We start from the raw sequence: 57,671 nt of genomic DNA, 5'->3' as shown, positions 1-57,671 counted from the left end.
TTTTAGCCGGGACCATACCACCATGTTCCCGGCTTTTATTTATGAATATGCCCTTAAATGCAGTACGGTTTCTTTTGCTGCGGTCAATATAGGAATCTCAATATCTATCTGTCTGGCCACGTGCTCCATGCTGTATTGCGAAAGAACGATGACATCCACTTTATCATGGATGTCTTCAATCATAGTAAGAACTCGGGAATCGTGTTCTTCGCGTTTTCCCTTCGAAAGAAGATGAATGGCTCCATCATCTACCTCAGAGAAGATTTTCACTCTTGGATTCTTTCTTTTCAAATAGTTTGTTAGGGCGATCGGAGTTTCCTTAACAGTAGATACAAGACCAATCCTGTAAAAATGAAGTGCTTTATCAAGCATTGCCTGGTCGGAGCGCAAAATCGGAACTTGGAAAATCGGCCTCAGCAAGTCCACTACATCATTAAATGCGGAGCATGTCAATTGGATGACGTCCGCATTCGATTTCAAAGCGAGTCTGCACAAGTCGATAAAGCGATCGACCATTTCGTTCGTCAAGTATCCATCTCTTTCCATGAGGTTTAAAAGTTCTGAATCCAGTAAATGGATATAGTCAATGTCTTGTGCATATTGGTCGAACGCACTCTCAATAGGCTGAATGGAATTTTTGGTTGCAGAAACCAGCGCAACTTTCATCATGGGTCACCTCAGTTAAACTATTATCTTGTTATAGACTAAACATAAATGAATGCTCTGGAAGGATGCAGATTTTCCTCTACCTGTTATTTTATCAAGTAGCCTTTTTTGCCGGTTCAACTGATTCCTGATCGGGTTTTGGACCTTTAACCGCTGATAAACCAACACCAATTAATGTTAAAGCTCCACCTATGAGTGCTAGTAAAGTCGGTATCTCTCCGAGCCATAACCATGAAATCAAAAGGGCTGCTGCAGGTGTAAGGTAAAGTGAGCTCGTCGCTTTGGCAGCTCCGGCCTTCGAAATAACGTAGGCTATTGCAAAGTAAGGCAGTATTGTCGGTATGAGGCCTAAATAGATCACTGTCAGCGTAGAAGCAGTCGATGCACTTGCAAGTTCCGTCCCCAAACCTGGAAGAAAGAACAGCATAAACACAGTCCCCGCTAAAATTGTGTAAATATTAAAATTAATAAATCCATATTTCTTAATATAGTTTGTTTCGAAGACGAAAAAGAAGCTTTCACCTAATGCTGCGATTAAAATCCATATAATACCGAAGGAGACGGCAGTGAAAGAATTACCTGTACCTACGGAAATTAAAGCCACTCCAAAGAAAGCAATAAATGAACCCAACCAGCCAATTTTTGACAGTCTCTCTTTTAGAAAAGCTGTTCCCAATATAGCGGCAAAAATCGGTGTGGTAGATACTAAAAGGCTTGAAACCCCGGCACTGACCGTTTGCTCTCCAAAGCTTAAGCCTGCGTGGTATACAGTAAAACCTAAAAATCCAAGCAGCAAAATGACAGGAATGTCTCTTACATCCGGAAATTTAATCCCTTTAAACGCTGCAAATACTAGGAGTGCCGCAGACGCAATTAAAAGCCTTAACAAAGCAAGGTGCTCCGGACTGAAGGACTGAAGTCCCACTTTTATCCCGGGAAAAGCCGATCCCCATATAAACACAGTCATACTGAAGGCTATAAGTACTTTCCTGTCCACCAAAATCCCTCTATTCTCTTATATTCACTTTTTAAAAATAAAAACGCCAGGAATATTAACTAATAAAGTCCTGGATTCCATTCAAACGAAGACAATGAGATAATAAAAAGATATGTAATTATTGATACTCTCACAATTATAATCCATTATCATGAATTCAATCTAGTGTAAATCCTGATGAATTGAAAGCTGGGTTATTTCTCCGAATAGGTTCATAAGTAAGCAGCTTTTCGTCAATATTTATATAATAGATATGCTGGACAGTAATTCATCTTGGAATAATTAGGAAATGACTAAGGAGATTCAAAATGGTAAATGAAAGTCATCATACAAAAACCTTAATAATTGCTTTAATTTCTTTTTTGTTGTTCTACATGATGGTAATTTTGGTTAAGGGCAAAAAAGTAGAAACGTTTGACCAATCCATCATCCATCTTATTCAGGGTTTGGAGTCGCCGCTCTTGACGAACATCATGAAATTCTTCACATTCATTGGATCATTTCCGATCGTCATGCTAATTTTTGTCCTGGTTTCATTTGTCTTGTTATATATTTTTAAACATCGATTCAAACTGTTGTTGTTCGGTATTGTTTTATTGGGAACACCTATTATAAATGAGCTTTTAAAATTATCCTTTCATCGGGTTCGCCCAAATTTACATCGGTTGATTGAAATTGGCGGCTATAGCTTTCCAAGCGGGCATGCCATGAATGCTTTTGCGGTCTATGGAATTCTTATCTATCTTCTTTGGAACAATGTTCCCGGACGCATTGGGCGTATTGTGTTAATTATAACTGGCTCTTTTTTCATTGTAATGATCGGGACCAGCAGAATTTATTTAGGTGTGCATTATCCGAGCGACGTCATAGCGGGCTACTTTGCAAGCTGCTGCTGGCTTTCTATTGTTATTGGCTTGTTTCAATACTTTGGAAAAAGACACTAAAAAAAAGTTTGTGCATACATACATGTACAAGCTTTTTTATTTTTCGAAAAAATAAAGTTGTAAATTATTTTAACATTTCGTATAATCAAAACTGAGAGGTGATTCATATGTCAGAAATAACAAAGCAACAATTAACAAAGAAAGGAATGAAGACCAGACAAAAATTATTGGACGCGGCAGAAGAGATTTTTGGGGAAAAGGGTTACTTTGAAGCATCGATTGTTGAAATCACATTAAAATCGGGTGTGGCCCAGGGGACTTTTTATAATTATTTCCCCACCAAAAAGGCGATCTATGACGAGCTAATTTATCAGTTAAGCTCCAGGCTAAGATTCCATATCAAAAAGGCAGTGGATGAAAAAACAACTTTTAAAGAAAAGCAAAAAGCCGGTTATTCAGCGTTTTTTGAATGGGTTATTACACATCGGAACTTGTACAGTATTGTCCATCAGGCTGTGCTCGTTGATATGAATTTATATCGTTGGTATTACGAAAAATTAGCTGACGGCTTTATCAAGGCTGTGGAAGAGGCAGTCGCACAAATGGAGTGTAAACCATTAAATCCGGAAACAGTAGCCTATTGCATGATGGGAATCGGACATTATATAGGATTGCGCTGGATTTACTGGGAAGACGCAGAAGTCCCCAAGGATGTTTTGGAGGAGACGATAGAAATTATCTTTAACGGGCTGGACGTTGAAAGGAGGGGTTAAAGTGGGTTGTATTGCTTATTGGATCCATAAGCACGCTTCAATCAATCCAAATCGGATAGCAGTGATTGGTGAAAAAGCAAAGTTCACCTACCACGAATTTTCTCGAAAAATCGACATGATGGCCGCCATACTGTCTAACAGACTTTCCCTTCAAAAGGGAGACCGGGTTGCAATTTTATCGCAAAATCGGGAGGAATACATCATCTCTTATTTTGCGATTGCTCAGCTTGGGCTTATCGCAGTACCGTTAAACATACGACTATCCGCTCAAGAGTTGGCTTTTCAAATAAAAGACAGCGGATCAAAGGTCATCCTTTATGAAAAAGAATTGGAGGAACAGTTCTTCGAGCTTTCCGCCCTGATCAGGTTTGAAAACGCTTACGATTTTGGTAGTGACATCGATACTTCTTTGAGCAATGTCGGAGATCCTTCTACGAAATTTATGGAACATAAGAAGTACGATCCGTTTATCATTTGCTATACGTCAGGAACAACAGGACGTCCGAAAGGCGCAGTACTGACTCAGGAAAATATGTTCTGGAACGCACTGAATAACCATCTTGCTCTAGATATAACCTCATATGATAAAACCCTGGTACTTTTGCCTTTATTCCATATTGGAGGCATCGGTCTGTTTGCTTTCCCAACACTGTTGGCTGGAGGCACAATCATTATCCCAAGAAAGTTTGTGGCAGAAAATACGATCAGCTGTATTGAGGATCATCAAGCGACCATTGTCATGGGAGTACCTGCCATACACGATTCAATCAGAAAGTGTTCTTTGTTCGAAACGGCCAATTTCGAATCGGTGCGTTGGTTTTACAGCGGTGGTGCACCGTGTCCCACAGAACTGATTGATGCGTTTTTAGAACGCGGCCTGCCTTTTGGCCAAGGCTTCGGTATGACAGAAGCATCCCCCACAGTCTTTATGTTATCAAAAGAAGATTATAAAAGAAAAGCTGGGACTATTGGTAAGCCAGTGATGTTTTGTGATGTTGCCATTGTCGATGAGAATGGCATACCCGTCAAAAAAGGTGAAATTGGTGAATTGATTATAAAAGGACCGAATGTCATGAAGGAATATTGGGGACTTCCAAAAGAAACAAACGAGACTATTAGAGATGGCTGGCTTTTTTCCGGTGATTTGGCGATTGAAGATGAAGATGGTTTCTTCATGATTGCAGGCAGAAAAAAGGAAATGATCATTTCAGGCGGTGAAAACATTTATCCGTTAGAAGTTGAACAAGTGATCAATGAACTTGAGTGTATAAATGAAGTTGCTGTAATTGGAAGAGAAGATAAGAAATGGGGAGAGGTTCCTATTGCCTTTGTATCTACAAATCAGTCAATCAGCGAAGCAGAAATCATTAATTATTCCAGAATGAAGCTGGCGAATTATAAAGCCCCGAAACAAGTCATTTTTATGGATGCGTTACCAAAAAATGCAACAGGAAAAATTGATAAAAACCAGCTGCTTAAAGAAGTTCAAGGGGTGAAGTGAATGGACTTTGGAGTCGGACAAAAAGCTCAATTTTCAAGAACAATTACCGAATCTGATCTTGTTCAATTTGCGGGGCTAAGCGGCGATTTTAATCCGATCCATGTGGATCGGCAGTATGCTGAAGGTACATTTTTTGGAGAGCGAATCAGTCACGGCCTGTTAACTGCAAGTTTTTTATCACGACTGTTGGGTATGCAATTACCTGGCCCCGGATCGGTTTATGTTTCGCAAACGTTGAAATTTACGAAACCAGTCTTTATAGGCGATACGATTACAGCGAAAGCTGAAATTATAGAAGTGAATAATAACAGAAGATTGGTCACTTTAAGAACAACATGTTTGAATCAGGACGGAAGTATTGTCCTTGACGGAGAAGGTGTCATGAAACTTCCTAAAGAGAAGGAGATAAGAGCATGATTGGAATTGAAGAAACAAGCATCTATCAACCCGAACAAATTGTTGATGCTAATGAACTGGCACAGCAAACCGGTATTCCCGAGCAGATTATCATAGAAAAATTCGGCATTAATGAAAAAAGGGTCGCTTCGAGTGATATGCATGCATCAGACCTTGCGGTTGCAGCAGCAAAGAAGATTTTGGAAAAGGTCAATCCGGAAGAAATTGACGCCATCATATATTTCGGAAGTCCTTTCAAAGACTATCAGGTATGGACTGCTTCTTCTAAAATCCAATTTGAATTGAACACAACGAACGCCTATTCGTTTGAAATGATGAATGTCAGTTCCTGTTTCCCGATTGCTGTAAAAGTTGCGAGAGACATGCTTTATTCAGATGAAAGCTTGACGAATATTTTACTTGTTGCCGGGTGTAAGGAATCAATGATAGTAGATTATGAGAATCCGAGATCCCGCTTCATGTTCAACTTTGCCGATGGCGGTGCGGCTGCGCTGGTGACCAAAAAAGCTACTAGAAGCGAAATTCTTTCATCTTCCATTATAACGGACGGATCATTTTACAAGGATGTATTGATTCCGGGAGGCGGATCAGTCAATCCATTCAGTATGGAAGTCGTCAGTAAGAAGCTGGAATTTATTGATGTACCTGATCCTAAAAACATGAAAGAGCGGCTTGATCCAATTTCAATTCCAAACTTCATTAAAGTGATCGACTTGGCATTGAAAAAGAGCGGGAAAGAGCTAAGCGACCTGAATATTCTTTTGCCGCTTCACACGAAACGGTCCATGTTTGAAGAGTTGCTTGATAAAGTTGGATTAACAGACGAACAAGCAGTCTATTTAAATGAACATGGCCATATGTCGGCACTGGATCCATGCTATGGTTTACATCTGGCCCAAGAAAAAGGCTTGTTAAAAAAAGATGATATAGCAGTCATTGTTTCAGCAGGTACCGGCTATACTTGGGCGGCAACAGCCATTCGATGGGTTGGGTAAGCGTGGCCGGACGGTTAAGGATTAAAAATAGGGAGGATTTAATATGGACATGAAAAAAAGATTCTTCTCATTATTAATCGTGATATCCATTTTTTCTATTATTTCAGCATGCGGAAAGAAAGAATCAACAGGAGGCGGGGATGTACAGGAATCGGTCAAAATAGGTGTTTTGGCTTCTTTAACTGGTGCACTGGAATCTTACGGAGACCAAACTAAAAAAGGTTTTGAACTAGGGATGGAATATGCTACGGATGGAACGATGGAAGTAGCAGGGAAAAAGCTTGAAGTGTTTTTTGAAGATACGGAAACAGATCCAAAAGTAGCTCGGCAAAAGGCTTTGAGTTTACTGGAAGACAAGAAAGTGGACTTTCTAGTAGGCTCATCAAGTTCAGGGGACACGCTTGCAGTGACGCCACTGGCTGAAGAATATGAAAGAATCATGGTTGTTGAGCCGGCAGTGGCTGACAGTATTACAGGGTCTGAATACAATGACTACATTTTCAGGACTGGACGTAATTCATCGCAGGATGCGGTAGCTGGTGCCGCTGCAATTGCAAAACCCGGGGTGAAAATTGCTACGTTGGCACCGGATTATTCATTTGGAAGAGAAGGGATTGCGGCGTTTAAAAAGGCCGCAGAAGAGTTAGGGGCAGAGATTGTACATGAAGAGTATGCTGACCAGACAGCAACTGATTTTACAGCCAATATCCAAAAGGTCATCGATAAAAAGCCTGATTATCTGTATGTGGTATGGGCAGGAGCCAATACACCATGGAATCAAATCAATGATATGAAAGTTCAAGAAAAAGGGATTAAAATCTCAACAGGAGTTGCAGATATCGCAACACTTCCAACCATGATTCCTTTAGTAGGGATGGAGGGATTTACAGTTTATTATCACACACTTCCAGATAATGGAGTGAATGATTGGCTTGTTGATAAGCATAAAGAAAAGTTCGATGGAGCTGTTCCGGATTTATTTACTCCAGGTGGAATGAGTGCCGCCATTGCAATTGTGGAAGCTCTAAAGCTGACAGAAGGAGATGCTCATGCGGAAAAACTCATAGAGGTCATGGAAGGTATGTCATTTGAAACTCCTAAAGGGACAATGACATTTCGGCCGGATGACCATCAGGCACTACAGACATTATATGCGGTCACTTTGGAGGAAAGCGATGATCACGATTATCCCGTTCCGAAATTAGTGCGTGAGCTATCCCCTGACGAGACAGCACCGCCAATTATGAATAAATAATTCATTTGTGATGATACAAAATATCCTTGCCCTTTTATATAAAGGGCAAGGATTGCAATAAAAGGGGGAGGACAATGCCAGCAATTTTGGAAACTAAGGACTTGTCAATAGCCTTTGGGGGGCATAGGGCCGTTAATCGGGTTTCCGTTCAAATTCAAGAAAAAAAGTTCACCTCGATCATTGGACCAAATGGTGCAGGCAAAACGACATTCTTCAACTTAATCAGCGGACAATTGACCCCAACCAACGGTTCTATCTATTTAAAAGGTGCCGACATTAAAAAATTTTCCACAGCTGATAGAACGCGGTTGGGAATTGGCAGGTCTTTTCAAATAACCAATGTTTTTCCGAATCTGACAGTTTTGGAGAACGTCAGGCTAGCTGTTCAGGCACAGTCCAAAGTAAGGTACCAAATGTTTTTGCATTATTTGTATTACAGAAAGTTTGAAGAAAAAGCATATGAGCTTTTAAAGAAAGTGTTCCTGGAAGATAAGGCTGATTCAAAAACTGTCAATCTTGCACACGGTGAAAAAAGAAAGCTTGAAATCGCCATGCTGCTGGCACTCGAAACTGAGGTTTTATTATTGGATGAACCGACAGCTGGCATGTCGTTGGAGGAAGTTCCCGGGATTATTGACGTGATCAGGCAGATAAAAGAAGAAGAGAACAGGACAATAGTTTTGATTGAACACAAAATGGATATGATCATGGACTTATCTGATGAAGTGTTCGTACTGTTTCATGGTAAATTGCTGGCGACAGGGACACCGAAGGAAATTGTGGCAAATGAAACTGTCCAATCTGCCTATTTGGGGGGCATGTACAATGAACAGCTTACTTAAGCTTGAAAACGTAGAGTCTTTTATTCAGCAATATCATATTTTACACGATATAACCTTCGATGTTCCAAAAGGTGAAGTAACAGTACTGCTCGGTAGGAATGGTGCTGGAAAAACTACCACTTTGCGGACAATCATGGGGCTAAATCCGTTATCCAAAGGAAGCATTAAATTCAATCATGAGGAAGTCGGGAATTTACGTCCCTATGTCATTGCAAATAAAGGAATCGGCTATGTACCAGAAGACCAGGGGATTTTTGGTGATTTGACGGTTGGTGAAAATATGCGTGTGGCAATAAAAAAAGAGGATGAGGAAACACAAAAGCGGCTGAATTGGATATTGGACCTGTTTCCTGATTTAAAGAAATTTTGGAATAAACTCGGCGGAACATTAAGCGGCGGACAAAAACAAATGCTTGCAATTGCGAGGGCGTATGTGAACGAAAATGAGCTATTGCTCATAGATGAGCCTAGTAAAGGATTGGCACCAATTATTGTGGAAAAAGTGATGGAATCCATCCAACAGATGAAAGAAACGACGACGATTGTACTGGTCGAACAAAACTTTTTGATGGCAAGCGGGATTGGGGATCATTTTTATATCATTGACGATGGCCGAACTATTCATCACGGAGATATGGAAGAGTTAAAAAGTGATAAAGCATTGATGCAAAAATACCTGGGAATTGCATAGGAGGTGGAGGTCATGGACTTAATCATCAGCTTGGCAATTAATGGCCTGGCAACCGGCATGTTAATATTCCTCCTTGCTGCGGGTCTGACTCTCATATTCGGATTAATGAATGTACTCAATTTTGCGCACGGCGGATTGTTTATTTGGGGAGCATTCAGCGGCGTATGGGTTTATCATGCTTCCAACAGCTTTATTTTAGCAATCCTCGCATCCATAGGCACGGGGCTTCTGCTTGGTCTGTTCACCGAAAAATTGATCATCAGGCCTGTATACGGCAATCTTATTCAGCAGATTTTAATTACGTTGGGGTTTATGCTCGTTCTGCAGGAATTGATCAAAGTGGTCTTTGGTCCAAATCAAAAAGCTGTTGCGGCCCCAAAGGTTTTGGAAGGAAGTTTTGTCATCGGTGATATCGTCCTGATCAAATACCGATTATTTATTATCATCCTCGGTCTGCTTGTCTTCTTTGCTTTTTCCTACATTTTAAAAAACACAAGAATCGGTTTAATTGTACGCGCGGGAGTCATGGACAGGGAGATGGTAGAGGCGCTTGGAATCAACATTAAGGTTGTCTTCATGCTTGTCTTCATGGTTGGTGCCGCAATCGCGGCACTCAGCGGTATTTTACATGCACCTTATTCCGGAGTCATCTATGCGGAAATGGGGCTCGAATTTGCTATTTTGGCATTTATCGTCGTAGTTATTGGAGGAATGGGCAGTTTCAAGGGGTCACTTCTAGCAGCCATATTAGTTGGCTTGACTCAGGCATTTATGGCATATTACGTCCCGGCCCTGTCTTTGGCTACAAATATGCTGTTGATGGTTGCCGTACTTATCTTCAAACCACAGGGCCTGTTCACTGTGAAGGGGTGAATCAATAAATGAAATTAAGCAACGTTGAAAGATCGACATGGCTCTACGTGGCCATTTCACTTGCATTGTTTATGGTTCCTTTGTTTGTAACTGGAAGAAGCATGCAGTTTCTTATCATTCAAATTTTCATATTTGCCATTTTTGCCATGAGTTACGATCTCTTGCTGGGGTTTACCGGGATCATTTCATTTGGGCATGTGATGTTTTTTGGAATTGGTGCTTATTCGACTGCGATCATGTTAAGCCGCTTTGAAACGGGATTGGGAGCTTTGTTTATGGCTATTATTATTGCTATAGCATTGTCTGCATTTGTGAGTTTAATAGTGGGAATATTGACATTAAGACTACGTAGCCATTTTTATGCGATGCTTACACTCGCGCTTGCCGGATTATTTTTGGTAGCCGCGGAAAAATGGACATCGCTAACAGGAGGAAACGACGGTTTTACCTTTCGAATCCCGGAAATTCTTCGGGATTCGCAAATATTATATTTTGTAAGTTTAACCTTGTTTATCCTGCTGTTTTTCGGACTGAGACGATTGACGAAATCCCCTTTTGGCAGAGTGGTAATGGCAATCCGCGAAAATGAAGAGCGCGTACAGTCACTGGGCTTACATGTGGTGCATTACAAGGTGATTGTCAGCATTGTATCCGGTGTTGTTGCCAGCTTTTCCGGAGTGTTATATATGTTATCCATTCGATTCGTCGATACGAGTGTGTTTGCAACAGAATTTACGATTGATGTCTTATTAATGACAATCATAGGCGGAGTAGGCACATTAATTGGCCCGATCATTGGAGCCGGTCTAGTTGAGTTTGCCCACCACTGGTTATCAGGATTGTCCGATGTTCATTGGCTTTTTGAACGCTGGATCATCTTATATGGGACGGTGTATATATTGGTTGTTATCTTCTTCCCGAAGGGAATCGTGGGAACAATCCAGTCGAAGCTGATAAACCGCAAACAAAGAGCCCACCTTCCCAGGGTGAACAAATCCGGTAGGCAAGGAAAAAAGAGTGCATGACGTTTTAAGGGTTATTGATAAAAGGGGGGAGTTACCATAGCAAATGTTTTTATAAAGGAAGCACTGTTGCCAAATGGTGAAAAATTGGCTTATCGGGAACGTGAAGGAGGCCAGAATACTATCATATTGGTCCATGGGAATATGACGTCATCAATCCATTGGGAGCCGGTTATCCGCGACCTGTCACCAGAATACAAAGTATATGCCGTTGATTTACGAGGCTTCGGCCAATCAACCTACCATAAAAAAGTTACCTCAATTAAAGATTTCTCGGATGATTTAAAGATGTTTGTAGACGGACTTTCCATTAAAAATTTCGCACTTGTCGGATGGTCGCTTGGTGGGGCAGTTTGCCAACAGTTCTGCTCGGATTATCAGGGCTTTTGCAATATGCTTTTCCTTTTGACTTCCGCCTCATCAAGGGGTTATCCGCATCATGCCACAAGAAAAAATGGTAAGCCCGACCTTTCTAAACGGATCAGTTCCTATACAGACATATTGGATGACATTAAAACAAGGATGATTCAAGCAGCCTATGACAAATCGGACTTTGCTTTTTTAAAGCAGCTGTGGGATACACTCATTTATAACCAACAGCAGCCTGATGCAAAAACGTATCTCAAACACTTGGAGGATATGACTGCGCAAAGGAATTTGGCCGAGTGTTACCACGCGCTGAATACATTCAATATAAGCTCATTTCATAATGGGCTTGTTGCTGGGGAAGACAAGTTAAAGCATATCAATATTCCTGTATTGATTGCCTGGGGAGAAAACGATCTTGTTGTAACGAAAGAAATGACCAATGAGTTAATTGAAGATTTTGGCGATCAAGCGGAAAGTATTAAATTAACGGGGTGCGGACATGCCCCGATGGTGGACTCCCCCCATCAGCTCATAGCTATTATGGAGAGCTTCCTTTCGAATAAACAGGTGTCTTCTTTAATGACCAATGTTAATGATTAAAAAAGGAGATTTTAATATGCATAGATTGCTTGAAAAGGTTGCGATCATTACAGGGGCCGCAAATGGTATCGGTTTTGAAGCTGCCAAAAAGTTTGCTTCAGAGGGAGCAAAGGTGATTATTTGTGACTATGATGAAGCAAGAGGAAAAGAATGTGAACAAGAACTTTTGAATCAAGGATTGGAATGCAAATTTTTCCAAGTCAATGTAGCGGACCGTGCAACTGTTGATGCCATGGCAGCTCAAGTGATTGCCGAATTCGGAAAGATTGATATTTTGGTGAATAATGCAGGGATTACGAGGGATGCAATGCTGCGGAAAATGACAAAGGATCAGTTCCAGCAAGTAATTGATGTAAATCTCACCGGTGTATTCCACTGCACCCAGGCAGTAATACCGGCAATGCTCCAACAACAAAAAGGAAAGATAATAAATACATCCTCAGTCTCCGGCGTTTATGGAAATGTTGGACAGACAAATTATGCTGCTGCAAAAGCTGGGATCATAGGAATGACAAAAAGCTGGGCAAAAGAGCTGGGGCGCAAGGGTATCAATGTGAATACGGTTGTACCCGGATTTACAGAAACAAGTATGGTCGAAACAGTTCCAGAAAAAGTGATTGATCAGTTGAAGCAGCAAATCCCATTGCAGCGTCTTGCAAACCCAGAGGATATAGCAAATGCATATTTATTTCTTGCATCCGATGAGTCTGATTATATTAATGGGCATGCACTTCATGTGGACGGCGGCATTGTCATGTAAAAACTCGCGGGCATATTGTTTGAAAATAATTAACAATGATTGAATCGGTAAGAACAATAATCTAATATTAATTTAAAGGGGGAGCATATCAATCACTACTTGCTCCCCTTTTTTATGATAAATATCAATATATATGATAAGGAGCAGTACCATGAGTTCAAACGAGTTGGAAAAGAAAATAATCGACAGTTACCGCAAAGATGAGAAGATGATGATACTTATATTTGCCCAATGGTGTATCAATCATGACTTGAATCCTGAGACTTTATATAGAAAGGCCTATCCGAACCAAAATAAAAATCAATCATTGACTGAAGCGATGGAACTGACTGTTCCAAAGGAAGAGGCCGGGGATATACCAACCGACACATTATTAGGGGTTCTTTCTTTGTTTGGCAATGAAGATCTGGCCTTCATTGTAACAGAAGAAATGCAGAAGATATCCGGAAATAAATAAGGGGGAAGCCCAAAAGCATGTCAAATAACGAAGAGAAAAAGAACAAGCTTAAAGTCATTCAATTTGATAAGGATAAACGGACGCTTGTTGAATCAATGCAGCCACAGGAAACTTTTGATGACGTTGGCGGGTTGGAAGAAGTAAAAAAGAAAATAAGGATGAACTTTATTTTGCCGTTGCAAAATCCTGAATTCTTTAAAGCATACGGAAAAGAAGCTGGGGGCAGCCTGCTCTTATACGGACCTCCGGGTTGCGGTAAAACTTTTCTGGCAAAGGCGATTGCAGGGGAGATTAATGCAAACTTTTTACACATGGAGCTGCAAGCGATTTTATCGATGTATGTAGGACAAAGCGAACATAATCTTCATGATTTTTTTGAAGAGGCTCGTGAACAGAAACCGTGTGTCCTATTCATTGATGAGCTTGATGCACTAGGCGGCAGCAGGCAAAATATGAGGCATCACCATGAAAGGATGCTTGTCAATCAATTGCTGCTGGAAATGGACGGCCTAAGCTCCCACAACCATGGAGTGTATGTCATTGGTGCCACAAACACACCATGGTATTTGGATCCTGCGTTAAGAAGACCCGGGCGGTTTAACCAGTTAATTTTTATTCCACCTCCAAGCGAGCAGGAAAGAGAACTGATTTTACAAATAAAGACGAAGGATAAGCCTCAAACAACATTGAACTTTAGAAAGGTTGCAAATAGATCACCGCACTTCTCAGGTGCTGACTTGGAACAGCTTGTAAACGACGCAATCGAATCCGCGCTCCAGCGTTCACTGGAAACAGGGGAATTGCAGCCACTGACAGACAATGATATTAACAAGGCCCTAAAAGGCCGCCAGCCGACTACATTGGAGTGGTTTTCCACAGCTAAAAACTATGCGACCTTCAGCGATGTAAATAGAGATTACCAGCAAGTATTGGATTATATTAAAGAAAATAAGATTCGATAGGAAGTGAATTCCATTGAATGAAAGTGTTCAATACTCCCAGTTTGAAAGAGTTGTCCAGCTTTTGGACTGGAATCGGTATCAAGATTCCATCAATGAAGCGGAAGCCTACATACAAATGTACCCGGAAGATCCGGATGGGTTTGCATTATTAGGAAAAATATATTTGGAAATGGACGAATATAAGAAAGCCCTGCATTGGTCCCAAGAAGCACTGAAAATGGATCCGGAGAATCCGTTGGCTTGGGAAGTCAGGGCAGGCACCCTTTATACCCAACAGGATTGGAAGGCTGCCAGAAAAGCAATCGAAGAAGCAATCAGTCTCTTTCCAGACAACAGTTATTATTATTTTTTGGATGGGAATATATATAATCAACAAGGAAAGTTCAGGCAGGCGGAGAAGTGTTTCGAAGATGCTTTACGATTGGATTCCTATAATGCACTTTATATTGCCAATTACAGTTATGTTCAAAGCCTGCTCGGAAATAAGGAACTTTCAGTTGAGACGGAAAAACAATCACTTGAATTAGAGCCGGATAATCCATTAATCTTTTTATACTTGGCCTGGGCAGCTGATCATAGGGACGACCATGAAAAAGCGCTCACTTTTTTGGAGAATGCAGTTCGTCTGGATCCTGATAATCCGCAAACCCGCAATGAGTATCTTGAAATTTTACAGAAGCAATATAAATTTTACCGACTTGTACTGTTGCCTTCCAAAATGTTTTCAAAATTCAGGCCATGGGTTGCCTTGTTACTGTGGATATTTTTATGGATCGTTTTCAAGCCCCTTGTCCTTTTGTTTATCATCATTTACGCGGCAGCGCATTGGAGCACCAAATTGATTGTAAATTATAAAGTGTTCGGGAAGGTATTTGTAAGAAATATAAAGAATAAATAGAGGGAGATGATCTGTATGATTGATTTACGCCTAATACGAGAAGCCCGGGAAAGAATTGGTGACATTGTTAAAATGACTCCAATGATGAGTTCAGAAACAATTGCAAAAGACATTGGCAATGATTTGTTTTTCAAGTGTGAGCATTTACAAAAGACGGGTGCGTTTAAAATCCGCGGCGCTTCCAACAAAGTTATCTATGAGGCTCAGAAAAATACCCAACATGTGATTGCTGCATCATCGGGTAACCACGGGCAGGCCGTGGCGTACATAGCCAATCAACTTGGAATTACTTCTACAATTGTCGTTCCTGAAAACGCAGCAGCATGCAAAAAAAATGCAATCCAAGCGTATAATGGTAATCTCGAATTTTGTGGGACCACTTCAGAAGAACGAATCGAAAGAGCTAAAAAAATTAGTGAAGAGAATAATGCTGTATTTATCCCCCCTTACGATGATCCTTTCATCATGGCTGGCCAAGGCACAGCAGGCTTGGAAATCCTGGACCAACTTGATGGAATTGATGAGGTATATATTCCAATTGGGGGAGGCGGATTAATTTCTGGCATTGCCACTGCCATTAAAGAATCAAACCCGCGGATTCGAGTTATCGGAGTGGAACCCGCCATTGCTAATGATACATATTTGTCTTTTAAGGAAGGGAAAAGAATCAATATCGGCGCCAACGATACAATTGCAGACGGATTAAGGACCTCCATACCGGGTGAGTTGACTTTTCCTGTTGTCCAGCGATATGTGGACGATATTGTCTTGGTTGAGGAGCAAGAAATTATGAATTCTTTTACATATATATTGACGCGGATGAAACAGCTGATTGAACCTTCAGGTGCGGTTTCAGCGGCAGGAGCCATGAAGAGAAAGCCCGAAGGAAAACGAATTGTTGCGTTAATTTCAGGAGGGAATGTAGATACGGAGATCATTCCCCAACTATTAAAATAAAAAGAGAGTGGGGATTTCATGGCGAAAATTACTGTGTTGTACGGCAGCAGTAGAACAACAAGCAATACCGAACTTTTGACAAAAAGGGCGATTGACGGTTTGGACGCAACGGAAATTTATCTGCGTGACTTTATCATTAAGCCAATTGTGGATGGGCGCCATGAGGAAAGTGGATTTGATGATGTAGATGACGATTACAACGCCATTATTAAACAGGTTGATGAAAGTGAAATTATTATTTTTTCAACACCTATTTACTGGTACAGTATGTCTGGTTTAATGAAGAATTTTATCGACCGTTGGTCACAAACATTAAGAGATTCAAGCTTTCCAGATTTCAAGGAAAATATGAGCAGGAAAAAATCGTATGTAATTGCAGTTGGCGGTGATGATCCCCACATGAAAGGTTTGGCCATGATTGATCAATTTCGCTGGATTTTTCAATTCGTCAGCATGTCCTTTGGAGGGTATATTATCGGAGCAGGTAATAAGCCGGAAGATGTGTTACAGGATGAGATAGCAATGCTATCTGCAAAAAAATTAAATGAGCTACTTAAAGAAACTGTTTAGGCGTAGATCTAATAAAAAAGAAATCCACTTGAACTGACAGTCACAGGTCAAGTGGATTTTTTATATTAGGAAATTACCGAGCGGAGTAACCTCCGTCAATGACCAATTCTGCACCCGTTATGTAGGATGCTTCATCAGAGGCCAGGAATAAGATGGCATTGGCGACTTCCTCAGGCTGTCCCAAACGCTGCATGGGCGTGGCGCGAACGAGCGCGTCCATTGCTTCTTTATACTCCGTCAGCTTTGCTACCATTGGTGTTTCAACCACCCCTGGAAACACCGTATTCACCCGAACGTTGAATTGTCCCAAATCTGCCGCTGCTGCTCGTGCTATAGCCCTTAATGAACCTTTCGATGCAGAGTAATGATTAAAACCGGAACCAATGATAGCAGTATAAGAGGACGTATTGACTATCGAGCCTTTCCTTGCTTCCTTCATATACTTCGATACATGTTTTATCCCAAGGAATGGGCCAAAAGAATTAATCTTATGTAAAAGACACCAATCATCTTCAGTAATCTGATCTGGTGATTTTTCAGATGAGATACCTGCATTATTTATCAAAATATCTATGCGTCCATATTTATCATATACAGCTTTCGTTACTTCCGCCCAATTAACATCGGATGAGACGTCCAGGTTCATCCCTTCTACATTGCCGATTTCCGCGATTTTTGCCAGATTATCCTTGTTGATATCAGCGGCAATTACGGTGGCTCCTTCACTTGCAAACAATTTGGCCATGGCGGCGCCCATCCCTGATGCCCCGCCGGTAATTATTGTGATCTTATCCTTCAAACGAGCCATGATATTTCCTCCATTTTAAATGAGTCTTTTTTACAATATTACCCAAGTGCCTTTTACCTAAACCAATCATCAAATCCGTTAAAAAGGATTATCTATACGTTTATCCAACCCGGCAAAATATAAATATCCTTGTAATTTCTTCAAAGGGATTATATAATAAATTCAGAATTTGTTGTATTATAGTGGTTTCCCTTATCGACAATACCGGTTAAGGTCATTGTTTTTTATTTTTTAAAATTAATAAAAGCGTTTTCAAAAGATTTGAATAAATTACATAATGCATAATTCGAATTAGTAAAGATTAATAGATATCAATAATGTCGATTTGGGAGTAATGAAGACATGGAATTCACAATATTAAATCAGGAGGAAAGTACACTATGGATCAAAAAATAATAGCCTTAGAAACTGAAAGATTTGCCAACTTTCCGCAGCAGCCTCATGGCGGAAAGCTGGTAGATAGGGTATTAAAAGGGAAGGAAAGGGAAGAAGAATTTTTTAGGGCGAAACAGCTCCCAACCATTATGGTCGATTTGGAAGCTGTCATTACGCTGGAAATGATTGCCACTGGTGTCTTGTCACCAAATGAAGGTTTTATGAATGAAGAGGACTATAAGTCTGTTCTTTATCAAGGCAGGTTAAAAAATGGAGTGGTATGGCCGGTACCGCTTAGCTTTGCACCGATCGGAAACCGAAATAAAGAGGTGGTAGAATCACTTTCCATTGGTGATGAAGTTGCATTAGCCGACGAAACTAAAGAGCCGGTAGCTATTTTAAAAATAGAGGATCTTTTCGCCTATAATAAAGAGGAGCGTGCAGCTCAGCTGTTCGGTACGACGGACCGCAACCATCCTGGTGTAGACTCGATTTTCCGAAGGATGGGCGATGTTGCACTAGGCGGACCGATTACACTTCTGCGCCGGGTCGACTGGGGTCCGTTTGAAAAAATTCGCCTGGAGCCGAAAGATACTTGGAGAATCTTTTATGAAGAAAAAAAATACCGTTCCGTAGGCGGATTCATAACAGGTGCGAATCCACTACATCGCGGACATGAATATATTCATAAAAATGCACTTGAAACAGTCGATGGATTATTGGTTCAGCCCCTTGTCGAGATGGCCAAGCGAGAGTATACCCGCAACGAATTCCGGATGCTTTCTTATCGGAGTGTCTTGGATACTTATTATCCAAAAGAACGTGTATCACTAGCTCCATTACGGGTCACCTACATATTTGCCGGCCCGCGGGAAACTGTATTGCATGCGTTGATCATGAAAAATTTCGGCTGTACTCACGCGTTAATTGGCCGTGATCATGCCGGTGTAGGTGATTATTATGATAAATATGCAAGCCACTCAATATTCGACGACTTTTCTCCTGATGAATTAGGCATTGAAGTCCAGTTGTACCATGAAGTCTTTTATTGCACACGTTGCTCGAATCATGCTACAGAAAAGACTTGTTCACACGATGAACGCTTCAGGCTGAAAATTTCCGGAACAGGCATTAGGGAAATGCTCAGACACGGAATCATGCCGCCGAAAGAAATTGTGCGGCCTGAATCCAGCCGGATTGCCATGCAGGGAATCCAGCCGAAAGGTTTGGATGATAATCAACATTCCATCTCGCCGGTGGGTAAAACGATTAAAAGCATGTTTCCGTTTTATTTGGAAGCAACGCGTCTCGGTGGTACTTACCGGAAGGAAAAGCTGACACCAGAAGAGCTGACCATCCGCGATCTGGAAGCTGCAACAACGGACGTTCGTTTGAATGCAGACCGCATTTATAATGACATCTACGAAGAATACACATATATTGGTGATGCGGATCGTGACATGCAAAGGCAGTGGGTTACTGAAGCTCGTGAAGCTTTGCGACAACAGCAGGAAATGGTTGTAGAAGACTTGAAAGAGAAAGTGAAGCAGGCACCAGAAACAGCATCGGACGAATTTTTATATCAGGACAAAGAGGAATCGCGGAAAGAATTGGAAGTTGCCGAAAAGATTCTCGCCGACATTCCGCCAGCATTGCGTGCTGAAGAACTGAAGTATCGTATCTGGAATCCGTTACCTTACCATCGCTACCGCGGCAGTGATGAACCTGAGAATAAATAATATAGAATGCCCCCGCAGCATAAGCGGGGGTTTTACATGTGTCTAAATTAATGCAATTTCCCAGATTTCCCCGACTTTGGTCGTATTTCCTAAAATCCAGTCGAAAAATTTAAGTTAGAGATGTATAATTGGTAATTGGAACAATTTAAAAATGGAGAGGAGATCCTATTTTGATGGAATGGACATTGGGAGGGTTGTTTGCAGCCTCCGCTTTATTGCTCATTATTTCAGGAGTCAAAGGCCGAAAAGCCTCCAAAGAAGAGCAAAAAGAGATTGATATGATTCATATTTCAACCATGAATGAAATAAAAGATATAAGAGAGTCAATCCGGAACCTTGAGCTTGATATGGATATTGTCATAAAGGAATCTGGTCTTCAGCTTTCATCCCAAGAGAGAACTTTCATGCGTGAAGTACTGGATTTGTATAATCGAAAATATTCAATTGAGAATATAGCGGCACAGAAACATGTTTCGGAAGATGAAATTAGACAAATCATTGCACCATACATAGCGGGTAAGAATGAAAGGAGAAAAGTTGCACATGAGATTTAACTCCTTGGCCAGCTTTGCAGCTGGAATTCTCCTGGCTACTTCTGTTAGCAGTGCTGCTTACTTCTCTGTTAAGGGTGAAGCTTCAAACCTTCCTGTGAAAAAAGAAGTCAAAGAGACTATCGTTGAAACTCAATTATCTGAGGAAGAAATGAAAGCCGAACTTGAATCATCTGGCTTTATTGTGCAAACAACCGGTGAATATGACAAAAATATTGAAGAAGCAATTGAAGAAGCGAAGAAAGCTGTAGAAAAAGAAAAACCAGAAGATGAGAAGAAAGTTGTGTATCGCGTAGTCATCAATGTCACCGACGGAATGACAAGCATTGACGTAGGGAGAATGCTTGTTAAAGCTAAAATAATTGATGATGCTTTTAAATTCTCAAAAGCTGTTGAGAAGAAAAAGGTTGAAAACCGTTTGCGTCCGGGTTCATATGAAGTGGATAGTGAAATGTCCCGTGATGAAGTGATCGCTGCGATTTTCAAATAACGAACCGAAAAACGCCCGATGTTCCAGTGAAGTACTGGGAATTCAGGCGTTTTTCCTATTTTCCAATAAAGTTTTCCGTATAAAATGGTCTTGATTCGGAATCAAATGCCACTCCTACACCAAGCGAATTAAAATCCCGACTCAAAATATTTTTTCTATGACCCATGGAGTTCATTAGTCCTTCATGGGCGAAAATGCTGCTAACTTGTCCGCTTGCAATATTTTCTCCTGCAGCTCTATACATAATCTCATCCTGCTTCAAACGATCAAAAGGAGACAGGCCTTCTAAATTGTCATGGCTGAAATACCCTTTTTGTGCCATATCCGAGCTATGTCCGCGTGCTGTTATTTTCACATGGTCATTCCAGGACAAAACAGGGAGGCCGTTCTTCACCCTTGCTGCATTGGTAAGGTCGAACAATTGATACTCGAAGCCTTCCTCAAGTAACTTGCTTCCAGATGCAAAGAAATCTTTTTTATGGTGCTCAAGTTCATTACTAATGATTTGAATCGCCGTAACCGTATCATTTTTATGTTTATCAAAAAATATGGTCACGTAGCAATTATCAAGCTCATAGAGGTTGTATTCGCCATTGTTTTGAACCTGATACGTTATAAATCCTTTCCTAATCCCTTTGACCGGTTCTCCCAGTTTCTCAACAACAGTTTCTTTGGAATCGTTCATTTTAATTCCGATTTGGGACGATATCAAATCTTGATTTGTATATAGTCCGGCAACTTTCCCCTGATCGTCATATGCGGCCATAAAGAAATTTTGGTAGTTTTCGTGATAAGTGTACCAATTTACTCCATATTCGTTAGAGAAGGACCGCTTTGCTTCGCCTGCTTGCTTTTCAACAGAACCCTTAGTATCACCAATTTCAACGTTATGGATGGAAAATGATTGTTCGTCTGGTGTTTGAAGGGATGGGCGTTCAACAGGTTCTTCCGTCTCAATGCCTTTTATTTCGCTCTTCAAGCTCTGAAGCCCTTCTTGAATTGCAACAGCTATATTGTTAAACTCAGGTTGATTTTTAACTGATTCAATATATGGATGAATGGCATTAAATATGGAATGAACAGACGAAACAACTCTTTCATTTCCTTGCTTATATAATACGAAGCCTGCAAGTAACAGGAGTACAATCAAAGTTCTGAACAGCTTCAAACAGGATTCACTCCTTTCATATCTATGAAGAATCCAATATATCTATTTTATAATGCTTGTAGAAGAAATGGAAATAAGGCGTGTTGGTAGATATAGGATCTACTATTGAAAATACGAACAAACATTTGGTGGAATGTGTTTACCATCTCAGACCTTTGCAAAAATAATTTGGGAAGGAGTTTGAAAGTTGATGAGGAATCGGGGGGGTAGTGAAGAAAGGAAATGAGGATTGAGGCAATGCTTTCAATTGTAGGATTAATCGATGTTAATATTAGAAATGTTATATATAAGCATAGGATGGAAATGCAACCGGAGCAATTTTCCGGAAGGCACCGATTGTATAAGGTAAATGAGGACTTTTTTAAGGCGATATGGCTTGGAAATAGGTTTGTCTGTAATGTATGACCACGTATTCCTGAGGTACCGAAAGAATTCTTGCCCTCATTTATATGAGTTGTGATTGATCGGAATGGATGAGGCGACAATGATGGCATACTATGAAAATTACCACAGTCAGCAATAAATCATGAAAAGTACGAATTACTAAATACCACGTTGCTAATGGTAAGTTAATAAAGTCGAACTTAGGACCAATGTAAGCCGATCAATGTTAGAGCTAATAATTATTCTTTCTAAAAAACAATACTTATGGGAACCATTTAATTGAGTATGTATCACAAAATTTATTCAAAAATTGTAATTAGTAATAATTCCGAGCCAATACATCAGGAATAATTCAAAACAACATCTGACAGTCATTATAGGGAAGATACATGATAAATCTTGAGTGCTTTTTATTTTATCTTCTCTAGTTTACATAATATAAATTATAGGAAGTAAACTAAATAATATCTCATACCATAAGTATACTTCTAATAGTGAGACAAAAAAAGCACAGGTTCCAGCTAACCTGTGCCTTAACCTAGACCTTTATTAAATGCTGTCTAGGCGTTCCCAAATATTTTATAGTTTTGTATTTGTGATCATACGAATCAACTTCAATATAGATAGGTGCATCCAGCAGCCATGGCACATGAGAATATAATATTTCATCAGCTTTAACAATCATCTGAATTGCTTTAGACAGCTCAGTTTGCATTTGATCAAATGCAGCTTGTAAAGCTTCATCTTTTTGATTGGATTCAAAGTAAACTTTTCCAGTCAATATATATTCTCCTAGCCTTGGTTTCCATTCTGCAGTAAGCACTTTTTCGCTTTTTGTGTTAAACAAGGTCGTTTCATATTTAAATCCGATTGCCAAATGACAGCTTGAATCGCTAGTTGACATTATTAATGTGTATTTCCTTCCATCCACTGGACGGTATGCTGTTGCAGGAGGCAAGATGGTTACTGAAAATTGATCGTACTCCAATTTCTCCATGCAGCATCTCCCCTTTTTTGGTGCCTTTTCCATATGATATGACTAAGGCCCATTAGGGGTGATGCTAATCGATTAGTCAGCCATCAATGCAACCATCAATGCTTTTTGAACATGCAGGCGGTTTTCCGCTTCATCAAAAACCAGGGATTGCGGTCCATCGATAACCTCTGCACTAACTTCCTCACCACGATGTGCAGGCAGGCAATGCAGGAAAACAGCTTCTTGATCAGCTGCCGCCATCAGCTCGCTGTTCACTTGAAAATCAGCAAAAGCTTTTAATCTCTGTTGTTGTTCTTCCTCCCAGCCCATACTGGTCCATACATCTGTATAAACTGCATCTGCACCATTTACAGCTTCTTTCGGATCATTTGTAATCTCAATCTTTGCTCCTGTTTCCTTAGCAATTTCTTGAGCTTTTTCAACGATTGCCTGTTTTGGTTCATAGCCTTTTGGAGCAGCAATTGAGCAATGTACGCCGATTTTTGCACAACCGATCATCAAAGAATGCGTCATGTTGTTCCCATCACCTACATAGGCCAGTTTCTTGCCTTCCAGACTCCCTTTTGCTTCATATAAAGTCATCAAGTCGGCCAAAACTTGGCAAGGATGATAGTCGTCTGTCAATCCATTGATGACCGGGACACTGGAATTGTTAGCAAGCTGCACGACGGAGTCATGGCTGTATGCTCTGATCATAATTCCATCAACAAAGCGGGATAATACTTTGGCTGTATCCTCGACTGTCTCACCACGTCCCATTTGAAGATCATCTTTACCTAGAAATAATGCATGGCCTCCCAATTGAATCATCCCAACTTCAAAGGATACACGCGTTCTTGTAGAGAGTTTTTCAAAAATCATTGCAATGGACTTACCCTTCAAATAATGGTGGGTTACTCCCTTCTTCTGCATATCTTTCAGTTTTATGGCATCATTGATGATTTTCATAATTTCTTCTTTTGTATAGTCGGCAAGCGTAAGTAAATGTCTTCCTTTGAGTGAAACGGATGTTGCTGTCATGATGTCACCACGTCCTTTCCTTTTGTTTCGAGCCAGCTTTGGAGCGATTTCGGTTCGCTGACAGTTTGTTTTATCGCTGTTAAATATGCTTTAAACGTTTCAAGCTCAGTCATAACCTCCAACTGTGCTGCGGAAGCCATTTGCCTCTTGATAATGGAATCCGTGTCATTGCCGAGACTCAGTAAAACCGAACCACTTCCGGCTTTTACCCAATCTGTAAAAGAGACGCCCATTTTCTCCGTGACCATGTTGACATCTGATTCAACAATTAATTTTTCGATAATGTCTTTATCCTGTTTATTTGCATCCACGAAGATTTCCTGACGCCCTTTTTGTTGTTTAGATGAAAGGCGTTCGTTCCACACCATTGCTTTGGCAAGAGCCTCTTCGACCGTCTTGCCAATCCCGATAAGCTCACCTGTTGACTTCATTTCAGGTGTAAGCTTCGGGTCCAGCCCGTCGAGTTTTCCAGTAGAAAAAATAGGGTTTTTAATTGTATAAAAAGATGGTATTTTTCGTTTTTCAATGGCCAATGATGATCCTGTCAGTATGTTCACACATTCATCAATTAGTTTAATCCCAGTAATTTTACTTACAATTGGAACTGTACGCGAGGCCCTTGGATTTACTTCCAGCATATAGACAATGTTGTTATAAACAACAAATTGCACATTGAATATGCCTTTGAAATTTAGCTTCTGAGCAACCCTTTTGGCAAACTCAAAAACTGTTTCTTTAATTTCGTCAGATATATTGACCGGCGGCGTGATCGTCATGCTGTCGCCGGAATGGACACCTGCTTTTTCTATATGTTCGAAATAGGCAGGAATGAGAATATCATTTCCGTCAGTCAAAACGTCAACTTCAAGTTCCAGTCCCTGATAATAAGCATCAACCAATACCGGATATTCAATACTAGCAAGATATTTATCCAATTCTTCCGCACTGTCTATGATCAGCATTCCTTGCCCGCCGATCACATAGGAAGGTCTCAATAAAACCGGGAAACCCATTTCAGCTGCTTTTGATTTCAAATTAGCCTCATCATTAGCTGTAATTCCAGGAATATGTGGTATGTCCAGTTCTTTCAACAAGGAATAGAATCTCTCTCGATCTTCTACTATATCTATTTGATCCTGTGTGATCGATAATAGTGGGACACCGTTATCTTCCAAGCCCTCCGCGAGATTAATTGCTGTCTGGCCTCCAAGCTGAACGATGACTCCATCAGGTTTTTCATATTCCAATATATTTAAAACATCTTCAAGATGAAGTGGCTCGAAATAAAGGCGATCTGCAATTTGAAAGTCTGTGCTGACTGTTCCAGGATTATTATTGATCAAAATCGTCTCATATCCTGAGTCTTTTAAAGCAAGTGCCGCTCGTACCGTACAATAATCAAATTCAATTCCTTGCCCGATTCGGACGGGGCCAGATCCGATAATTGCAATTTTTTTCCTCTTTCCGTCCGTTAAAACCTGGTCGCCCTCCCCTTTCCATGTGGAATAGAAATAAGGGGCTGCTGCTGTAAATTCGCCTGCACACGAATCAACCATTTGAAAAACGGGTTCGACATCAAACTCTTTGCGTTTATTCCTGATGTGATCAAGCGATGTATCCCAAATAGAAGCAAGCCAAGCATCCGAAAATCCATTTTCTTTTAACTGCCTTAGCAGTTCAGGGCTGATTGTATCTATGTTTTCTTCTTTGGCTATGTTTTCCATACGAATAAGTTCTGCTAAAACCTCAAGGAAAAAGGGATGGATGTTTGTTTCCTGATGTACCTCTTTCGTTGTTACGCCTCTTCTCAAAAGCTCAAGAATTGCAAAGAAACGGATGTCGTCAGCATGATTGACAGAGTTCCAAAGCTCTGCACTACTTTTATCTGATATTCCTTTTAATTCGAGTCCTTTTGTTTTTAACTCGAGGGACCTTACTGCTTTTTGCAAAGCGGAAGGAAGTAATCGGTCAATCGCCATGACTTCCCCTGTGGCTTTCATTGTCGTTCCCAGCTCTCTTTTGGCATCCGGAAATTTATCGAAAGCCCACCGCGGCATTTTTACAACAGTATAGTCGACCACCGGTTCGGAACTTGCAAAAGTAGTACCTGTCACAGGATTAATGATTTCGTGCAGATGATAACCGAGACCAAGTTTTGCAGCAATCCTTGCAATCGGGTAGCCAGTCGCTTTGGAGGCCAATGCGGACGATCTGCTTAGCCTTGGATTAACTTCAATCAAATAATATTGGCAAGTCTCAGGATCCTGAGCAAATTGAATATTACAACCACCGATAATCTTTAAAGCGCGGATGATTTTTAGAGCTGATTGGTATAATGCATCGAATTGTTCATCAGTCAATGTTTGCTGCGGAGCAAATACGATGGAATCACCTGTATGGACTCCAACTGGATCAAAATTCTCCATGCTGCAGATAGCGATGCAAGTATCATTAGCATCCCGGATCATTTCAAATTCAATCTCTTTGAACCCGGCGATGCTTTTTTCGATTAGACATTGTGTGATAGGGCTGGATTCAAGCCCCTTTTTAACAACCCTAAGTAATTCCTCTTCATTGTTTACGATGCCCCCGCCTCCGCCTCCAAGCGTATAGGCAGGTCGAATGATGATCGGATACCCTTGCTTTTTCGCAAAGGATAACGCCTCATCGATCGTGTGTATGATTTCACTGTTCGGAACCGGCTCATCCAGTTCATGCATAAGGGCGCGAAAAGCTTCTCTGTCTTCGCCCTGGATGATCGATTCCGGTGTCGTGCCGAGCACCCGGATATTGAATTCATCCAAAATGCCCTGCTTATATAAGTCAACTGTCAAATTGAGTCCGGTCTGTCCTCCAAGCGTCCCCAGAATACTGTCGGGTTTTTCTTTTTTGATTATCTCGACGATGCTTTTCACTGTCAGCGGTTCAAAATAGACGGTTTGGGCAAATTGCTCATCAGTCATAATGGTAGCAGGATTATTGTTGACCAGTACAACCTCGCATCCTTCTTCCTGCAAGGCCAGGCAGGCTTGTGTCCCTGCATAATCAAATTCAGCCGCCTGCCCGATGACGATAGGTCCCGAACCGAGCACAAGAACCTTCTTGATGTCTTTTCCCTTAGGCATAAATACGTGCTCCTTTGCTTTCGTTCACTGTTTGAAAGAAATTATTAAAGATCAGTTCATTTAAAGGATTATTAATTTGTTCAGGATGAAATTGATAGGTCGCCAATGGATATTGTTCATGCTCCAAGCCTTCCACTGTACCGTCATGGACATTTTTAAACGACACACGCAATCCTCTCTTAATTAAGTCTTTCTCGTTGACTGCATAGCCGTGATTTTGACTGGACATAAAGACCTTTTTGGACTCTGTGTGTATGACAGCTTCCTTAAAATTACGATGGCCGGTAGGCATTTTTTCAACAGTTGCCCCAAAAGAAAGGGCAAGAATTTGGTGGCCCAGCCCAAGTCCAATTGTTGGATATTTCATGGCCAACTGTTTATATTGCGGGAAAAATTTGTGCCATTGCATCGGATCTCCCGCTCCCCCAGAAAAGATGAGTCCGTCTGGTTGTAAGGAGTTCATCAAATTCATATCGATATGATTGGAAACTACCGTTACTTTATTACCAAACTTAGATACTGCTTGAATAAGTGATTTCTTATATCCAAAATTGATAATGACGATATGCTTATTTCCATTTTGAACGACATATTCTGTGCCGGACATTGCAACCACGGCTTCTGTGTGACCGTCTAATCGGTTCGCCTTATGCCCGGATGAAATGACAGCCGGCATTTCACCATCTGTTTTCACACGTTTGATCAAGGCTCTAGTATCCATTCCTGATAGGATAGGAATATTTTGTGCGGAAAAAATATCCAATACGGATTTTCCGTTAGAATTCATTGGCAATGAGACATCCTGCTGGCTGATCAGGCCTCCAATTTGAATTTTGTCGCTTTCAGACTTTGAATGATCTAAATCGCTATTTAATATGCCAGGAAAAGTGGCTATGACAATTTTTCCTTGATTGGCAGGATCTGTAATAAATTCCTGGAATCGACCCATACCTGTAAAAAATATCAATTCTCCAATATGATCTTTTTGTCTGCCATGCCACTTTCCGGTAAATATTTCACCATTAGCGAGTATTAAGGATCCTTCCATTTCTTCCTCTCCCCGCTTTCGCATTTTTATTTTAAAAGCTGTATTTTTATACATGAGAAGCTAAAAAAATTAAACGTTCTTTTGTAAAATTTCAACTGCTTCATCAATCTCGTCAATAGAAACAGTTAATGGAGGGAGCATCCGTATAACATTCGGACCGGCATTCAATACAATCAGTCCCTTTTCCCTCAGTTTTGCCAGACGTTCACCGACGTCTTCCGAAAACTCTATACCCAACATGAGACCTTTATGGCGGATATCAACGATACCATCCAGAGATGATAATTTTTGTACCAAATAGTCGCCTTTCTTTTCAACGTCTGCAAGGAATTCCTCATCAAAAATGAGTTTTAAAGCAGCACTTGCCGCCGTCATTGCCAGTGGGCCGCCGCCGAAAGTCGTTGCGTGTGTACCTGGAGAGAATGCGGATTTAAGCTTTTCCTTTCCAATCATTGCTCCGACAGGAATCCCGTTGCCTAGTCCTTTAGCCGAAGTGATAATATCCGGTGAAAGGTTATAGTGCTGGTAAGCAAAAGGCTTCCCAGTCCTCCCAATTCCGGTCTGTACCTCATCAATAATCAGAAGAATATTATTTTCTTCACAGATTTTTTCAACTTCTTTTAAAAATTCCGGGTCTGCAGGCAATACACCGCCTTCTCCTTGCACAACTTCGAGCATGATGGCTGCTGTTTCACTATCCACCTCATTTTTCAATGCCTCTATATCATTAAATGGAACGTGGACAAACGTTTCCAATAATGGACCAAAACCCGTTTTTACTTTCTCCTGTCCCGTTGCTGCAATTGTTCCCAGCGTACGGCCGTGAAATGACTGAAGAAAAGTGATGATCTTCGATTTTCCTGTATATTTTCTTGCCAGTTTTATCGCTGCTTCATTTGCTTCGGCACCACTGTTGGCGAAGAAAACTGCATCTCCGCATGAATGTTCAGTAAGCTGCTCAGCCACTTGTTCCTGCAACGAACTTTGAAATAGGTTCGATGTGTGCCAGAGCTTGGTAAGCTGCTCCTGGAGTGCCTTTACAACATCTGGATGGCAATGTCCCAAGTTACACACTCCGATTCCTGAAGTGAAGTCTAAATATTCTTTTCCATTTTTATCAATGACCTTTGTTCCATTACCAGAAACAAGTTCAACGTCCCATCTGGCATATGTGTTAAATATGTGTGACATTTAGTATACGGCCTCCATTTCTTTGTAGATGGTTGTGCCAACGATTTTTTCACCATTCAGCAAGCTATTTTTGCCGCTGACAATCATCACGTTGGACATGCCCCCATCCAAGCTATCGATGGCAGCCATTACTTTTGGGACCATCCCGCCTGTAATTGTGCCGTCATCAATCAGTTTCATCATATCTGGAACTGTAGCATTTTCGATAAGACTCTTTTCTTTTAAAACTCCCGGAACATCCGTGACAAACAAGAGTTTGCTTGCATTTAGAGCAACTGCGATGGCGCCTGCCGCTGTATCTGCATTGATATTATAGCAGGCAGCCCCATCAATTCCTGCAGCCAATGGTGAAATGACAGGTATGACTCCCATGGAAATGATATTAAGCAGGAAATCACTATTCACTTCTGTAATTTCCCCAACAAATCCCAAGTTTTCAAAATCCAATGCCTTCGCTTTTAACAAAGAGCTGTCAAAGCCAGTCATTCCAAGGGCTGGAAGTCCGTGTTTAGCCAAATTACGAACGAGAGTGTTAGTCATGGATCCGGATAATACCATTTCTACGACTTCCATGACATCTGAAGTCGTTTTTCTCAATCCGTTGTTAAATTCGCTTTTAATCTCTAATTCTTCCAACATTTGATTAATGGCCGGTCCTCCACCGTGGACAATAACCGGCTGAAGTCCACTGTCCTTCAAATCTTTAATACTTTTATAAAAATCATCGGAGAGTGAATCGATCATGCTTCCTCCGCATTTGATAACAATAATATCTTTCATTGTTTTTCATCCTCCATAACCTATGGATAAACGGGTGTAAAATGAAGTCCTGCAGTTTCATCAAATCCGCATAGGATGTTTGCATTTTGAACTGCCTGGCCCGCAGCGCCTTTCATCAGATTATCAATGACCGAAACGATGGTCACTCTCCCTGTGCGCGTGTCTACCCCAATACCCATATCGCAATAATTGGAACCATAAACCTCTTTTGTAGCAGGGAAATTACCGTTTTTACGAACTCTTATAAACGGCTCCTCCTTGTAAAACTCGTTATAAACTTTAATTAATTCTTCTTGGCTTACGTTAGATTTTAATGAAGCATAAATCGTTGTCATGATCCCTCTTGTCATTGGGACAAGGTGAGTATTGAACGAAATGGGAGATTCATAGCCCCACCCCGAAAGCATCTGCTCAATCTCAGGTATATGCTGGTGGGCATTCACTTTATATATTTTAAAATTTTCATTAAGTTCATTGTAAATTGTATGGAAAGACGCTGTTTGTCCAGCTCCGGATACACCCGATTTTGCATCAATAATGATTGAGCTTTCTTCTATCAGACCATTTTGTACAATCGGGGCCAGCCCAAGTAGCGTCGCCGTAGGGTAGCACCCTGGATTGGATATGAATTTTGTATCCTTGATGTCCGAACGATTGAGCTCAGGCATCGCATAAACCGCTTTGTCGACCCATTCCTGTGGGGCTGGTGTTTTCCTATACCATTTTTCATAATCATGTATGTTTTTCAATCGGAAGTCTCCCGATAAGTCAATGACCGTGCATCCTTCCTTTAACAGGGCCGGTGCAATTTCAGTGGAAATTCCTGAAGGTGTAGCCAGAAAAACGATATCTGTTTTTTTCGCAATCGCTGCCGGATCAATCTCCTCCAGGGTCAATGGTACAACATCTGTTAAATGTGGATAATGTTCTATAATGCTTTTACCTTGCTGTGAAGATGAATAGACCGATTCAATTTTAAACTGTGGGTGAGATTGCAAGATTCTGAGCAGTTCAGCTCCCCCATATCCCGTTGCTCCAATTACTCCTGCTTTCACTTACAACCACTCCTTGATATAAACTTACCTATATTTTCCGTTTTAATATGAAGATGTAATTCATTATACTATGTATAAAAATAAATTCAATAGTATATTTATAACTTATTAGAAAAAAGGCAAAATGATTATAGAAAAGCGGAGACGCCTGTCCATCGACGTACAGACTGGAGTGGCTCTGACGAGATAAAGGAAACACGCGAAGCGCAGCGGAGCGATGTTGACTTATCGTAGGAAGAGTCCGCGAAGTCTGCTAGTCGATAGGCGTCGGAGCTGGACATTAGAAAAGCGGAAGGCGGCTGCTCAGGGGTGACAAGCGCTGAAATAACGACGGATTAAAACTCTTAAACAAAAAGACAGTCCTTTCATCACTCAAGGACTGTCTTTTGACATTATACATCTTCAATTTCTGGTTCAACCCATATTTCTGTCACTTGGCCGCTATCCTTTTCATCAATTAAAAAGGAACCGTTGGAATATCGATCGTTGAATCTTACTTGGGACGGAAGAACTTTTTCGATTTTGGCACGGTCTGTCTGAATGCTTATAGGCTTGTCATCATTCGTTAACTTAAGTCCGACTAATCTATGAGGATTGCTCTTCAGCTCTCTCAGCATGACTACACCACGTTTAGCCCTGCTGCTTTTGTCAAATTCCGAAAGCTTCATCTTTTTGACCGCGCCGCGGTTTGTTGCAATAATAACTGAAGGGCTGCTATCACTTGGGAAAACTTCACCGCCAATGACATAGTCGCCATCCAGCAAATTCATCCCTATGACTCCCCGAGCCCGTACCCCTATAGGATTAATTTCCGTTTCCTCAAAAAACACTCCATAGCCAAAATGTGTTGCCAAAAATATATTTGATTTCCCATCAGTCAAATGCACATCTACAACTACATCGTCAGGCCGCAAATTGACAGCGACAAGCGGACGTGAATATCTCTGCACCTGGTAAAGCTCCAGGGCACTTTTTTTCACCATCCCGCCTTTAGTGACGAATAAAAGGAATTTCTCATCTTTGAAATCTTTAATCGATATCGCTTTAATGATTTCTTCATCCTGATCGATAGGTACAATACCGGAAATGTGCTGACCAAGGTCTTTCCAACGAATATCCGTTAGTTCATGAACAGGCAAATAAATATAATTGCCTTTATTGGTGAACAATAGTAGAGTATCAGCCATATTCAATTCTTCCTGCAACAGAAGTCTGTCCAGCTCTTTCATTGCCAGATCCTGTCCATTAGATGCAGAAAAAGATCGTATGCTCGTCCGCTTAATATAACCATCCTTAGTTACGGTGACAATAACATCTTCGTTTGGAATCGTTACTTCAAGATTGATTTTGATTTCCTCAATCTCATTTTCAATGACCGTGCGGCGTTCATCTGCATACTTTTTCTTGATGTCTTTTAATTCTTTCTTTATTACACTTAATAGTTTCTTGTCGCTTTCAAGAATGGCGGTCAACTGTTGAATCACCTCTGCCAACTCTTGCGCTTCTTTTTGCAGTGCAGTGATATCTGTATTTGTCAGTCGGTACAATTGGAGAGAAACAATAGCTTCCGCCTGCTTTTCTGAAAACTGGAAGCTCTTGATCAGATTGTTTTTGGCATCGCGTTTATCCTTTGACGCACGGATGGTTGTAATCACTTCATCAAGTATGGAGAGTGCTTTCATCAAGCCTTCCACGATATGCTGACGTTCCAGGGCTTTTTCCAAATCATAGCGGGAACGGTTTGTAACCACTTCTTTTTGATGCTTAATATAGGAATCAAGCAAGTCCAATATGCCCATCAGTTTTGGCCTTTGATCCTGGATTGCCACCATATTAAAATTGTACGTAACTTGAAGGTCGCTGTTTTTAAATAGGTAATTAAGTATTCCCTCAGCATCAGCTTCTCTTCTTAGTTCGATGACAATCCGAAGCCCTGTCCTGTCCGTTTCATCCCGGACTTCCGAAATGCCTTCAAGCTTCCTGTCCAAACGGAATTCATCCATTTTTTTTACTAGGTTCGCTTTGTTGACATCATAAGGGAGCTCGGTTATGACAATTTGCTCTCTTCCTCCCCGGATTGATTCAATCTCGGTTTTGCCCCTGACTACAATTCTCCCTTTTCCTGTTTCGTACGCTTTTTTAATGCCGTCAATCCCTTGGATGATACCGCCCGTTGGGAAGTCGGGACCATTAATAACAGTCATAACATCTTCCACTGTACAGGATGCCTTTTCAATCCTCATGATGACTGCATCAATGACTTCCCCTAAATGATGGGGAGGAATATCGGTCGCGTAGCCTGCTGAAATACCTGTAGAGCCATTGACCAGCAAGTTGGGAAACCTGGCTGGCAGGACTGTAGGCTCAGAGGAGGTATCGTCAAAATTTGGAATGAAATCGACTGTTCTTTTTTCAATGTCCCTGAGGAGCTCAGCTGACAGTTCCGACAGCCGTGCTTCGGTATACCTCATGGCTGCTGGCGGATCGCCGTCGATGCTACCGTTGTTACCGTGCATTTCAACCAAGATTTTCCGTACTTTCCACTCCTGACTCATCCTGACCATTGCTTCATAAACAGAAGTGTCTCCGTGGGGATGGTAGTTACCGATAACATTACCAACTGTCTTCGCCGATTTTCTGAAGCCTTTCTCCGCAGTATTACCATCCATATGCATGGCATACAAAATCCTTCGCTGTACCGGTTTTAAGCCATCGCGGGCATCCGGCAGAGCCCGTTCTTGAATAATGTATTTACTGTAGCGTCCAAAGCGGTCGCCAAGCACTTCCTCAAGGGGCAAGTCTTGAAATCTTTCTACTGCTGTCATGAAATTGCAGTACCCCCTTCTACCGTGATATTTTCATTTTCCAAAATATTCAAGTCTTCCTGCATCCCAAACTGGACGTTTTTTTCTATCCATTTTCGGCGCGGTTCTACTTTATCGCCCATTAATGTTGTAACCCGTTTCTCCGCACTTGCTGCATCATCGATTAACACGCGGATAAGGGTTCTTGTTTCAGGATTCATAGTTGTTTCCCATAACTGGTCTGGATTCATTTCTCCAAGACCTTTATACCGTTGGAGCATGAAGCCTTTGCCGACTTTCTTTGTCACTCCATCCAGCTCATCATCTGTCCAAGCATATTCAATCACTTCTTTTTTACCTGAGCCTTTGCTTACTTTATATAACGGAGGAAGCGCGATAAATACCTTCCCGGCTTCAATCAGCGGCTTCATATACCTGTAGAAAAAGGTAAGAAGCAGCACTTGGATATGGGCCCCGTCTGTATCTGCATCTGTCATGATGATAACCTTGTCGTAGTTGACATCATCGATATTAAAATCAGATCCGACCCCGGCCCCGATTGTGTGTATGATTGTATTGATTTCTTCGTTTTTAAAAATATCCTCGAGTTTTGCTTTCTCAGTATTAATAACTTTTCCCCGAAGAGGAAGCACTGCCTGGAACCGCCGATCGCGTCCTTGCTTAGCTGATCCTCCTGCAGAATCCCCTTCCACAAGATAAAGCTCGTTCTTATTCGGGTTTTTAGACTGTGCAGGTGTGAGTTTTCCAGACAATAATGCATCGGTACGTTTACGGCGTTTGCCGCTGCGTGCATCTTCCCTGGCTTTTCTTGCTGCTTCCCTTGCCTGTGCAGCTTTGATCGCTTTTTTCACAAGCAATGAGCTGGCAGTAGGGTTTTCAGCTAGAAAATAAGATAAATGTTCCGAAATGATCGTATCTACTGCAGATCTTGCTTCAGCTGTACCCAATTTTCCTTTTGTCTGGCCTTCAAATTGCAGCATATCCTCAGGAACCCGTACCGAAACGATCGCTGCAAGACCTTCCCTGATATCATTGCCTTCCAGGTTTTTATCTTTTTCTTTCAGCATCCCTGTTTTGCGTGCAAATTCATTGAAAACCCTCGTAATTGCTGTTTTTGCCCCAACTTCATGCGTACCGCCATCCTTTGTCCTTACATTGTTTACAAAAGACAGAATATTCTCAGAAAATCCATCGTTAAATTGGAAGGCAAATTCCACCTCTATGCCACTGGCATTTCCTTCTATCGATACAACGGGATGAAGGACATCTTTCTCGCCGTTCAAGTATTCAACAAAAGCTTCTATGCCATTTTCATAATGGAACACTTCCTGCTGGTCGTTCCTTAAATCGATGAGCTCTATTGCTAGACCTTTTAATAAAAATGCTGACTCCCTTAAGCGGGTGCTTAATACCTCGTAATTATAAGAAGTAACACTAAAAATCTCCGGATCAGGTTTGAAATGGATGGTCGTTCCGGTTTGTCTAGTTGGTCCCAGTCGTTCAAGTGTTGTTTCTGGCTTTCCTCCATGATGGAATCTCTGTTCGTATGTATATCCATCCCTTTTTATCGTCACTACCAACCATTCGGAAAGGGCGTTTACCACCGAAGCACCAACGCCATGCAGGCCTCCGCTTGTTTTATATCCGCCTTGCCCGAATTTGCCCCCGGCATGAAGTACAGTTAGAATGACTTCGGTTGTAGGTTTACCGGATTGGTGCAGACCGGTCGGCATCCCCCTGCCCTTGTCTTCGACGCTTATACTATTATCCTTATGAATTTTTACGGTGATTCGATCGCCATATCCTGCTAAGGCCTCGTCCACCGAGTTGTCAACAATTTCATACACTAGATGATGCAGGCCGCGTGCATCAGTTGACCCTATATACATACCCGGGCGTTTTCTAACAGCCTCCAGCCCCTCTAAAATCTGAATAGAGTCATCATTATAATCGGTTATTGTCATATTTCCAGCCATATAAATTCCCCTTTCATAGGGCTTAAAACCGCCACAGAAACATCTGTTCGCAATTATACTATATCATAATTATTTGAGCATGTCCTATTGTATAACCCGGTTATCGCATTTGGCAAATGCTGATTCTTTGATTGTTAAAGAAACTTTAAATTACTTAATTGTCAATAGCATACTGCGTCAGGTCCGACGGACAGGACGGGCTATTGGCATAGGCGCACTAGCAGTACAAGTGAGAAGCTACAGAACAAGGAAAGCTTCGGCAGCGTTACACAGCTAGAAGGAAAAGCGTCAGTTTTTCGAGAAAGTCGCGCCATGATCCTGCCTACGCCATAAAGCGTGCGCTTTAAGGCTGCAAGCACCTATCAACGCAACTTTCGCGTCTAGTGACTCCTTCGCCATGGCTTGTTCGAAAAGGATTTTTCAGCCCAGCGCAAAGTTGCATGAAGTTTACTCGCTAAGGTTTCACAAGAAGTGTTTGATGCCAGTAGCTTTAATATGTTGGCTGATGAACAGCCTCCTCGCAATTTGTCTTGTGCTTGTCTACTAAGGCTGCGCGCCTCTCGCTTCTCTTATGTATCACGGCGAAAAAAACAAGCGCTGGCTGCGCTTGTTTTTTATCGGGTCAATGAATGTTCTACCTTGATACAGCGGTTCATGATCACCGTACATCCTTTGTCTTTCAAAAACTGATAAGCCTCTTCATTTTCTACGCCAAGCTGCGCCCAAAATACATCCGCATCAATTTCCACAAACTCTTTTGCAAGTTCAGGAAGAAACTCGGAGCGTCTAAATATGTTAACTATATCCACATGTCCATCAATTTCCTTTAATGAAGAGACTGCCTTGACCCCAAAAACTTCGTCTACATTCGGATTAACTGGTATGATTTCATAACCGGACTCCTTCATTGCTTCTGATACGCTGTAAGATGTCCGTTCTGGGTTGTCACTCAATCCGACGACTGCTATGCGTTTTGCTTTTTTTAAAATTTTACCCATCTCTTCCCTGCTGGGATTTTCAATTGCCATGGATTAGCCTCCCTTATATCGTATCTCTTAATACTATCGTATGTCACTATTTCTTTTGATGCAAGCGCCATCAATAGATTTGCAAGAAATCTTACTTATTTTATTCACTATCATGGTACAATGAAAAAGCAAATGTATCGTATATTTTGAACAAAGGGGCAATATCTCATGCTTTATTTCGTAGTTTTTTTATTATCTTATTTAATTGGATCTATCCCTTCCGGCCTTATTGTCGGTAAGTTGTTTTATGGGATAGACATTAGAGAGCACGGAAGTGGGAATCTTGGCGGTACAAACACTTTCCGTACGCTTGGAAAAAAAGCGGGAGCCGCGGTAACGATTGCTGATATTTTAAAAGGCACAGTGACTATTTTTCTCCCTATGATATTCGGTCTGGATGTCCATCCCCTGTTGGTTGGCATGTTTGCCGTCATCGGCCATAGCTTCCCTGTCTTTGCCAACTTTCGCGGGGGGAAGGCAGTCGCTACATCTGCAGGTGTATTGCTAGGTTATAATCCGATTCTATTTGTAGTATTAGTCGCAGCATTTTTCCTGACTTTAAAAATTTCCAAATATGTCTCCCTGTCATCCATGATGGCAGGTATATTCGGCATCATTTACAGCCTTATTCTACAAGACTGGCTGCTGGTAGCTGTTGTAGCGGCTTTCGAGACATTTGTCATTTACCGCCATAGGGCAAATTTAAAAAGAATCCGGGATAAAACCGAACCGAAAGTGACGTGGATTTAATATAAAATATCGGCTCTAAAGGACAGGATTAAATGAAGACTAAACTGTTTATCATTACAGGCCTGCTTGTGATTCTGATAGCTATTTGCTTCATTGTGAATGACACCATGACTAAAAAAGAACCCGCTGGCCCATTAAATTTATCCAATCAAGTATTCAGAAAAAGTGGGTTACAGGAAAAAAGTTATAAAACCGAAGCCATTATTGCTGGAGTAGGCGATATTCTCATTCATGATCGTTTATATGAAGATGCTAAAACAAACAACGGCTATGATTTCTCCCCCATGCTCGCTTCTGTAAAGCCGATGTTGCAGAAACCTGACTTACTTATAGCCAATCAAGAATCTATTCCGGGAGGGGAAAAACTAGGTATTTCCAGTTACCCGATGTTTAACAGCCCTCAAGAAATTGTCGATGCCCTAATGGATGCAGGCGTGGATATGGTGACTGCAGCCAATAATCACTCCCTTGATAAAGGCGAAGCAGGAATATTAAGTGCGATAGACTACTACGGGTCAAAGAACTTGCCGTATACCGGTATGTATAAAAGCCCAAAAGATAAAGATGATATGCGCATTCTTTCAGTCAACGGCATAAAGTTTGCTGTGCTGGCGTATGCTGAGCACTTTAATGGATTATCCGTTCCTGATGGAAAAGAGTATCTGGTCAGTCCCCTTGATAGAAGTACAGTACTGTTGGACATAAAGGAAGCAACATCAAAAGCAGATGTTGTAGTACTCTCTATTCATTGGGGGGATGAGTATGTGAGAATCCCTAAAGAGATGCAGAAAACCCTGGCTAAAGAGTTTATCCAAAATGGGGCTGATATTATATTCGGACACCACCCTCATGTTCTTGAACCGATGGAGATGATTGAGAAAAAAGATGGTGGGGCCGGAATAGTCATATACTCACTTGGTAACTTTTTATCGGGTCAGAAATGGAACTATAAAGACATTGGCGGAATGGCTGAAATACTTGTGGAAAAAGAATTAGCAGACGGGAAAAAGAAGATTTCTTTAAAAGAAATCAATTTTCACCCAACGTTTACTGCAAGTATGGGAACTAAAAATTATCGTGTTTATCCACTGGATGAGGCAAATGAAAAAGGATTAACGGAGGAAACCAGTAAAAGCATTAAGCAATTTATGCAAATTCCGCAAACATCCCTAAAGTAGGATTAACTGCTTTTAAAAAGAGGTGAGCTTTATATGCAAATCAAGTTAAGCGATCGTGCTGTTGAATGGTTTAAAGATGAATTGTTGCTGGAAAAAGGAGATACCGTTAGATTTTTCGTCAGGTATGGTGGATCCAGCCCGCTTCAGGAGGGTTTTTCACTTGGAATGAATAAGGAAGACCCTATGGACCCTGGTATAACACTTAATAAAGACGGTGTTACTTTTTTCATTGAGGAAAGGGATATCTGGTATTTTCAGGATCACAACCTGATTGTCAATTATGATGAGAAAACTGACGGTCCAGTATATAGTTACGAAAAGTAAAATCAGGCAGAGGGTTCGTACCCTCTGCCTGATTTATTTCATTTTTGTAAGAAGGGAAAGCTGATCCAGCTTACCCTCTTTCTTCAAAATATGCAGCTGCCTTTCTCCCAAAAGATCGAAATGTGAATAGCCGTCCTTCCTAATGTGAATCCATTCTCTTTTCAAGCCGTAACCTACACCCCAAGCCGCTAACATGTCCAAGTCCTTACAACCGACTTTTGTTACGGTTTTCATATCGGGAAAACGATCATCAAGCCAAAAGTGAGTAATAAAGGCAATATTCCCTTCATCGATTGAAGATTTCCAATGTCTCAGGTCGTCTTTTGAAATACCAAAAGCCATGTCAATCGTCCTCAGGCTGTTGTTTTTTCTTCGCATTTTCATATGCTTCATGCCAGTCTGGGAACATTTTTTTCAGGCGAATTGGACGAAAGCTCTCTTTTTTAACGCAAACATGGCTTGTAAATCCTGTGACAGCCAGTTCACCTTTTTCGTCCACAATGTCATATCCATAGATGACTTTAAAACCGTCATATGAATCAATCCAAGTTTTTATAACTGCAATGTCACCGTATGTAACAGGCTTTTTATAAGAAACTTTGACATCCAAGACAGGAGCCAGGATTCCGTCCTTTTCCATTTCCGCATAAGAAAAACCTAAATCTTTAATTAATTGTGTCCTGCCCAGCTCCATCCAAACGATATAGTTGGAATGATGTACAATGCCCATCTGATCTGTTTCAGCATAGCGCACTTCAATCGTCTTTTCAGATATTATCATGAATTCCACCCCAAATTGAATATATGTATCTATCTATGTCTATTCTAACACCCCCGGTTGCTGGAATTAAATTAATTGCATAGAAATAAAAGCGTATACGTCTTACATAGCGGGGGCAAATAAGCCGATTCCCAAAAAGGCAGGTTTTCAGCAAATAGTGTGCTACGAGCTAAACAAGGCTACTGTGAATAAGCTGTGGCATATCATGAATAAGCTTCGTTGGTGCTTGTGACATCGAGGGGGAGCTGAAGCAAGACTTAAAAACAATGTGAAAGCTGCTACATTTTTCGCAACTTAAGTATTTTATAATATTCAACAATTTCTTAAAGAATAATTAAAAGCCGGCTAGTGCCGGCCAGTGTTTATTGGTAATTATTATTTTGAGATGCAGCTTCATCTTCAATTTCTTCACGCATCCCCTGAATACTTTCTCTTCTTCGCTCATTTTTTTGTTCAATCTGAGCTTTTTGTTCCTCATTAGAAAATTGCATTGTTTCCTCTGCTTTTTCCATATTTTCAATCGTATTATGAACCATTTCCTGCAGCTTTTCCACGTTATCGCTGCGGTCATCCGGTTTGGGCCTGTTATTTGCCATAGACATTGTCCCCCTTTAGAAAAGTCATGATGTTATTCCCCTTTTGTCTGAATGACGATCGGTTGCTGTCCTGTTTTATCTGCCATTTTCTTACCTTTGTTTGCATCTACGGCAACGGACTTTTCCCCAAGGTGATCCGGTGTAAAATTTTCTTGACCTCTTTTTGGATTGCCCATATTTCTCCCCCTTCAATATCATTGTTTCCCGAAGGGTGAGAAATATGAGTGGATTAACTAATTTTTCCCCGTTTCAGATGCTTTTCTTCCAGTCGATCCTCGATCCTTTCCAATGCCTCCAAATCCTTTAGCAGCGCCTGTCTATTTTCCTCAACCAAATCCAAAAAAGTTTTGCTTCTGTTTCTTTTCATTTATGATCACTCCTTACCTATATATTGTCCTAAAATAAGATGAGTTAAACCAATTTTCAAACTCTTTGGATAAAAAATAAACATCCCGCCAATAATGGCAGGATGTTTCGAATGTAATGTCTAGCTTAAGCTCCTTTGAAAAGGGCTTTTCGCTCTTTATCGTCTTAAAAATTATATAATTCCACCACTGTGGATAATATTTCCTTGTCTAGCTCCAGCGCAAGGCGCTTTCCTTGTTACTCAGCGATTTTACCGCGAAGGACTAACGGCAGAATTCCACCATTTCGATAATAATCGATTTCGACAATGGAATCAAAGCGTACAAGTGCTTCAAACTCTTTTTTGCTTCCATCATCAGCGACTGCAGTAACTTTTACAATGTCTCGAGGCTTTAGATTCTCATCGATTTGGACATTGATGGCTTCTTTTCCTGTCAAGCCAAGCACTTCTGCATTTTCGCCTTTTTTAAACTGCAACGGAAGTACTCCCATCATAGCAAGATTTGAACGGTGAATACGCTCATAGCTCTCAGCGATGACAGTTTTTATGCCAAGCAGGTATGTTCCTTTAGCAGCCCAGTCACGGGATGATCCCATTCCGTAATCTTTTCCTGCCAGAACAACAAGCCCTGTTCCGTCCTCTTTGTATTTCATGCATGTATCGTACATAGAACTGACTTCTCCAGTTGGCCAGTATGTGGAAAATCCACCTTCTGTACCTGGAGCAACCTGGTTGCGAATACGGATATTGGCGAATGTACCGCGCATCATTACTTCATGGTTTCCTCTTCGTGATCCGTAAGAGTTGAACTCACGTGGTTGGACACCGTTATCCAGCAAGTATTTTCCTGCAGGTGTGTCTTTTCCAATAGCCCCCGCCGGAGAAATGTGGTCAGTTGTTACAGAATCACCGAATTTACCTACAACGCGTAGATCCTTCAACGGTTCAATCGTAGCCAACTCTTTAGATAGGTTCTCAAAGAATGGCGGATTTTGAATGTATGTTGAATCCGAATTCCAGCTGTAAAGCGGCTCGTTGCTCGTTTTAATTTCGTTCCAGCGTTTGTTATCACTGAATACATGCTCGTATTCTTTACGGAACAATTCAGGCGTTACTGTATTTTTAACAGCTTCGGCAACTTCTTCTTTGCTTGGCCAGATATCTTTCATAAATACATCGTTTCCGTCCGCATCTTTACCTACAGGCTCTTTGGTTAGGTCGATATCGACTGTACCTGCAAGAGCATAGGCAACTACAAGCGGAGGTGATGCAAGGTAGTTTCCTTTAACAAGCGGATGAATACGGCCCTCGAAGTTACGGTTACCGGAAAGGACAGAAGTAACTAGAAGATCATTTTCAATGATCGACTTTTCAATTTCATCTTTCAAAGGTCCTGAGTTACCGATACATGTTGTACAACCGTAACCGACCAAATCAAATCCGAGCTTGGATAAATAAGGCATTAAACCAGCGTCACGCAAATATCCCGTAACCACCTTGGAACCTGGTGCAAGGGATGTTTTAACGTATTTAGGCACTTGAAGTCCTTTTTCAACTGCTTTTTTCGCAAGCAATCCTGCCCCAAGCATGACATACGGATTGGAAGTGTTTGTACAGCTAGTGATGGCGGCAATTACTAGCGCACCTGTTTTCATCGCTTCTTCGGAACCGTCGTCAAATTTGACTTTTACCTCTTTAGTGATTTCTGCAGGGTCAAGACCGAAGCTTTGGTTGCTGACAGGGGCACTCAATGCTTCCTTGAACGTGCTCTGCATTTGAGAAAGTGGAATCAAATCCTGCGGACGTTTTGGCCCAGAAAGATTTGCTTCAATCTCAGAAAGATTGATTTCAACGATATCTTTGTATACAGGCTCATCTTTATCGACAGTGAAGAACATATCGTTCTCACGCAAATATTTTTCTACAAGCTTAACTTGCTCTTCAGGACGTCCGGTCAAACGAAGATAGTTCAAAGTTTCTTCATCTACAGGGAAGAATCCGCATGTAGCACCGTACTCAGGAGCCATGTTGGCAACAGTGGCACGATCCGCAAGCGGCAATGTTGCTACACCGTCTCCAAAGAACTCAACAAACTTTCCTACGACACCATGTGTACGGAGAACATTCGTTACTTTTAATGCCAAGTCAGTTGCTGTTGCTCCATTTGGCAACTCGCCAGTCAGTTTAACGCCTACAACTTCCGGAATTGGGAAGTATGACGGCTGTCCCAGCATTCCAGCTTCCGCTTCAATACCTCCAACACCCCATCCAAGAACACCGATTCCATTGATCATTGTTGTATGGGAGTCTGTTCCAACAAGTGTATCCGGAAATGCCTCATAATCTCCATCTGGAGTTTCAATGGCATGTACCACATTTGCAAGATACTCAAGGTTCACCTGGTGAACAATTCCTGTTGCAGGAGGAACCGCACGATAATTTTTAAATGCTTTTTGAGCCCAGCTCAAAAATTCATAGCGCTCTGCATTACGCTCAAATTCATAATCCATGTTCACTTGAAGAGCTTGAGGAGAGCCATACGTATCAACCTGGACAGAATGGTCGATTACTAAGTCAACCGGAATTTCAGGATTGATTTTTTCTGCGTCTCCGCCAAGGTCTGACATGGCTTTTCTTAATGCTGCCAAATCAACTACTGCCGGAACCCCTGTAAAGTCCTGCAAAATGACACGCGATGGTTTGAATGGTACTTCCCCATCCTGTACTTCTCCTGTTGCCCATTTTGCCAAATTTTCGACATGCTCTTTTGTAATCACGCGTCCGTCATATTGTCTGAGGACAGATTCCAAAAGTACTTTAATGGAATATGGCAAACGGGAGATTGATGCCACTCCCTCATCTTCCAAGGCTGACAAACGATAATAATGATAACGATTGCCATCAAGCTCAAAAGATGCGCGGGCGTTAAAAATGTCGTTTTTTGTTTTTGCCATTTCAATTACCCCTTTTGATCATAGTTTCAATGCCGTACCACAATTTGCCAATCCCAATAGGAATTGGCTTTGCTCACCATTTAATCATATTACATGTTGGGACATAAGTAAATAATAAGAAAGTTATTGAAATCAATAAGTTTCCCTTATTGCACAATGGCCTTTCCTCTCAATAAGGATAACAAAATCAATCGGAATTTAAAAATAATTACCATCGGCAGTTTATCGTTCTTAATCTTTCAAGAGGGTCTTTCCCCCTTTTTTTACTTCTTCGATTGACAAAATTCCGGTCTTATTTCGTAAAGTCATATGGTAAAAGTTTATCGTTCTATATTTTTTTCGCTTGATCGAAAGCTGACGTCCTGAAATTTCTTTCCCGAGAGATCATTATGTTGAACAAGTTTCCCAATGACCAGTTTCTATATTTAGGCTCTCCTTGATCTATTTTGGTGAACTTTAAATAATCCAAATACTTAGTTCCCGCGGAAAAATAGCAATTCTGGCCAAACCTCGTTAATATAGCCAAACCAAATATAAGCCTCCACTCTGCCATTAGCAAAATTATTGAAGTGGAATACAATAAACTAAGCATTGTTTCGTATCACTCCTGCTTAAATTATTAGTCTTGATCCTGGCATTATAAAAAAATGTTTATCCCATATTTGAACAGGCAATAATAGAAGCAAGGCAATAAAGAAAAATCCTTAAAGGAGATGAATGTACATGGGCTTTCTTCTATATCTGATTGTAGGTGGAATTATTGGTTGGTTAGCTGGTTTGATTTTGGGCAGGGATGTGCCTGGTGGAATCATAGGTAATATCATTGCAGGTATTATTGGAGCCTGGATTGGTGGAGCATTATTTGGGAATTGGGGACCGGCGATGGCAGGTATACCCATTGTACCTGCCTTGATCGGAGCTATTGTATTGGTTTTGGTTCTAAGCCTTATTATGGGAGCTATGGCCAGAGGCCGAAGATAAATAATATTGCCTTAATCGCGGGAGCTCAAAGCTCCCGTTTTATATTTGTATTAGGAAATTATAAAGCGCCCAAGTGTGTTGATAACTTATTATCTATTTGTGCTACGTCCAGCTCCGACGGATAGGAGGTCCTAGTGCCACCGAAGCCACAGGATGTGGCGCATTGAGGCGGCCAGCGCCAAGCCCCTCGAGGTCACAAGCCGCTTCCCTGTGGTGGCTGAAGAACTGCCTCCTCGGGAATCGTCTTGTGCTTGTCGGGGCTGAGCAAGGCGTTTCCGCTTTTGTTATTGATCTTTTGATATTTTTGAGCGTAAAATAAAACTTCTTCTACATACTCATAACTATGGTTATATGCAAAGACTGCTTTCTCAAGATCTCCAGCCGCCGCCCCGTTTTTTGCCAAATAGTTCGCTGCTGTGAAAATTGAGTCTTCAATGTCCCATGGGTCAGCTTTGCCGTCACCGTTTGCATCAATCCCATAACCGCCATATTTTTTTATTACAACAGGGTCAGTTTTCTCATTGTCAGGTATATTTCCTTTGCCAAGTCCTTCACAACTAGGATGTGACCACCCGACAAACGTGCATGGCATAAACTGCATATGGCCCTCGGCACCGACCGGAGAGATCATAGGATCCATTGTGGAAAAAATCGTTTCAACCCGATGATGCGCTGCAAGCAGATACCATGGAACGCCATATTCCACTTCTGCTGCTTTATAGATCGGCATGAATTCACTTGGAACTTCCTCATAGGGTTGAGTATCTTTATTTTCTGGCTTTTGATTGTCCATATATGTTAACAACAGCATGAAAGCTGCAATAGGTAAAATGAGCATAAGCAAAACACTGCGTTTTCTTTTAGCAATCTTACTTTGAGACGCAGGTTTTTTTTTGCTTATTTTATTCATCTATATTCTTCCTTTCTCAAACGACACCGGCCATGATTTGAATAAGCCCCAACTTCATTATCCATTATCGGGAAGTTTTCTTTTTTTGGCAAGGAAAAGCGGCCTTTTCAACGTGATAAGCCGCGTTCATAAAACAAGATGATTTTTCCTTCATTTAATTGTTCAGCATGTCTTTCTGCTTCTTCCTCGTTTAATCCTGAGGTGATCAACAAATCTTTAATATCCTTATGACTTTTACCGTCAATTAGAGACGCTAGTGGGCCGGCAGCAATAATTGGACCAAGCCCTGGAATAGTCAAACCGGGTACGATAAATCCCCCGCTTATCCCGGTTAGAAACCCGCTGATGATTCCAAAGGCCTCTTCGCTTGCTATATGCCTTTCATGAACTTGCATTTCTTTTTCAATCAAGTCGGTTTTTGACTCATCAACCGCAAGAACAGAAAAGTTTTCTTCCTGGAAGCCTTCCAAAAGAAAGGTTTTAATCACATCTATTACTTCTTCCTCTGTATCGTAGATGCCTACTACGCCAATATCCATGACCACGCCTCCTTTGTTTTATCGTACCCGTATTCCCATCTAAATAAAACAAGACCTAACATTCAAGTTAGGTCTCTCATAGGGGTCATATTAATTTAGCACTTTAATTTTTACCGTTTTTACACCAAAGCTCACAGCTTCAGATTTTGACGGTACAAAAATATCTATTTTATTGCCTTTGATGGCCCCGCCTGTATCACCGGCTATCGCTGTTCCATATCCCTCTACATGAACTTTGGAACCAAGCGGAATCACAGATGGATCCACTGCAATGACTTTCTGGCCCGGATTTGCACGCAGGTCAATACCTGTTGCAGTCACACCGGAGCAACCATTGCAATATGCTGTATAGGCAGTTGCTGTTACCGTCAATTCTTTTCCTTCAGCATTTGCGGCAGCGGGTGCTTCTTTAGAGGCAGGCGCAACCGCTTGTTTAGGTTCCGGTTGAGCGGGTGCAGCTTCCCTTTGGACAGGTGCAGTCTGCTGCGGAGCAGTATTTACCTTAGCAACTTGAACCGGAGCACCATTTTCTTTTACCGCCAGTTGTTGGCCGGGATGTATCAAATCAGATGTTAATTGGTTCCAGGATTTCAATTGATTGACTTGGAGACCAAGTTTCTGTGAAATCTTCCATAAAGAATCCCCTGATTTAACTGTATATACATCATCTATATCAGCTTCATTATTTACAGCTTCATCAGCAGAGGTATGTAACTGCTGTTTAGGAAAAATGAGATCGCTGGAAAGATTGTTCCAGGATTTTAACTGTTGGATCGACGTACCGTGCTTTTCCGAGATGCTCCACAATGTATCCCCCTGCTGTACTTCATATGCCGCGGCTGAAGCTGCCTGCCCTGCCATGGCCCCTACAATCATGGCTCCTGTGAAAAATGCGAAAAGCTTCTTTCTCATTTTTGTTCCTCCCTTATTCGTTAGTCGAAAATCGCTAACGATGACTATGCTAACAGAGGAACATATCAGGGCAATAACAGAAGTATTTATGTTCGATTACAATTATATTGCATCCTGTTACATACGGCATATTACGATTGTATTAGATAAGTGCATTCAAATATCGACAGCCTGATTAGCCGGCATCATGATGTTTGAACGTTTTTTCACTTGCAAAAAAGGTGAAGGCGATGACGGCGAGAAAGAAAAAGCTTGATATTTGAAATAGTTGGGCTGTTCCTGCGAAAAGGGCGACCAGGCCAAAAACGAGGCCGCTCATCCCTATCCCTATATCTATCGCTGAATAGAACATGCCGTTTGCGACTCCTCGCCTGACTTTTGGTGTTTTCGCAAGCACCCAGGCCTGAAGGGCAGGAATCAAAGAGCCATATCCTGCTCCGAATATACATCCCGAAACAGCAATCCATACCCAGTTTGTTGAAAATGACAAGATCCACATGGAGAGAAAAGTAAGAGCTGAACAAACAATGACCAGTAGTTTGGGGCCGTTTCGGTCAAACCATTTTCCTGTAACCGGCCGGACTATAGTTGCTGTCAGTGCATTGAGTAAATAGAAAATATATATTTGGTCAATGCTGCGTTCTTCGGAAAAGATGACGATAAAGGTAACAATTGTTCCATATCCAAAAGTGGCCAATAATGTGATGAAGGCCGGAAACCAGCTTGATGGTTCTATGAGGGAATCTTTAAATGAAAAACGGATACTATTTTTATTTATTTCCTTTACACTTTCAGGCGTTTGATATTTTATCACCGAAAAGAAAAAAAGAGCAACAAGCCCTAAAACCGCGGAAATTGTGATCATCAGATCAAATGTGTAGTTTTGGTATAAATAGATTCCAAGACTCGGTGCGACTATCATTCCGACTGTAATAGAAAGTCCAAAATATCCCATTCCCTCGCCGATTCGGTCATTTGGCACGAGGTCTACTGCTGCTGTCCCGTTAACAGTTGAGGACCAGCCCCATATAAATCCATGAATGAAGCGGATTAGTAAAAGGACGAAAACTATTTGAGTCAATGGATAAAGAATAGTGACAATCAGCAACCCCGCCGCCCCTAACAATATGAGCCACCGGCGTTGACTGAATTCAAGTAAATAACCGATAAAAGGCCTGATTATAACCGCACCGATAGAAAACGCCATAGTGACCATACCAATCTCAAACCCTGAAGCACCAAGCGTCTTCACATAGGGGGGCAAAGTCGGAATAAGCATTGTAAAGCTCATAAAAACGAATAAATTAGCCAAAACAAGCAACGTAAAGGATTTAGTCCATAATTTACTTTTGATGAACTCTGATTCATTTTGCATATTTTTCACCTTTCGCCAAAACAAACTTAATACTGATTATTTAAACATATAGTGAAAACAGCAAGAAAACAAGCATAATACTTCGCTTGGCGAAACTTTTGATATAAGCTTATTTCAGTTTTTGGACAATATAGAGAAAAACCGACCCTATATCATTGGGCCGGCCGGTATGTAGAATAAACGTTATATCTAGATCCAGGCGTCTTGCGACTTTCCTAGTAAAAAGCATTTTTCAATAAAAGCTGTGCAGCAAGTTTTGGATCATCAGCTCTGGTAATAGAAGAAACAACTGCTATTCCATCAACCTGATACGGGTGCAGTTGTTCCACATTTTTTTCCGTGATCCCGCCGATTGCCACCACAGGAATAGATACCGAATCTTTAATCCTACCTAAAGTTTCATGCGGGAGAGGCTTGGCATCAGGCTTTGAAGATGTTGGAAAGACAGATCCAACACCAATATAATCCGCTCCTGATTTTTCGGCTTTTAACGCTTCTTCCTCTGTATGGGCTGATATACCAACAATCATCGAATCCGGGATGATTTTCTTTACTGCTTCTATCGGCAGATCAGTTTGTCCCACATGAATGCCTGCAGCCTCCACTGCCAAAGCCACATCCACGCGGTCATTTATTATTAATGGAATGGATAATGTATCAAGAATTCTCTTCACCTGAAGCGCCTTTTCGTAAAAAGCTTTTCCGTCTGATGTCTTTTCCCTTAGTTGTACAAGAGTAACCCCCCCGCTGACAGCTTTTTGGATCATTGGCAAAAGTTCTTCTGTCGGTGTGGATTCTTCTGTCACTAAATATAATTTGCAATCAAAATTATACTTCACTGATCTTTGCTCCTTTATCCCACATTTCATCGTTCATAAGTGAGATGAAATCCATCAATCTGACCTTGAATGTTCCAAGGCCTTCGGATTTGCTCAAGCTTGCCGCCGCCATCTCACCAGCGATTCCCATAAGAGAGATTCCAGCAGCTGCCGAAGACAAAATATTTTTTTCCACCGCTGCAAAACAGGCAATTAGTGCAGATGACATACAGCCGGTTCCTGTTATTTTCGATAGCATAGAATGGCCATTCCGAATGAGGTATGTACGATTCCCATCGCTTACCGCATCTTCTTTCCCGCTAACAACCGTAATACATTCGTAGGTCTCAGCCGCTTTTTTCGCTATTTCTGCATTTGAAATTGGCACACGTCCCGCATCAACACCTATCGTCGTTGATGCGCCGCCTATCAATTGATTAACTTCGCTGGCATTCCCTCGGATGACAGCTGGCCTTATTACTTTAAGAATTTCCATTGCGGAACTTGTCCGATAGCAGGTAGCCCCAGCACCAACGGGATCGACTATGACAGGTATGCCGGATTTGTTGGCAGCTTTTGCAGCCGCTATCATGCCCTCAAATGTCTCTGACCTCAACGTGCCGATATTAATGACAAGTGCTTTTGCCAACATTGCCATTTCTGCCGCCTCTTCAGGGCTGGATGCCATAACAGGTATGGCACCAACCGCCAAAGTCACATTCGCACAGTCGTTCATTGTAACCTGATTCGTAATTTGATGGATCAGCGGTCTTTCCTCACGAATGATATTAAAAAGCTTTGATATATTCCTTTTCATCCGGACCTCCAATCAAGTTACACGCTCATAAAATTGATGAAAATGATGGGCTGGACCGTGTCCATGTCCGATGTCAAGGCTCTCGGCGATTGCAGCCGTTATGTAATCCTTGGCATTTTCAATCGCTGTTAACATGTTATCACCTTTTGCCAAGTTGGCAGCGATAGCCGAAGAAAGCGTGCATCCCGTCCCATGAACATTTTTCGTCTCGATCCGCTTCCCCTTAAATAAATGGAATTCTTTCCCATCATAATATAAATCATTTGGATCTCCATCCAAGTGGCCACCTTTAATCAACACAGCTCCCGGGCCTTTTTGAAGAATGCTTCTGCATGCCTCATACATATCCGGTTCCGAATTGATCGTTCTCCCCGATAAGATTTCCGCTTCGGGAATATTCGGAGTAACGAGTGAAGCCAGGGGCAAAAGCGTTTCATTCAAATTAGCCACAGCATTGCTGTCCAACAAGTGGTGGCCTCCTTTGGAAACCATGACAGGATCCAGCACAATATGTTCCGGTTCGTATATCTTAAGGTTATCAGTTACTGTATTAATGATCTCAGGTGTACCAAGCATGCCTATTTTGACTGCATGTACTTCAATATCGTCAAATACGGCTGCAATCTGGTCGCTGATGATATTCAAGTCGATATTTTGTACAGACCTTACTTCCACTGTATTTTGTGCAGTAATTGCTGTAATAGCTGACATTCCAAATACACCGTGTGCAGAGAATGTTTTTAAATCAGCCTGTATTCCCGCTCCTCCTCCGGAATCAGAGCCGGCGATAGTAAGTGCTGTTTTCATAAAGCATTCCTCCAATCGCTGAGTTTTTCATTAAAACTTTCAGTAGGATATATCCCATTGATGCGCCAGCAATTGAACTGACGGCAAAAGCAGGCACCAGTCCGAATAATGCAGCCTCCTGTCCGAACAATAATTTGGCGATTGGATATGCTGCAACAGCACCCAAAAGACCGGTACCAATCACTTCTCCGAGGAAAGCAAATTCCATTCGCTTTGTTTTTGAGTAAAACCAACCTGCCAACAAAGCACCGATCATGCTGCCTGGGAAAGCGAACAATGACCCGGTTCCTGCCATATTTCTTATGACGGATACTATGAATGCTTGGGCCAAAGCATAGCCAGGCCCAAACAACACAGCTGTGACAATATTAGCGAAATGCTGAACTGGAAAAACCTTTGCAAATCCGACGGGAATGAAAATAATGTGGCTCGTTATTGTTGTAAAAGCTGCAATCATTGCGGTAATAGTAATTTTCTTTATTTTCATGCTGTTTCCTCCGTATTTCGGACAGAAAAATTAAATCTCCCAGTCTTGTTTATGATAGTTCATATCCCAAAATAGATATTCATATTTTGAAGTAATCAGGAAATGTTCTTCTAGGACGGCCAATTCCCTTTCCGGCTTTCCGTCTGTCAATTCATTCAATAATTCAATCAGCCATTCGCCCAATGCTCCAAATTGATCTGAGGAATAGATTTCAATCCACTTTTCGTACGGATTGTTCTCTAATCCGTCTCTGTACTGTTCTTTAAGGCGTTTTCCAGTTTCAGCATAATGCCATGCACATGGAAGTAATGCAGCGATCAGTTCAGTAAGTGTTCCATTATGGGCAACGTTCAGCATATAACGGGTATAGGCAAGGTTGACTGGTGTCGGCTCTGTATCTTCCAATTCTTCAGCTGTAATCCCGAATTCAGCAGCATATTGACGGTGAAGCTCCATTTCAAAATGAAGGTGTTCATGAAGAAGATGAGCAAACCGGTTCATCGTATCAAGCTTGTCTGCCTTTTGGACGCCTATTGCAAACAATTTCACATAATCAATCAAGTAGACATAGTCCTGCTTCATATAATAGATGAATTTGTCTTCATCGAGTGTTCCTTTTCCAATTCCTTGAACAAACGGATGCTGGTAGCTCTTCTCCCAAATGTCTTTTGCACTTTCATAAAGTCTGTCTGTAAACAACATCTTTTCCACTTTCATTAATCAACAGCTCCTTTATGTATTTTGCATCTCCCCGTGACTCTATTGTCTGTCAAATGAAACGAAAAAAGCCGCTTCTATTCGGAAGCGGCTGTAATAATTATACAAATACTGTATACTTTAGCAGCCTGCTTCCCTACGCTGGCATAAACCAGATCAGGTTCAAAGGGTGTCAATCAAAGATCTCTCTCAGCTAAAAGCTCCCCTAGCAGACAAATTAGTATTCTGTTTTTTAGTTTCATCAGATAATAGATTTACGTAGATTTAGGATGCACTTAATCCTCACTATAGCATGAAACTTCCAAAAAGCAAGTCTAGTTGATAAACAGGCTCATGACATATACCATGAATGGAATGGTAACCAATCCTAAAAGGGTCGACAGGACGGTCGTCAATGCGCCCATCTGTTCATCTGCCTTATACCTGGCAAATAGAATTGAAGCCAACGTAATTGTAGGCATCATTGACTGTATTAAAACAGTTTGTATTAATACTGAATCAAAATTAAAGAAGTGGACCATGAATATGGTTGCAACCGGAAGCAAAATGAGTTTAACGGTGATTGGCACCCACATTTTTGGCGCTGCTTGGCGCACATTTCCCCGTTGAAGGCCCATGATCATCATACCGATATAAAACATGGCTAGTGGAGCTGCCATTGCAGCCAACCTATCAGACAATCCCACGAATACTTCTGGAGGTTTTATATTGAAATAAGCAGCCAACAGCCCGATCACGATAGCGGCAGTTGGAATATTAATCATAGATTTCAATGTATGCAAGGCAAACTTCCGATTTTTTTGCAGCATGACGACCCCAACTGTCCAGATGGTCACGTCAACCCCGGCATCAAAAATAGCTGCATACAATGCCCCTTCCGGCCCCAGTAGGGCTGCACACAACGGGATCCCGATGAAGCCGGTATTTCCCAATCCGGATAATAAAGCGATCTCCCTAGTTCGATCGGAATCTTTTTGAAATATTATTGCAAAGGTCCAACCAAGTGCTATTCCCACAACGTTGATTACGATCGATAAGACAAATACCAACACTATCCTTTTAAACATATCCTCATTCATGTCCACATGAAAAATACTTGATAGGATGATGCATGGCATTGCAATATTTACGATCATATTAATAAAAACAGCCCTAGTTTCATTATTTAACGGCGAAGTTCTGGCTAATATTGCACCAATGATAATCATCATTGTAATTATCAATATTGATTGAAAAACGATAGTAAACTCCATTTATATCCCCATTTCTGGCTAAAAAGCAAAAGTTAACAGAAAAAAGCGAAGAAAATGATTGCCTGCATGCCGCGTTTCCACGATGCAGTCAATACATCATTCTTCACTCGTCTAATTATACATAAAGTTTGGTGTATTACAACAGAAAAAAATCAACGTTTTCAAACAACCATCTGAGCTTTTTTCATCATATTCGCTGTTTCAGAAATGGAGAGCGCTTCCAACTCTGTAAGCCATTTTATTTTAATGCGGGACTTCATAGTTACGCTTTCTTTAGATAGTACATGGATATTTTGGAAACCCAAGACTTTTTCGGACAGCGTGCATATTCCTTCCAATACGTCCTGATCAGTTTCAACACGAACCAGATAAGTACCAGATCTGGGAAGCAAATAATCCTTAAAAGACACTGTCAGCATCACTGTATGTGTTTTTAAATTAAATGTCTCGCTTTCTACTTCTACAGATGTGCAATAATGATTTCCTAAATAATGGGGAATATCATCAACAGCCCCTTCATTTAATAGTTCACGGATTTTTGTGGAGCTGATTTTTTTGTTTTTATATGATTTTTTTGAAACAACAGTGATGTCAAATTGACCGCCGCCATCTTCCTCGATGCGCTGCATATTCCCTTGGCCTCTATATCCATAAGTAAAATCAAAACCAGCCACGACATGTTTGCAATTCAATCCGCAAATATAACTTTTTACAAAATCAGCCGGGGCCAATTTTGCAAAGTCATGACTAAATGTAACTATAAATAGTTTTTCAACACCAAGCTCTTTAAACATTTCTTTTTTTGCATCCAGCGGTGATAAATATCGATTAATCTTTCGTTTAGTCGGCAAAACATTGCTTGGATGTGGAAAGAATGTCATCACCGACAGCGTTAAATCTTTTTGTTTGGCAATTTTTCTTGCAGTTTCAATCAGCTCACGGTGTCCCAAATGGACGCCATCAAAGAAGCCAAGAGCAATGATACAGGGATCATTTGTTAGCGCTTTCGTATCAAGGGGTCCTTTAATATAAACCGTTTGCACTTTTTACACCACCGTCATCAATATTTTAACGAATCTTTTTATATTTAGCCCTATCATATACCAATTCATATATGATTTCAATTGATATTAGAAAATACTTCTTTTTAAAATCAGCATCACATCGTTTCCAGATTGTACATAGTATGATGATAAAGGAGGTATCTTATCATGTCTTGCCTTGCAAATACACCTTTATGCCTTTATTTGGCAGCCATTATTGCCGGATATGCACTGCTGGGTTTGACGATTCTGCTTCCTGGTCCTCTCGCTGCTTTTTCCACAATTATTCTAATAGTTGCGGTAGTAGTCATCATACTTTTTTCGTTAGTCCTAATATTAAAAGCACTCAAAGCATTAATAGCTTCCACGAGATAGAAATAAGGGGGAACAGTGATTGACTGCTCCCCCTTTGATTAATTTAAAGCAAAACCGTTATCTGCTGTCAAACCGGCTAAAACATGAACACGTAAAATAAAGCCGGCCAACTTATTCTCTTTGTTTACAACAGCGAGAGGAAATTTTGATTCCAGCACTTTTGGAATCAGTTCGCTGACATATTCGTCTCCCTTAACAATGGAAATGTCATGGCGCATTACTTCCTCCAATGTCTGTTTCTTTTCACGCCCCTTGATTGCGTCGTCAATTGTAACTATTCCCTTCACTTGCCGCTGGCGATCGACAACAAACACGCTGGATATGCCATTGGCCTTCATTTCTTTGATTGCTACATTTAATCCGTCCTTCAAGGAAACGAGGGCATTCGGCTTAATCATCACATGTTCCGCTTGAAGTACTTTTGAACGGTCGATGTCCTTAATGAATTCAGAAATATAATCATTCGCCGGCTTTTCGATGATTTCCTCCGGGGTACCGACCTGAACTACTCGCCCATCTTTCATGACTGCTACCCGGTCTCCCAATTTAAATGCCTCGTTGACATCATGGGTAATGAAAACAATTGTTTTTTGCAATCGATTCTGGATATCCAGCAGTTCAAGCTGCATTTCCCTTCTAATCAAAGGATCCAGCGCGCTGAACGGTTCATCCATCAATAGTATGTCGGGATCATTGGATAGAGCTCTCGCTAATCCAACCCTTTGCTGCATTCCTCCGGATAACTCATCAGGATATTTATCTCCATAACCCTTCAATCCTACTATTTCTATATTCTTTAAAGCAATCTCTCTTCTTTTAGCCTTTGGTATTTTTCGGATTTCCAAGCCGTATTCCACATTGGCAAGCACCGTCCGATGACTGAACAGTCCAAAATGCTGAAACACCATCGCAATTTTTTCCTGCCTCACTTTTTTCAGACCGGAACTATTAGATGTCATGATATTTTGATCGTCAATATATATTGCTCCATCAGTGGGTTTGTTCAATAAATTAAAACACCGGATCAGTGTGGACTTTCCGCTGCCGGATAAACCCATAATCACAAAAATTTCACCCTTATTAATTTCAAGGGAAGCATCGTATACACCTACCGTGTGTCCTGTCTTCTTCAGTATCTCTTCTTTGGACATCCCTTGTTTCACCATGGGGATGACAGATTTCGGTTTAGGGCCGAAAATCTTTGAGACATGCTCAAGCTTAATTTGTGCAGTCATTGGCTTACCCCCTTGTGCTTTTGAAACTTCTCTGCAACTCCATTTGTAACTCTATCAATGATAATGGCTAAAAATACGATACTGATACCCGCCTCAAATCCTAATGCGATATCAATTCGATTGATTGCCACAAGCACTTGCTCCCCCAAACCGGAAGCACCGACCATGGAAGCAATGACCACCATTGCGAGGGCCATCATCGTCGTTTGGTTCACCCCGGCCATAATGGTAGGCAGCGCTTGTGGCAGCTGTACCTTCCGCAGCATCTGCCATCTGGACGATCCGAATGATAGCGCGGACTCTATGACCTCTTTGTCAACTCCCCGGATTGCTAGTTCAGTCAAACGAATAACAGGCGGCAAGGCATAAATCAGTGTAGCGAAGATCGCGGAGACATTACCTAATCCGAAGAAAAAGATGGCTGGAATTAAATAAACAAAACTTGGCATCGTCTGCATCGCGTCCAGTATTGGCCGCATGACTGTAGAAAAACCGCTACTGTATGACATCCATATACCTACTGGAATGCCAATCACTAAACAAATTAAGACGGCAGTCAATATGATCGCGATGGTAGTCATCATATCTTCCCACAACCCAAATGTACCGATTAAAAAGATAAAACTCGCATATAAAACACCTGACAAAACAGATTTGAAATACCAACCGAGTAAAAATATCGCAATGATGAATAGCCACCATGGCGTCCATAGCAAAAAATCCTCTATTCCGTTAATTAATTTTGAGGAAATTAAAAAAATAAAATCAAAAAACCCTTCAAGCGATCTGTCAAGGAAATCTACAAGATCACTTACATAGACGCCTATATTCGTCCTTAAATCTGGAAATCCTTCCATAGTAAAAACCCCACTTATTTTTTTGTTTGTATGAATGACACAAGCGCAGCCTTAGGTGACAAGCACAAGGCGAATTTCGATGAAGCAGCTTTTCATCCAGCAAAGCTGCTTATCTTAATTACAGCGTGAGAATCTTCACCGAATTTACTTCCTTATGGCTTTGCGATGAAGGAAACATATGGTCCCTCGAATACGTTGTGCCGGAGGAAAAAACATCCTGAATTCTCTTCCTGCAACTCGATCCTTGCGGCAGCGGCACCTGGGCAGTCTTAAAGCGCCACCTCCTCGAAAAAGCTGACGCTTTTCCTTCGTCCGAGTTCACGATGTCGAAGCTTCCCTTGTCCTATCACATCGGCAGGCTCAGACCGCGACACCCCGTCGCTTCGCTTGCACTAGCACCTCATGTCTTGTCCGTCAAAGTTGGACACATTTAATATTTTTTGAACAAAACATTTCGTCCAATCTTTCACCATCCAATCTGTGAAAAAAGCAGCCAGCACAAACGGCCAGCTGCTCAAAACTTAAAGAGCTTCCTTAACTTTTTGT

At 41.3% G+C, this 57,671-nt stretch carries 59 protein-coding genes and 1 riboswitch (1 of these 60 cut by a window edge); of the genes, 25 read left to right on the top strand and 34 right to left on the bottom strand.

Annotation, left to right across the window (positions count from 1 at the left end; all coding sequences use genetic code 11):
* Window positions 1-39 precede the first annotated feature (39 nt).
* On the bottom strand, window positions 40-669 hold the full coding sequence (locus tag D4T97_RS14270) for an aspartate/glutamate racemase family protein (protein ID WP_235872261.1): 630 nt from the start codon (window positions 667-669) through the stop codon (window positions 40-42).
* Between the two features lie 91 nt (window positions 670-760).
* Entirely contained in the window at window positions 761-1,663 is a 903-nt protein-coding gene (locus D4T97_RS14265; RefSeq protein WP_126051428.1) for a DMT family transporter, read from the bottom strand.
* 308 nt (window positions 1,664-1,971) lie between these two features.
* On the opposite strand from D4T97_RS14265, the gene D4T97_RS14260 reads away from it, so the two are divergent.
* From D4T97_RS14260 to D4T97_RS14180, 17 genes are all read left to right on the top strand, one after another.
* On the top strand, window positions 1,972-2,607 hold the full coding sequence (locus D4T97_RS14260; RefSeq protein ID WP_126051427.1) for a phosphatase PAP2 family protein: 636 nt from the start codon (window positions 1,972-1,974) through the stop codon (window positions 2,605-2,607).
* A 107-nt stretch (window positions 2,608-2,714) separates the two neighbouring features.
* Window positions 2,715-3,320 carry a TetR/AcrR family transcriptional regulator gene (locus tag D4T97_RS14255; RefSeq protein WP_126051426.1) on the top strand — a complete coding sequence of 202 codons (606 nt, stop codon included), beginning with the start codon at window positions 2,715-2,717 and terminating at the stop codon, window positions 3,318-3,320.
* 1 nt (window position 3,321) lies between these two features.
* Window positions 3,322-4,821: an o-succinylbenzoate--CoA ligase gene (gene menE / locus D4T97_RS14250; protein ID WP_126051425.1), complete on the top strand. Its 1,500-nt coding sequence runs from the start codon at window positions 3,322-3,324 to the stop codon at window positions 4,819-4,821.
* On the top strand, window positions 4,822-5,238 hold the full coding sequence (locus D4T97_RS14245; protein WP_126051424.1) for a MaoC family dehydratase: 417 nt from the start codon (window positions 4,822-4,824) through the stop codon (window positions 5,236-5,238).
* Complete coding sequence (locus tag D4T97_RS14240) at window positions 5,235-6,233, top strand: 3-oxoacyl-ACP synthase (protein WP_126051423.1); 999 nt, start codon at window positions 5,235-5,237, stop codon at window positions 6,231-6,233. The genes D4T97_RS14245 and D4T97_RS14240 overlap by 4 nt, the downstream gene beginning before the upstream one ends.
* Before the next feature lie 43 nt (window positions 6,234-6,276).
* Window positions 6,277-7,488, top strand: coding sequence for a substrate-binding domain-containing protein (locus tag D4T97_RS14235; RefSeq protein WP_408021614.1), 1,212 nt, complete (start codon window positions 6,277-6,279; stop codon window positions 7,486-7,488).
* Window positions 7,489-7,562: 74 nt separating this feature from the next.
* Window positions 7,563-8,330 (top strand): ABC transporter ATP-binding protein, encoded by a 768-nt coding sequence (locus D4T97_RS14230; RefSeq protein WP_126051422.1) that lies wholly within the window; start codon window positions 7,563-7,565, stop codon window positions 8,328-8,330.
* The gene (locus D4T97_RS14225) at window positions 8,314-9,021 is read left to right on the top strand and encodes an ABC transporter ATP-binding protein (protein WP_126051421.1); all 708 of its coding nucleotides are present in this window, start codon (window positions 8,314-8,316) and stop codon (window positions 9,019-9,021) included. Before D4T97_RS14230 ends, D4T97_RS14225 begins: the two co-directional genes overlap by 17 nt.
* A gap of 12 nt (window positions 9,022-9,033) precedes the next feature.
* Window positions 9,034-9,894: a branched-chain amino acid ABC transporter permease gene (locus D4T97_RS14220; RefSeq protein ID WP_126051420.1), complete on the top strand. Its 861-nt coding sequence runs from the start codon at window positions 9,034-9,036 to the stop codon at window positions 9,892-9,894.
* 8 nt (window positions 9,895-9,902) lie between these two features.
* On the top strand, window positions 9,903-10,919 hold the full coding sequence (locus D4T97_RS14215; RefSeq protein WP_126051419.1) for a branched-chain amino acid ABC transporter permease: 1,017 nt from the start codon (window positions 9,903-9,905) through the stop codon (window positions 10,917-10,919).
* Window positions 10,920-10,985: 66 nt separating this feature from the next.
* A complete protein-coding gene (phaZ, locus tag D4T97_RS14210) occupies window positions 10,986-11,885 on the top strand; it encodes an intracellular short-chain-length polyhydroxyalkanoate depolymerase (RefSeq protein WP_235872260.1) in 900 nt (299 codons plus the stop codon).
* Window positions 11,886-11,901: 16 nt separating this feature from the next.
* Window positions 11,902-12,645 (top strand): 3-oxoacyl-ACP reductase FabG, encoded by a 744-nt coding sequence (fabG, locus tag D4T97_RS14205; RefSeq protein ID WP_126051417.1) that lies wholly within the window; start codon window positions 11,902-11,904, stop codon window positions 12,643-12,645.
* Between the two features lie 151 nt (window positions 12,646-12,796).
* Window positions 12,797-13,102 (top strand): hypothetical protein, encoded by a 306-nt coding sequence (locus tag D4T97_RS14200; RefSeq protein ID WP_126051416.1) that lies wholly within the window; start codon window positions 12,797-12,799, stop codon window positions 13,100-13,102.
* 17 nt (window positions 13,103-13,119) lie between these two features.
* On the top strand, window positions 13,120-14,064 hold the full coding sequence (locus tag D4T97_RS14195; RefSeq protein WP_126051415.1) for an ATP-binding protein: 945 nt from the start codon (window positions 13,120-13,122) through the stop codon (window positions 14,062-14,064).
* Window positions 14,065-14,077: 13 nt separating this feature from the next.
* On the top strand, window positions 14,078-14,962 hold the full coding sequence (locus D4T97_RS14190; protein WP_126051414.1) for a tetratricopeptide repeat protein: 885 nt from the start codon (window positions 14,078-14,080) through the stop codon (window positions 14,960-14,962).
* Window positions 14,963-14,977: 15 nt separating this feature from the next.
* Window positions 14,978-15,919: a threonine ammonia-lyase gene (locus D4T97_RS14185; RefSeq protein WP_126051413.1), complete on the top strand. Its 942-nt coding sequence runs from the start codon at window positions 14,978-14,980 to the stop codon at window positions 15,917-15,919.
* 18 nt (window positions 15,920-15,937) lie between these two features.
* A complete protein-coding gene (locus D4T97_RS14180; protein ID WP_126051412.1) occupies window positions 15,938-16,489 on the top strand; it encodes a flavodoxin family protein in 552 nt (183 codons plus the stop codon).
* Between the two features lie 73 nt (window positions 16,490-16,562).
* Here D4T97_RS14180 and D4T97_RS14175 read toward each other — a convergent pair whose 3' ends face one another.
* Window positions 16,563-17,297 (bottom strand): SDR family NAD(P)-dependent oxidoreductase, encoded by a 735-nt coding sequence (locus D4T97_RS14175; RefSeq protein WP_126051411.1) that lies wholly within the window; start codon window positions 17,295-17,297, stop codon window positions 16,563-16,565.
* 380 nt (window positions 17,298-17,677) lie between these two features.
* On the opposite strand from D4T97_RS14175, the gene D4T97_RS14170 reads away from it, so the two are divergent.
* The 3 genes from D4T97_RS14170 (at window position 17,678) to D4T97_RS14160 (ending at window position 20,452) form a co-directional block, all read left to right on the top strand.
* Window positions 17,678-19,411: a sulfate adenylyltransferase gene (locus D4T97_RS14170; protein ID WP_126051410.1), complete on the top strand. Its 1,734-nt coding sequence runs from the start codon at window positions 17,678-17,680 to the stop codon at window positions 19,409-19,411.
* A 173-nt stretch (window positions 19,412-19,584) separates the two neighbouring features.
* Window positions 19,585-19,965, top strand: a complete 381-nt coding sequence (locus D4T97_RS14165; protein ID WP_126051409.1) for a hypothetical protein — start codon at window positions 19,585-19,587, stop codon at window positions 19,963-19,965.
* The gene (locus tag D4T97_RS14160; RefSeq protein ID WP_126051408.1) at window positions 19,955-20,452 is read left to right on the top strand and encodes an aminodeoxychorismate lyase; all 498 of its coding nucleotides are present in this window, start codon (window positions 19,955-19,957) and stop codon (window positions 20,450-20,452) included. The genes D4T97_RS14165 and D4T97_RS14160 overlap by 11 nt, the downstream gene beginning before the upstream one ends.
* 55 nt (window positions 20,453-20,507) lie before the next feature.
* On the opposite strand, the gene D4T97_RS14155 is transcribed toward D4T97_RS14160, so the two are convergent.
* From D4T97_RS14155 to D4T97_RS14105, 11 genes are all read right to left on the bottom strand, one after another.
* Complete coding sequence (locus D4T97_RS14155) at window positions 20,508-21,620, bottom strand: CAP domain-containing protein (RefSeq protein WP_126051407.1); 1,113 nt, start codon at window positions 21,618-21,620, stop codon at window positions 20,508-20,510.
* 922 nt (window positions 21,621-22,542) lie between these two features.
* On the bottom strand, window positions 22,543-23,001 hold the full coding sequence (locus D4T97_RS14150; protein ID WP_164525581.1) for a staygreen family protein: 459 nt from the start codon (window positions 22,999-23,001) through the stop codon (window positions 22,543-22,545).
* 72 nt (window positions 23,002-23,073) lie between these two features.
* The gene (gene argF, locus D4T97_RS14145) at window positions 23,074-24,021 is read right to left on the bottom strand and encodes an ornithine carbamoyltransferase (protein ID WP_126051405.1); all 948 of its coding nucleotides are present in this window, start codon (window positions 24,019-24,021) and stop codon (window positions 23,074-23,076) included.
* Window positions 24,018-27,146 (bottom strand): carbamoyl phosphate synthase large subunit, encoded by a 3,129-nt coding sequence (locus D4T97_RS14140; RefSeq protein ID WP_126051404.1) that lies wholly within the window; start codon window positions 27,144-27,146, stop codon window positions 24,018-24,020. Before D4T97_RS14140 ends, argF begins: the two co-directional genes overlap by 4 nt.
* Entirely contained in the window at window positions 27,139-28,194 is a 1,056-nt protein-coding gene (locus tag D4T97_RS14135; RefSeq protein ID WP_164525580.1) for a carbamoyl phosphate synthase small subunit, read from the bottom strand. The genes D4T97_RS14140 and D4T97_RS14135 overlap by 8 nt, the downstream gene beginning before the upstream one ends.
* Window positions 28,195-28,263: 69 nt before the next feature.
* The gene (locus D4T97_RS14130; protein WP_126051402.1) at window positions 28,264-29,385 is read right to left on the bottom strand and encodes an acetylornithine transaminase; all 1,122 of its coding nucleotides are present in this window, start codon (window positions 29,383-29,385) and stop codon (window positions 28,264-28,266) included.
* Window positions 29,386-30,165: an acetylglutamate kinase gene (gene argB, locus D4T97_RS14125; RefSeq protein ID WP_126051401.1), complete on the bottom strand. Its 780-nt coding sequence runs from the start codon at window positions 30,163-30,165 to the stop codon at window positions 29,386-29,388.
* Window positions 30,166-30,185: 20 nt separating this feature from the next.
* Window positions 30,186-31,220 (bottom strand): N-acetyl-gamma-glutamyl-phosphate reductase, encoded by a 1,035-nt coding sequence (gene argC / locus D4T97_RS14120; RefSeq protein ID WP_126051400.1) that lies wholly within the window; start codon window positions 31,218-31,220, stop codon window positions 30,186-30,188.
* 392 nt (window positions 31,221-31,612) lie between these two features.
* Complete coding sequence (gene parC, locus D4T97_RS14115) at window positions 31,613-34,045, bottom strand: DNA topoisomerase IV subunit A (protein WP_126051399.1); 2,433 nt, start codon at window positions 34,043-34,045, stop codon at window positions 31,613-31,615.
* On the bottom strand, window positions 34,042-36,021 hold the full coding sequence (parE, locus tag D4T97_RS14110; protein ID WP_126051398.1) for a DNA topoisomerase IV subunit B: 1,980 nt from the start codon (window positions 36,019-36,021) through the stop codon (window positions 34,042-34,044). The genes parC and parE overlap by 4 nt, the downstream gene beginning before the upstream one ends.
* Before the next feature lie 614 nt (window positions 36,022-36,635).
* Complete coding sequence (locus tag D4T97_RS14105) at window positions 36,636-37,049, bottom strand: CoA-binding protein (protein ID WP_126051397.1); 414 nt, start codon at window positions 37,047-37,049, stop codon at window positions 36,636-36,638.
* A gap of 168 nt (window positions 37,050-37,217) precedes the next feature.
* Between D4T97_RS14105 and plsY the strand changes: the two genes are divergently transcribed.
* The 3 genes from plsY (at window position 37,218) to D4T97_RS14090 (ending at window position 39,301) form a co-directional block, all read left to right on the top strand.
* The gene (plsY, locus tag D4T97_RS14100) at window positions 37,218-37,799 is read left to right on the top strand and encodes a glycerol-3-phosphate 1-O-acyltransferase PlsY (protein WP_126051396.1); all 582 of its coding nucleotides are present in this window, start codon (window positions 37,218-37,220) and stop codon (window positions 37,797-37,799) included.
* A 107-nt stretch (window positions 37,800-37,906) separates the two neighbouring features.
* The gene (locus tag D4T97_RS14095) at window positions 37,907-38,977 is read left to right on the top strand and encodes a CapA family protein (RefSeq protein ID WP_235872259.1); all 1,071 of its coding nucleotides are present in this window, start codon (window positions 37,907-37,909) and stop codon (window positions 38,975-38,977) included.
* 33 nt (window positions 38,978-39,010) lie between these two features.
* Window positions 39,011-39,301 (top strand): HesB/YadR/YfhF family protein, encoded by a 291-nt coding sequence (locus tag D4T97_RS14090; RefSeq protein WP_126051394.1) that lies wholly within the window; start codon window positions 39,011-39,013, stop codon window positions 39,299-39,301.
* A gap of 33 nt (window positions 39,302-39,334) precedes the next feature.
* On the opposite strand, the gene D4T97_RS14085 is transcribed toward D4T97_RS14090, so the two are convergent.
* From D4T97_RS14085 to acnA, 6 genes are all read right to left on the bottom strand, one after another.
* Window positions 39,335-39,643, bottom strand: coding sequence for a hypothetical protein (locus D4T97_RS14085; protein WP_126051393.1), 309 nt, complete (start codon window positions 39,641-39,643; stop codon window positions 39,335-39,337).
* 1 nt (window position 39,644) lies between these two features.
* A complete protein-coding gene (locus D4T97_RS14080; protein WP_126051392.1) occupies window positions 39,645-40,082 on the bottom strand; it encodes an acyl-CoA thioesterase in 438 nt (145 codons plus the stop codon).
* A 362-nt stretch (window positions 40,083-40,444) separates the two neighbouring features.
* On the bottom strand, window positions 40,445-40,678 hold the full coding sequence (gene tlp, locus D4T97_RS14075; RefSeq protein ID WP_126051391.1) for a small acid-soluble spore protein Tlp: 234 nt from the start codon (window positions 40,676-40,678) through the stop codon (window positions 40,445-40,447).
* A 32-nt stretch (window positions 40,679-40,710) separates the two neighbouring features.
* On the bottom strand, window positions 40,711-40,854 hold the full coding sequence (locus tag D4T97_RS14070) for an acid-soluble spore protein N (protein WP_126051390.1): 144 nt from the start codon (window positions 40,852-40,854) through the stop codon (window positions 40,711-40,713).
* 53 nt (window positions 40,855-40,907) lie between these two features.
* Complete coding sequence (locus tag D4T97_RS14065) at window positions 40,908-41,045, bottom strand: FbpB family small basic protein (protein WP_126051389.1); 138 nt, start codon at window positions 41,043-41,045, stop codon at window positions 40,908-40,910.
* A 236-nt stretch (window positions 41,046-41,281) separates the two neighbouring features.
* A complete protein-coding gene (gene acnA / locus D4T97_RS14060) occupies window positions 41,282-43,999 on the bottom strand; it encodes an aconitate hydratase AcnA (protein WP_126051388.1) in 2,718 nt (905 codons plus the stop codon).
* A 723-nt stretch (window positions 44,000-44,722) separates the two neighbouring features.
* Between acnA and D4T97_RS14055 the strand changes: the two genes are divergently transcribed.
* Entirely contained in the window at window positions 44,723-44,980 is a 258-nt protein-coding gene (locus tag D4T97_RS14055; RefSeq protein ID WP_126051387.1) for a GlsB/YeaQ/YmgE family stress response membrane protein, read from the top strand.
* A 193-nt stretch (window positions 44,981-45,173) separates the two neighbouring features.
* Here the strand turns inward: D4T97_RS14055 and D4T97_RS14050 are convergent, their stop codons facing one another.
* The 11 genes from D4T97_RS14050 to D4T97_RS14000 form a co-directional block, all read right to left on the bottom strand.
* Window positions 45,174-45,890: a lytic transglycosylase domain-containing protein gene (locus D4T97_RS14050; protein ID WP_235872258.1), complete on the bottom strand. Its 717-nt coding sequence runs from the start codon at window positions 45,888-45,890 to the stop codon at window positions 45,174-45,176.
* Between the two features lie 107 nt (window positions 45,891-45,997).
* Window positions 45,998-46,429, bottom strand: coding sequence for a general stress protein (locus D4T97_RS14045; protein ID WP_126051386.1), 432 nt, complete (start codon window positions 46,427-46,429; stop codon window positions 45,998-46,000).
* 90 nt (window positions 46,430-46,519) lie between these two features.
* Window positions 46,520-47,341 (bottom strand): 3D domain-containing protein, encoded by an 822-nt coding sequence (locus tag D4T97_RS14040; protein WP_126051385.1) that lies wholly within the window; start codon window positions 47,339-47,341, stop codon window positions 46,520-46,522.
* 175 nt (window positions 47,342-47,516) lie between these two features.
* Window positions 47,517-48,716: an MFS transporter gene (locus D4T97_RS14035; protein WP_126051384.1), complete on the bottom strand. Its 1,200-nt coding sequence runs from the start codon at window positions 48,714-48,716 to the stop codon at window positions 47,517-47,519.
* A gap of 215 nt (window positions 48,717-48,931) precedes the next feature.
* Complete coding sequence (thiE, locus tag D4T97_RS14030) at window positions 48,932-49,555, bottom strand: thiamine phosphate synthase (RefSeq protein ID WP_235872257.1); 624 nt, start codon at window positions 49,553-49,555, stop codon at window positions 48,932-48,934.
* Window positions 49,545-50,351, bottom strand: coding sequence for a hydroxyethylthiazole kinase (gene thiM / locus D4T97_RS14025; RefSeq protein WP_126051382.1), 807 nt, complete (start codon window positions 50,349-50,351; stop codon window positions 49,545-49,547). Before thiM ends, thiE begins: the two co-directional genes overlap by 11 nt.
* Before the next feature lie 12 nt (window positions 50,352-50,363).
* The gene (thiD, locus tag D4T97_RS14020; RefSeq protein WP_126051381.1) at window positions 50,364-51,158 is read right to left on the bottom strand and encodes a bifunctional hydroxymethylpyrimidine kinase/phosphomethylpyrimidine kinase; all 795 of its coding nucleotides are present in this window, start codon (window positions 51,156-51,158) and stop codon (window positions 50,364-50,366) included.
* The gene (thiW, locus tag D4T97_RS14015) at window positions 51,127-51,645 is read right to left on the bottom strand and encodes an energy coupling factor transporter S component ThiW (protein WP_126051380.1); all 519 of its coding nucleotides are present in this window, start codon (window positions 51,643-51,645) and stop codon (window positions 51,127-51,129) included. Before thiW ends, thiD begins: the two co-directional genes overlap by 32 nt.
* A gap of 30 nt (window positions 51,646-51,675) precedes the next feature.
* Window positions 51,676-52,362, bottom strand: coding sequence for a thiaminase II (gene tenA, locus D4T97_RS14010; protein ID WP_126051379.1), 687 nt, complete (start codon window positions 52,360-52,362; stop codon window positions 51,676-51,678).
* Between the two features lie 116 nt (window positions 52,363-52,478).
* Window positions 52,479-52,579: riboswitch (TPP riboswitch) on the bottom strand.
* A 97-nt stretch (window positions 52,580-52,676) separates the two neighbouring features.
* On the bottom strand, window positions 52,677-53,615 hold the full coding sequence (locus D4T97_RS14005) for an AEC family transporter (RefSeq protein WP_126051378.1): 939 nt from the start codon (window positions 53,613-53,615) through the stop codon (window positions 52,677-52,679).
* Window positions 53,616-53,776: 161 nt separating this feature from the next.
* On the bottom strand, window positions 53,777-54,658 hold the full coding sequence (locus tag D4T97_RS14000) for an FAD synthetase family protein (protein ID WP_126051377.1): 882 nt from the start codon (window positions 54,656-54,658) through the stop codon (window positions 53,777-53,779).
* A 168-nt stretch (window positions 54,659-54,826) separates the two neighbouring features.
* Here D4T97_RS14000 and D4T97_RS13995 point away from each other — a divergent pair, with 168 nt between their 5' ends.
* Entirely contained in the window at window positions 54,827-55,033 is a 207-nt protein-coding gene (locus D4T97_RS13995; RefSeq protein ID WP_126051376.1) for a hypothetical protein, read from the top strand.
* A 38-nt stretch (window positions 55,034-55,071) separates the two neighbouring features.
* On the opposite strand, the gene D4T97_RS13990 is transcribed toward D4T97_RS13995, so the two are convergent.
* The 3 genes from D4T97_RS13990 to D4T97_RS13980 all read right to left on the bottom strand — a co-directional run.
* The gene (locus D4T97_RS13990) at window positions 55,072-56,268 is read right to left on the bottom strand and encodes a quaternary amine ABC transporter ATP-binding protein (RefSeq protein ID WP_126051375.1); all 1,197 of its coding nucleotides are present in this window, start codon (window positions 56,266-56,268) and stop codon (window positions 55,072-55,074) included.
* Window positions 56,265-57,125, bottom strand: coding sequence for an ABC transporter permease (locus D4T97_RS13985; protein ID WP_126051374.1), 861 nt, complete (start codon window positions 57,123-57,125; stop codon window positions 56,265-56,267). Before D4T97_RS13985 ends, D4T97_RS13990 begins: the two co-directional genes overlap by 4 nt.
* Window positions 57,126-57,646: 521 nt before the next feature.
* A protein-coding gene (locus tag D4T97_RS13980) for an ABC transporter substrate-binding protein (protein WP_126051373.1) crosses the window boundary here: on the bottom strand, window positions 57,647-57,671 show its end. It continues 983 nt past the right edge of the window; only the last 25 of its 1,008 coding nucleotides appear in the window; the start codon falls outside the window, past its right edge; its stop codon occupies window positions 57,647-57,649.

This window comes from Siminovitchia acidinfaciens, from assembly GCF_003605385.1.
Classification (GTDB): Bacteria; Bacillota; Bacilli; order Bacillales; family Bacillaceae_C; genus Siminovitchia; species Siminovitchia acidinfaciens.
This window is presented reverse-complemented; position numbering and strand designations above follow the sequence as displayed.

Coding starts and splice junctions, on each gene's coding strand:
- D4T97_RS14270 (WP_235872261.1), bottom strand. CDS start 669: ATGATGAAAGTTGCGCTGGTTTCTGCAACCAAAAATTCCATTCAGCCT.
- D4T97_RS14260 (WP_126051427.1), top strand. CDS start 1,972: ATGGTAAATGAAAGTCATCATACAAAAACCTTAATAATTGCTTTAATT.
- D4T97_RS14255 (WP_126051426.1), top strand. CDS start 2,715: ATGTCAGAAATAACAAAGCAACAATTAACAAAGAAAGGAATGAAGACC.
- D4T97_RS14245 (WP_126051424.1), top strand. CDS start 4,822: ATGGACTTTGGAGTCGGACAAAAAGCTCAATTTTCAAGAACAATTACC.
- D4T97_RS14240 (WP_126051423.1), top strand. CDS start 5,235: ATGATTGGAATTGAAGAAACAAGCATCTATCAACCCGAACAAATTGTT.
- D4T97_RS14235 (WP_408021614.1), top strand. CDS start 6,277: ATGGACATGAAAAAAAGATTCTTCTCATTATTAATCGTGATATCCATT.
- D4T97_RS14230 (WP_126051422.1), top strand. CDS start 7,563: ATGCCAGCAATTTTGGAAACTAAGGACTTGTCAATAGCCTTTGGGGGG.
- D4T97_RS14225 (WP_126051421.1), top strand. CDS start 8,314: ATGAACAGCTTACTTAAGCTTGAAAACGTAGAGTCTTTTATTCAGCAA.
- D4T97_RS14220 (WP_126051420.1), top strand. CDS start 9,034: ATGGACTTAATCATCAGCTTGGCAATTAATGGCCTGGCAACCGGCATG.
- D4T97_RS14215 (WP_126051419.1), top strand. CDS start 9,903: ATGAAATTAAGCAACGTTGAAAGATCGACATGGCTCTACGTGGCCATT.
- fabG (WP_126051417.1), top strand. CDS start 11,902: ATGCATAGATTGCTTGAAAAGGTTGCGATCATTACAGGGGCCGCAAAT.
- D4T97_RS14200 (WP_126051416.1), top strand. CDS start 12,797: ATGAGTTCAAACGAGTTGGAAAAGAAAATAATCGACAGTTACCGCAAA.
- D4T97_RS14195 (WP_126051415.1), top strand. CDS start 13,120: ATGTCAAATAACGAAGAGAAAAAGAACAAGCTTAAAGTCATTCAATTT.
- D4T97_RS14185 (WP_126051413.1), top strand. CDS start 14,978: ATGATTGATTTACGCCTAATACGAGAAGCCCGGGAAAGAATTGGTGAC.
- D4T97_RS14180 (WP_126051412.1), top strand. CDS start 15,938: ATGGCGAAAATTACTGTGTTGTACGGCAGCAGTAGAACAACAAGCAAT.
- D4T97_RS14175 (WP_126051411.1), bottom strand. CDS start 17,297: ATGGCTCGTTTGAAGGATAAGATCACAATAATTACCGGCGGGGCATCA.
- D4T97_RS14170 (WP_126051410.1), top strand. CDS start 17,678: ATGGATCAAAAAATAATAGCCTTAGAAACTGAAAGATTTGCCAACTTT.
- D4T97_RS14165 (WP_126051409.1), top strand. CDS start 19,585: ATGGAATGGACATTGGGAGGGTTGTTTGCAGCCTCCGCTTTATTGCTC.
- D4T97_RS14160 (WP_126051408.1), top strand. CDS start 19,955: ATGAGATTTAACTCCTTGGCCAGCTTTGCAGCTGGAATTCTCCTGGCT.
- D4T97_RS14150 (WP_164525581.1), bottom strand. CDS start 23,001: ATGGAGAAATTGGAGTACGATCAATTTTCAGTAACCATCTTGCCTCCT.
- argF (WP_126051405.1), bottom strand. CDS start 24,021: ATGACAGCAACATCCGTTTCACTCAAAGGAAGACATTTACTTACGCTT.
- D4T97_RS14140 (WP_126051404.1), bottom strand. CDS start 27,146: ATGCCTAAGGGAAAAGACATCAAGAAGGTTCTTGTGCTCGGTTCGGGA.
- D4T97_RS14135 (WP_164525580.1), bottom strand. CDS start 28,194: ATGGAAGGATCCTTAATACTCGCTAATGGTGAAATATTTACCGGAAAG.
- D4T97_RS14130 (WP_126051402.1), bottom strand. CDS start 29,385: ATGTCACACATATTTAACACATATGCCAGATGGGACGTTGAACTTGTT.
- argB (WP_126051401.1), bottom strand. CDS start 30,165: ATGAAAGATATTATTGTTATCAAATGCGGAGGAAGCATGATCGATTCA.
- parC (WP_126051399.1), bottom strand. CDS start 34,045: ATGACAGCAGTAGAAAGATTTCAAGACTTGCCCCTTGAGGAAGTGCTT.
- parE (WP_126051398.1), bottom strand. CDS start 36,021: ATGGCTGGAAATATGACAATAACCGATTATAATGATGACTCTATTCAG.
- D4T97_RS14105 (WP_126051397.1), bottom strand. CDS start 37,049: ATGGCAATTGAAAATCCCAGCAGGGAAGAGATGGGTAAAATTTTAAAA.
- plsY (WP_126051396.1), top strand. CDS start 37,218: ATGCTTTATTTCGTAGTTTTTTTATTATCTTATTTAATTGGATCTATC.
- D4T97_RS14095 (WP_235872259.1), top strand. CDS start 37,907: ATGACTAAAAAAGAACCCGCTGGCCCATTAAATTTATCCAATCAAGTA.
- D4T97_RS14090 (WP_126051394.1), top strand. CDS start 39,011: ATGCAAATCAAGTTAAGCGATCGTGCTGTTGAATGGTTTAAAGATGAA.
- D4T97_RS14085 (WP_126051393.1), bottom strand. CDS start 39,643: ATGGCTTTTGGTATTTCAAAAGACGACCTGAGACATTGGAAATCTTCA.
- D4T97_RS14080 (WP_126051392.1), bottom strand. CDS start 40,082: ATGATAATATCTGAAAAGACGATTGAAGTGCGCTATGCTGAAACAGAT.
- tlp (WP_126051391.1), bottom strand. CDS start 40,678: ATGGCAAATAACAGGCCCAAACCGGATGACCGCAGCGATAACGTGGAA.
- D4T97_RS14070 (WP_126051390.1), bottom strand. CDS start 40,854: ATGGGCAATCCAAAAAGAGGTCAAGAAAATTTTACACCGGATCACCTT.
- D4T97_RS14065 (WP_126051389.1), bottom strand. CDS start 41,045: ATGAAAAGAAACAGAAGCAAAACTTTTTTGGATTTGGTTGAGGAAAAT.
- acnA (WP_126051388.1), bottom strand. CDS start 43,999: ATGGCAAAAACAAAAAACGACATTTTTAACGCCCGCGCATCTTTTGAG.
- D4T97_RS14055 (WP_126051387.1), top strand. CDS start 44,723: ATGGGCTTTCTTCTATATCTGATTGTAGGTGGAATTATTGGTTGGTTA.
- D4T97_RS14050 (WP_235872258.1), bottom strand. CDS start 45,890: ATGAATAAAATAAGCAAAAAAAAACCTGCGTCTCAAAGTAAGATTGCT.
- D4T97_RS14045 (WP_126051386.1), bottom strand. CDS start 46,429: ATGGATATTGGCGTAGTAGGCATCTACGATACAGAGGAAGAAGTAATA.
- D4T97_RS14040 (WP_126051385.1), bottom strand. CDS start 47,341: ATGAGAAAGAAGCTTTTCGCATTTTTCACAGGAGCCATGATTGTAGGG.
- D4T97_RS14035 (WP_126051384.1), bottom strand. CDS start 48,716: ATGCAAAATGAATCAGAGTTCATCAAAAGTAAATTATGGACTAAATCC.
- thiM (WP_126051382.1), bottom strand. CDS start 50,351: ATGAAAAGGAATATATCAAAGCTTTTTAATATCATTCGTGAGGAAAGA.
- thiD (WP_126051381.1), bottom strand. CDS start 51,158: ATGAAAACAGCACTTACTATCGCCGGCTCTGATTCCGGAGGAGGAGCG.
- thiW (WP_126051380.1), bottom strand. CDS start 51,645: ATGAAAATAAAGAAAATTACTATTACCGCAATGATTGCAGCTTTTACA.
- tenA (WP_126051379.1), bottom strand. CDS start 52,362: ATGAAAGTGGAAAAGATGTTGTTTACAGACAGACTTTATGAAAGTGCA.
- D4T97_RS14005 (WP_126051378.1), bottom strand. CDS start 53,615: ATGGAGTTTACTATCGTTTTTCAATCAATATTGATAATTACAATGATG.
- D4T97_RS13995 (WP_126051376.1), top strand. CDS start 54,827: ATGTCTTGCCTTGCAAATACACCTTTATGCCTTTATTTGGCAGCCATT.
- D4T97_RS13990 (WP_126051375.1), bottom strand. CDS start 56,268: ATGACTGCACAAATTAAGCTTGAGCATGTCTCAAAGATTTTCGGCCCT.
- D4T97_RS13985 (WP_126051374.1), bottom strand. CDS start 57,125: ATGGAAGGATTTCCAGATTTAAGGACGAATATAGGCGTCTATGTAAGT.